The sequence below is a fragment of the uncultured Citricoccus sp. genome, from assembly GCF_937871995.1.
Taxonomy (GTDB): domain Bacteria; phylum Actinomycetota; class Actinomycetes; order Actinomycetales; family Micrococcaceae; genus Citricoccus.
Map to the genome: position 1 here is coordinate 109,668 of NZ_CALMQR010000054.1, position 49,352 is coordinate 159,019.

43 protein-coding genes (1 of these 43 only partly in view) are annotated in these 49,352 nt (G+C 72.9%); 26 read left to right on the forward strand and 17 right to left on the reverse strand.

Features of this window, described 5'->3' with window-relative positions:
- From Q0283_RS05305 to Q0283_RS05340, 8 genes are all read left to right on the forward strand, one after another.
- Nucleotides 1-33, forward strand: partial view of a ZIP family metal transporter gene (locus tag Q0283_RS05305; protein ID WP_298043504.1) — the final stretch only. Its footprint begins 759 nt before the window's first position; 33 of the gene's 792 nt are visible here — the last part of the coding sequence; its start codon lies off the left edge, out of view; the stop codon is at nucleotides 31-33.
- Between the two features lie 153 nt (nucleotides 34-186).
- Nucleotides 187-555: a hypothetical protein gene (locus tag Q0283_RS05310; RefSeq protein WP_183529711.1), complete on the forward strand. Its 369-nt coding sequence runs from the start codon at nucleotides 187-189 to the stop codon at nucleotides 553-555.
- A gap of 129 nt (nucleotides 556-684) precedes the next feature.
- On the forward strand, nucleotides 685-1,953 hold the full coding sequence (locus Q0283_RS05315; RefSeq protein ID WP_298043507.1) for an MFS transporter: 1,269 nt from the start codon (nucleotides 685-687) through the stop codon (nucleotides 1,951-1,953).
- A 135-nt stretch (nucleotides 1,954-2,088) separates the two neighbouring features.
- Nucleotides 2,089-2,898: a response regulator transcription factor gene (locus Q0283_RS05320; RefSeq protein ID WP_298043509.1), complete on the forward strand. Its 810-nt coding sequence runs from the start codon at nucleotides 2,089-2,091 to the stop codon at nucleotides 2,896-2,898.
- 184 nt (nucleotides 2,899-3,082) lie between these two features.
- Nucleotides 3,083-4,579 (forward strand): cell wall metabolism sensor histidine kinase WalK, encoded by a 1,497-nt coding sequence (locus Q0283_RS05325; protein ID WP_183529698.1) that lies wholly within the window; start codon nucleotides 3,083-3,085, stop codon nucleotides 4,577-4,579.
- A gap of 431 nt (nucleotides 4,580-5,010) precedes the next feature.
- Nucleotides 5,011-5,685: a hypothetical protein gene (locus tag Q0283_RS05330; protein ID WP_298043512.1), complete on the forward strand. Its 675-nt coding sequence runs from the start codon at nucleotides 5,011-5,013 to the stop codon at nucleotides 5,683-5,685.
- Nucleotides 5,686-5,768: 83 nt separating this feature from the next.
- Entirely contained in the window at nucleotides 5,769-6,026 is a 258-nt protein-coding gene (locus Q0283_RS05335; protein WP_010144004.1) for a DUF6480 family protein, read from the forward strand.
- Between the two features lie 268 nt (nucleotides 6,027-6,294).
- Nucleotides 6,295-7,323 (forward strand): LLM class flavin-dependent oxidoreductase, encoded by a 1,029-nt coding sequence (locus tag Q0283_RS05340; RefSeq protein ID WP_183529793.1) that lies wholly within the window; start codon nucleotides 6,295-6,297, stop codon nucleotides 7,321-7,323.
- Nucleotides 7,324-7,354: 31 nt separating this feature from the next.
- Here Q0283_RS05340 and Q0283_RS05345 read toward each other — a convergent pair whose 3' ends face one another.
- On the reverse strand, nucleotides 7,355-8,296 hold the full coding sequence (locus Q0283_RS05345) for an aspartate dehydrogenase domain-containing protein (protein WP_298043515.1): 942 nt from the start codon (nucleotides 8,294-8,296) through the stop codon (nucleotides 7,355-7,357).
- Nucleotides 8,297-8,356: 60 nt separating this feature from the next.
- Complete coding sequence (locus tag Q0283_RS05350) at nucleotides 8,357-9,250, reverse strand: ArgP/LysG family DNA-binding transcriptional regulator (RefSeq protein ID WP_183529692.1); 894 nt, start codon at nucleotides 9,248-9,250, stop codon at nucleotides 8,357-8,359.
- Between the two features lie 70 nt (nucleotides 9,251-9,320).
- Between Q0283_RS05350 and Q0283_RS05355 the strand changes: the two genes are divergently transcribed.
- Complete coding sequence (locus Q0283_RS05355; RefSeq protein WP_298043518.1) at nucleotides 9,321-10,067, forward strand: LysE/ArgO family amino acid transporter; 747 nt, start codon at nucleotides 9,321-9,323, stop codon at nucleotides 10,065-10,067.
- Nucleotides 10,068-10,079: 12 nt separating this feature from the next.
- Here the strand turns inward: Q0283_RS05355 and Q0283_RS05360 are convergent, their stop codons facing one another.
- Nucleotides 10,080-10,721 (reverse strand): maleylpyruvate isomerase family mycothiol-dependent enzyme, encoded by a 642-nt coding sequence (locus Q0283_RS05360; RefSeq protein WP_298043520.1) that lies wholly within the window; start codon nucleotides 10,719-10,721, stop codon nucleotides 10,080-10,082.
- Nucleotides 10,722-10,852: 131 nt separating this feature from the next.
- On the opposite strand from Q0283_RS05360, the gene Q0283_RS05365 reads away from it, so the two are divergent.
- Nucleotides 10,853-11,305 carry an NUDIX domain-containing protein gene (locus Q0283_RS05365; RefSeq protein ID WP_183529686.1) on the forward strand — a complete coding sequence of 151 codons (453 nt, stop codon included), beginning with the start codon at nucleotides 10,853-10,855 and terminating at the stop codon, nucleotides 11,303-11,305.
- Between the two features lie 40 nt (nucleotides 11,306-11,345).
- Here the strand turns inward: Q0283_RS05365 and Q0283_RS05370 are convergent, their stop codons facing one another.
- The 4 genes from Q0283_RS05370 to Q0283_RS05385 form a co-directional block, all read right to left on the reverse strand.
- Nucleotides 11,346-12,185 (reverse strand): VOC family protein, encoded by an 840-nt coding sequence (locus Q0283_RS05370; protein WP_298043523.1) that lies wholly within the window; start codon nucleotides 12,183-12,185, stop codon nucleotides 11,346-11,348.
- Complete coding sequence (locus tag Q0283_RS05375; RefSeq protein ID WP_298043525.1) at nucleotides 12,182-13,009, reverse strand: helix-turn-helix transcriptional regulator; 828 nt, start codon at nucleotides 13,007-13,009, stop codon at nucleotides 12,182-12,184. The genes Q0283_RS05370 and Q0283_RS05375 overlap by 4 nt, the downstream gene beginning before the upstream one ends.
- Before the next feature lie 161 nt (nucleotides 13,010-13,170).
- On the reverse strand, nucleotides 13,171-15,873 hold the full coding sequence (locus tag Q0283_RS05380; RefSeq protein ID WP_298043527.1) for an ABC transporter permease: 2,703 nt from the start codon (nucleotides 15,871-15,873) through the stop codon (nucleotides 13,171-13,173).
- A gap of 3 nt (nucleotides 15,874-15,876) precedes the next feature.
- Nucleotides 15,877-16,725, reverse strand: a complete 849-nt coding sequence (locus Q0283_RS05385; protein ID WP_298043529.1) for an ABC transporter ATP-binding protein — start codon at nucleotides 16,723-16,725, stop codon at nucleotides 15,877-15,879.
- A 236-nt stretch (nucleotides 16,726-16,961) separates the two neighbouring features.
- Here Q0283_RS05385 and Q0283_RS05390 point away from each other — a divergent pair, with 236 nt between their 5' ends.
- On the forward strand, nucleotides 16,962-18,467 hold the full coding sequence (locus tag Q0283_RS05390) for an L-lactate permease (protein ID WP_298043531.1): 1,506 nt from the start codon (nucleotides 16,962-16,964) through the stop codon (nucleotides 18,465-18,467).
- A 27-nt stretch (nucleotides 18,468-18,494) separates the two neighbouring features.
- On the opposite strand, the gene Q0283_RS05395 is transcribed toward Q0283_RS05390, so the two are convergent.
- The 9 genes from Q0283_RS05395 to Q0283_RS05435 all read right to left on the reverse strand — a co-directional run bounded on the left by Q0283_RS05395 (nucleotide 18,495) and on the right by Q0283_RS05435 (nucleotide 29,964).
- Complete coding sequence (locus Q0283_RS05395) at nucleotides 18,495-19,118, reverse strand: hypothetical protein (RefSeq protein ID WP_298043533.1); 624 nt, start codon at nucleotides 19,116-19,118, stop codon at nucleotides 18,495-18,497.
- Nucleotides 19,119-19,527: 409 nt separating this feature from the next.
- The gene (locus Q0283_RS05400) at nucleotides 19,528-20,247 is read right to left on the reverse strand and encodes a GAF and ANTAR domain-containing protein (RefSeq protein WP_183529672.1); all 720 of its coding nucleotides are present in this window, start codon (nucleotides 20,245-20,247) and stop codon (nucleotides 19,528-19,530) included.
- A gap of 120 nt (nucleotides 20,248-20,367) precedes the next feature.
- Entirely contained in the window at nucleotides 20,368-21,114 is a 747-nt protein-coding gene (locus Q0283_RS05405; RefSeq protein ID WP_183529669.1) for a response regulator transcription factor, read from the reverse strand.
- 92 nt (nucleotides 21,115-21,206) lie between these two features.
- Nucleotides 21,207-22,487 carry a sensor histidine kinase gene (locus tag Q0283_RS05410; RefSeq protein ID WP_298043536.1) on the reverse strand — a complete coding sequence of 427 codons (1,281 nt, stop codon included), beginning with the start codon at nucleotides 22,485-22,487 and terminating at the stop codon, nucleotides 21,207-21,209.
- A 110-nt stretch (nucleotides 22,488-22,597) separates the two neighbouring features.
- A complete protein-coding gene (locus Q0283_RS05415; RefSeq protein ID WP_298043538.1) occupies nucleotides 22,598-23,734 on the reverse strand; it encodes a nitronate monooxygenase family protein in 1,137 nt (378 codons plus the stop codon).
- The gene (locus Q0283_RS05420; protein WP_183529665.1) at nucleotides 23,734-27,156 is read right to left on the reverse strand and encodes an HAD-IA family hydrolase; all 3,423 of its coding nucleotides are present in this window, start codon (nucleotides 27,154-27,156) and stop codon (nucleotides 23,734-23,736) included. The genes Q0283_RS05415 and Q0283_RS05420 overlap by 1 nt, the downstream gene beginning before the upstream one ends.
- Before the next feature lie 195 nt (nucleotides 27,157-27,351).
- Nucleotides 27,352-28,557 carry a methyltransferase domain-containing protein gene (locus Q0283_RS05425; RefSeq protein WP_298043541.1) on the reverse strand — a complete coding sequence of 402 codons (1,206 nt, stop codon included), beginning with the start codon at nucleotides 28,555-28,557 and terminating at the stop codon, nucleotides 27,352-27,354.
- 31 nt (nucleotides 28,558-28,588) lie between these two features.
- Nucleotides 28,589-28,969 (reverse strand): HEAT repeat domain-containing protein, encoded by a 381-nt coding sequence (locus Q0283_RS05430; RefSeq protein ID WP_183529661.1) that lies wholly within the window; start codon nucleotides 28,967-28,969, stop codon nucleotides 28,589-28,591.
- Nucleotides 28,969-29,964 (reverse strand): acyl-CoA thioesterase, encoded by a 996-nt coding sequence (locus Q0283_RS05435; protein WP_183529660.1) that lies wholly within the window; start codon nucleotides 29,962-29,964, stop codon nucleotides 28,969-28,971. The genes Q0283_RS05430 and Q0283_RS05435 overlap by 1 nt, the downstream gene beginning before the upstream one ends.
- A 136-nt stretch (nucleotides 29,965-30,100) precedes the next feature.
- Between Q0283_RS05435 and Q0283_RS05440 the strand changes: the two genes are divergently transcribed.
- The 9 genes from Q0283_RS05440 (at nucleotide 30,101) to Q0283_RS05480 (ending at nucleotide 41,007) form a co-directional block, all read left to right on the forward strand.
- Nucleotides 30,101-31,048, forward strand: a complete 948-nt coding sequence (locus tag Q0283_RS05440) for an acyl-CoA thioesterase (RefSeq protein WP_183529659.1) — start codon at nucleotides 30,101-30,103, stop codon at nucleotides 31,046-31,048.
- A gap of 51 nt (nucleotides 31,049-31,099) precedes the next feature.
- Nucleotides 31,100-31,951, forward strand: coding sequence for a hydrolase (locus Q0283_RS05445; protein WP_298043545.1), 852 nt, complete (start codon nucleotides 31,100-31,102; stop codon nucleotides 31,949-31,951).
- A gap of 267 nt (nucleotides 31,952-32,218) precedes the next feature.
- Nucleotides 32,219-33,976, forward strand: a complete 1,758-nt coding sequence (locus Q0283_RS05450) for an ABC transporter ATP-binding protein (protein ID WP_298043547.1) — start codon at nucleotides 32,219-32,221, stop codon at nucleotides 33,974-33,976.
- The gene (locus tag Q0283_RS05455) at nucleotides 33,973-36,249 is read left to right on the forward strand and encodes an ABC transporter ATP-binding protein (protein WP_298043549.1); all 2,277 of its coding nucleotides are present in this window, start codon (nucleotides 33,973-33,975) and stop codon (nucleotides 36,247-36,249) included. The genes Q0283_RS05450 and Q0283_RS05455 overlap by 4 nt, the downstream gene beginning before the upstream one ends.
- Nucleotides 36,246-37,373, forward strand: a complete 1,128-nt coding sequence (locus Q0283_RS05460; RefSeq protein ID WP_298043551.1) for a hypothetical protein — start codon at nucleotides 36,246-36,248, stop codon at nucleotides 37,371-37,373. Before Q0283_RS05455 ends, Q0283_RS05460 begins: the two co-directional genes overlap by 4 nt.
- Nucleotides 37,374-37,403: 30 nt before the next feature.
- On the forward strand, nucleotides 37,404-38,405 hold the full coding sequence (locus tag Q0283_RS05465) for a CPBP family intramembrane glutamic endopeptidase (RefSeq protein ID WP_298043553.1): 1,002 nt from the start codon (nucleotides 37,404-37,406) through the stop codon (nucleotides 38,403-38,405).
- A 26-nt stretch (nucleotides 38,406-38,431) separates the two neighbouring features.
- Nucleotides 38,432-39,826: an MATE family efflux transporter gene (locus Q0283_RS05470; RefSeq protein WP_298043555.1), complete on the forward strand. Its 1,395-nt coding sequence runs from the start codon at nucleotides 38,432-38,434 to the stop codon at nucleotides 39,824-39,826.
- Between the two features lie 52 nt (nucleotides 39,827-39,878).
- Nucleotides 39,879-40,469, forward strand: a complete 591-nt coding sequence (locus Q0283_RS05475; RefSeq protein WP_298043557.1) for a hypothetical protein — start codon at nucleotides 39,879-39,881, stop codon at nucleotides 40,467-40,469.
- Nucleotides 40,470-40,584: 115 nt separating this feature from the next.
- On the forward strand, nucleotides 40,585-41,007 hold the full coding sequence (locus tag Q0283_RS05480; protein WP_298043559.1) for a hypothetical protein: 423 nt from the start codon (nucleotides 40,585-40,587) through the stop codon (nucleotides 41,005-41,007).
- An 87-nt stretch (nucleotides 41,008-41,094) separates the two neighbouring features.
- On the opposite strand, the gene Q0283_RS05485 is transcribed toward Q0283_RS05480, so the two are convergent.
- Nucleotides 41,095-41,907, reverse strand: a complete 813-nt coding sequence (locus Q0283_RS05485) for a CGNR zinc finger domain-containing protein (RefSeq protein WP_298043561.1) — start codon at nucleotides 41,905-41,907, stop codon at nucleotides 41,095-41,097.
- Between the two features lie 284 nt (nucleotides 41,908-42,191).
- Between Q0283_RS05485 and Q0283_RS05490 the strand changes: the two genes are divergently transcribed.
- The 6 genes from Q0283_RS05490 (at nucleotide 42,192) to adhP (ending at nucleotide 49,299) form a co-directional block, all read left to right on the forward strand.
- On the forward strand, nucleotides 42,192-43,847 hold the full coding sequence (locus Q0283_RS05490; protein ID WP_183529641.1) for a thiamine pyrophosphate-dependent enzyme: 1,656 nt from the start codon (nucleotides 42,192-42,194) through the stop codon (nucleotides 43,845-43,847).
- Nucleotides 43,848-43,950: 103 nt separating this feature from the next.
- On the forward strand, nucleotides 43,951-44,445 hold the full coding sequence (locus tag Q0283_RS05495; protein WP_298043564.1) for an SRPBCC family protein: 495 nt from the start codon (nucleotides 43,951-43,953) through the stop codon (nucleotides 44,443-44,445).
- 179 nt (nucleotides 44,446-44,624) lie between these two features.
- Nucleotides 44,625-45,056 carry a DUF779 domain-containing protein gene (locus Q0283_RS05500; RefSeq protein ID WP_183529637.1) on the forward strand — a complete coding sequence of 144 codons (432 nt, stop codon included), beginning with the start codon at nucleotides 44,625-44,627 and terminating at the stop codon, nucleotides 45,054-45,056.
- A gap of 142 nt (nucleotides 45,057-45,198) precedes the next feature.
- Nucleotides 45,199-46,551, forward strand: a complete 1,353-nt coding sequence (locus tag Q0283_RS05505) for a GAF domain-containing protein (protein WP_298043566.1) — start codon at nucleotides 45,199-45,201, stop codon at nucleotides 46,549-46,551.
- Nucleotides 46,552-46,657: 106 nt separating this feature from the next.
- Nucleotides 46,658-48,205: an aldehyde dehydrogenase family protein gene (locus Q0283_RS05510; protein ID WP_183529633.1), complete on the forward strand. Its 1,548-nt coding sequence runs from the start codon at nucleotides 46,658-46,660 to the stop codon at nucleotides 48,203-48,205.
- 65 nt (nucleotides 48,206-48,270) lie between these two features.
- The gene (adhP, locus tag Q0283_RS05515; protein WP_183529631.1) at nucleotides 48,271-49,299 is read left to right on the forward strand and encodes an alcohol dehydrogenase AdhP; all 1,029 of its coding nucleotides are present in this window, start codon (nucleotides 48,271-48,273) and stop codon (nucleotides 49,297-49,299) included.
- The last annotated feature ends 53 nt before the right edge of the window (nucleotides 49,300-49,352 follow it).

A 49,352-nucleotide genomic window follows, 5' to 3' on the forward strand; every position in this document is an offset into this window, starting at 1 on the left:
TTCGCCCTGTCCTTCGCGCTGTCGCTGGCGTGAGGACGGGGGCGCCATCCCTCCCCCGGAGCGCCACCGTCCGTGGATGCGGCCTCGCCGGGCACAGGGTCGCCAGCCGTTTTCCTTCCCGTAGGCCCAACCTAGACTGGAGGCGCGGCCGTTGCGTCGTAACGGCTGACCTCTGGGAGGCATGCCATGCATGAGTACGAGAAGATCCATCCCCTGGTCAAGGACAACACCGGCCTGTCCTTGGGGTACCGGATCCTGTGGCGGATCCGGCACGCGGCGAACGACGTCTACGGTCCGGCCAGCCGCCAGCCAGGACTGAACCCCCGCGAGCAGCTCCGGGTGGAACGGGCCCAGCGTGTCGCCACGGCGTACCGGATGCAGGGCAAGGAACCCCCGCCCAACGTCCGCCGGGCGGCCGGCGAGGACGTGGACGGCGACCCGGACGCCATCCAGCGCCATACGACACCGCCCAAGCCCTTCCAGGAGGGGTACCGGTACGTCATGGTCGACGAGGACCAGACGGCCGATCCGGACAATCCGGCCAAGGGCACCTGAGCGGCCGCAGTACGATCAGGAGAGCGCCGGCCGCGCTTCGCGCCGGCGTGGATCGCCATGACATCACCATGGCGGGCTGATCGACTGAACGGGGACTGACCGGCCGCCGGCCGGGAGAGAGGGGCGGGGGTGACCGAGACGCGCCCCGTGCCCCGGGTCACCGGTTTCCTCACCGCACTCCTCGCCTTCTCCGCCGTCAACGCCCCCACCGTGCTGTACGCCGCCTGGCGTGAGCAGATGGGGTTCCCCGCCACGGTCCAGACCCTCGTCTACGCCGTCTACGTCGCCGGGCTCATCCCGGGACTGATCCTGGCGGGGCGAGGGTTGCGACGATGGCCCCCGCGGACGCTCATGACCTGGGCCGTGGCCGTCTCCGTGCCGGCCTCCCTGGCGCTCGCGCTGGCCGCGGGACCGGGGGCGCTGATCGCGGGGCGTGCCGTCCAGGGACTCGCCCTCGGCGTGATCATGACCGCCAGCAGCGCCGCCCTGTACCAGGCCGCTCCGCCCCGGCCCCGCCCCTTCACCGCCCTGCTCGTCACCCTGAGCGCGATCCTCGGCGCCTGCCTGGGTCCCCTGGCCGCAGGTCTGCTGGCAGACGCCACCGGTGGGACGGCCGCCCCCATGGCGGCCGTGCTGGTGCTGCTGAGGGTGCACGGGGCCACGCCAGTGGCGTCGCCGGGTCCCGGTGCCGAGGACCCCGGCCGGAGCGCGACGGCCGCCGACCGGGCCCCGGTGACCGACGGCGTGGCCGAGTCGGCCATCGATCCGTCCGCCCGGACGGGGACGCCGACGGCCGGTGGGGTGGCGGCCGGGAGGGTGCCTGCCGAACCGGGGAACGCCGACCCGCAGCCGCGCAGCCACCTGATGATCAGCCTGACGGCGGCGACCAGCTGGTCAATGATCGGGCTGTACCAGTCCGTCGGACCGGGACTGATCGGAGCGGCGCTTCAGGTGGACAGCCTGACCGCCCTGGGCGGGATCGTGGCCATCGTCCTCGGGGTGGCCGGCCTCGTGCAGGTCCTGTCCAGGGACATCGCCTACCCCGCGGCCCGGCGTCTCGGTCACGTCTTCGTGATCCTGGGGATCGCCGGCTTCGCCGCGATGCTGGTGACCGGGCAGGTGTGGCTGGCGCTGGTCGCCTCGGTGGGGGCCGGCGTCGGGCACGGGTTCACCTACCTGAGCGCCACGCAGGAGATGGGCGAACTGGTGCGCCACCACCCCGCACGGGCCGGTTCCCTGATGAGCCGGTACTTCGCGATCGCCTACCTGTGCATGGGTGGGTTCTCCGTGGGCCTGGGCATCGTGGGCGACCTCTGGGCGCTCGTGCCGGCCGCCCTGATCCTGCTCACCGCCCTGGCCTCCGGCTGTGCGGTGATGCTGTTCTCCCGCAACCGCTGATCAGCCGGCGACGGCGTTGACGCGACCCCTTCACAGTCTGGGCACAGGTAGGACAGAATCCCCTGACAGGATAGGGGTTTGGACTAGGACGTGGGCACCCCCGTCCTTCCACCCGTCCGCCTCTAGGAGCGCACCATGAACTCGTCACTTCCTGGCCTGTCCTCCGGTTCCCCGGCCTCAGGCCCGTCAGCCGCCACCGGTTCGCCGACCTCCCTCGCGGCCCTGCACGAGATCCTGCCGAAGCTCTCCCATCCGGACGGCAGCGCCCTGCGCGCCCTCGTCGTGGACGACGAGCCGATGCTGGCGGACCTGGTGTCCATGGGCCTGACCCTGTGTGGCTGGGAGGTGCACGTCGCGCATGCCGGACACGCCGCCGTCGAGACCGCCCGCAATGCCCAGCCGGACGTGCTGGTCCTGGACTGGATGCTGCCCGAGCTGGACGGTCTGCAGGTGCTGGACCGGATCCGCTCCTTCCGTCCCGACGTGCCGGCGCTGTTCCTCACCGCCCGGGACTCGGTGGACGACCGCATCCGCGGCCTGGCCGCCGGTGGGGACGACTACGTCACCAAGCCGTTCTCGCTGGAGGAGGTGTTGATCCGCCTGCACCGGCTGGTCCAGCGCTCCGGGGTGGCCGCCCAGGACTCGGACGAGCTGGTGGTGGGGGACCTGGTGCTCAACGTCCGCACCCATGAGGTCACGCGCGGCGGGGATCCGGTGGACCTGACCGCCACCCAGTTCAACCTGCTGCGGTACCTCATGGAGAATCCCCGGGCCGTGCTGTCCAAGGCGCAGATCCTGGACCGGGTCTGGCAGTACGACTTCGGCGGGCAGGCCAACATCGTCGAGCTCTACATCTCGTACCTGCGCAAGAAGATCGACGCCGGCCGCGAACCGATGATCCACACCGTCCGGGGCGCCGGGTATGTCATTCGCCCGGCCGTCTGAGGCCGCCGCGGTGACCTCGTCGTCCGGCGGGCCTCCCGGCCCGTCCCCCGATCCGGACCCGGCGGCGCCGCCGGCGTCCCCGGCTCCGGGCGCCTCACCCCCCTCGGCCGGCGATCGCGTCCGGAACCGTGCGGGTGCCCGGCCCCCGCGGCGGACGAGTCTGGCCGTCCGGACCGCGGCCGGCGTGGTGGCCCTGCTGGCCGTGGTCCTCAGCGCCTTCACCGTGGCCTCCCTGGCGCTGACGGGCAAGGCCGTGGACAACCAGCTGGAACAGAACCTGGCGCAGATCTGGTACCGCTCCTACACCTACATCACGCGCGGATCGAGCGACGAGACCCCGGACTTCCGCCGCGACCCGCTGGATGCCTCGGGCACGGCGGCGGGGATGGTCGCAGTGGTCACCGTCCACGGCAGGGTGGTCCAGGCCTCGGCAGAGAACGACAACTGGGACGAGGTGGAACTCTCCGCGGGTGACGTGGAGGCCCTGGCCGCGCTGACCGAGGAGGCCAGGGTGGAGCAGGAGAGGCACGAGGCCAGACTGGGCGGCCAGACCGACGGGGTGCCGGACCCCCGCGTGAACCGCATCCTGGACCTGGACCGCGGCCGGTTCCTGCTGCACGCGGAGAGCGTCGGGGACGACGGTTTCGCGGTCCTCGGAGTGCCCACGGCGGCGATCGACAAGACGAAGGCGAACCTGGCGCGGGTGCAGGTGCTCGGGTCCCTGGCCGCCCTGCTGCTGGCCGGGCTGCTGTGCTGGTGGTGGATCCGCCGATCGCTGCGCCCGCTCGGCGAGGTGTCCCAGGCCGCGGCGGAGGTGGCCCACGTGCCGATGGGGTCCGGGGAGGTCTCGCTGGCGCCCTACCGCGTGCGCCGGGAGCTGGCCGAACCCGGGAACGAGGTGGGGGACGTGGGGTTCGCCCTGAACCAGTTGATCGGCTCCGTGGACGTGGCCATCGAGCAGCGCAACCGCTCCGAGCAGCGTCTGCGCACCTTCGTGGCCGACGCCTCGCACGAGCTGCGCACACCGCTGGCCGCCGTGCGCGGATACGCCGAGATGATCCGGCTGACCGAGCCCCTGACCGAGCGGGGCCAGGACGCGCTGGGACGGGTGCTGCAGCAGTCGGACCGGATGGGGTCCCTCGTCGAGGACCTGCTGCTGCTGGCCCGGCTCGACGCCGGGCGCGAGGTCCGGCGCGGCGAGGTCGACCTGGGCGAACTGGTGATGGACGCCGTCATGGACGCCTCGGCCGCCGGCCGGGACCACCACTGGACCGTGGACGTCCCCGAGGACCCCGTGACGGTGCTGGGCGACCGGCAGCAGCTCGCCCAGCTGGTGGCCAACCTGCTGGGCAACGCCCGGAAGCACACGCCGGAGGGGACCACCGTGCTGGTGCGTCTCCAGCAGGAGGCCGCGGACGGCGTCGGGACCGTGCGCCTGACCGTGCAGGACGACGGGCCCGGGATCGATCCGCACCTGATGCCCGGGCTGTTCGACCGCTTCGTGCGGGGGGATACCGCCCGCGCCGCGCGGGAGGGTTCCACGGGCCTGGGACTGTCGATCGTGCGCTCGGTGGCCCACGCGCACGGCGGGGAGGCCACCGTGGACTCCGCGCCCGGCCGGACCGTGTTCACCGTGGCGCTGCCCGCCTCGGGGTCGCCGGAGGGCCCGGAGGCCGCCTGACCTCGCCGTTTTCGGAAATCAGGGTGGTGCCCTGCCGGGGTGGCGGCATAGTCTGGGCGTGACGCAGGGATGGCGTCCACGGCACTCCCCCTGTGAAGACCGATGGTCCGCGCTCACGGGGCGCGGAGATCCGGAAACGGGGGCCCCGGACGCCGGCTCCGCAGACACAGGTTCGGCACAGGACCGGCATAGGGCGCACCGAGGGTGGGGTGGTGTCCTGTTCACAGGACCTCAGGTGACCGATCAGGAGAGAGGGAGACCCGATGACGAATCCAGGCTCCGATCACGCGTATCAGCTTCCCGGGCGGGACCTCCCCGCCCCGTCTGACGCCCCGCGGTTCGGGGCCGGTGCGGACCGGTGGTGCGCGGGCGAGACGAGACGACCGGGCGCGGAGATGGAACGGGGCATGGAGATGGAGCGGGGTACGGACATGAGACAGGGCACGGAGATGGACACGATTCTCGAACTCACCGAGACGGTGACCCGCCACGACTGGGAAGAGGTGGATGACAGCCCGGACGGTTTCGGGACCCGGTTGTCCCTCAGCGCCAGTCTCGGCAGCAGGCTCGGCAGCACGGTCCGCGGCACGGTGTACCGGCCCACGGTGTTCCATCACCGGCTGCTGATCCGGGACTGGGAGCTGACCGGTCCGCCGGAGCTTCCCGAGGCCTGGACCGATCGGGCACGGTTCGCCCTGGCCCAGTTGCGGCTGCGCGCGGCCGGTGAGCCCCACACCATCCCGGATCCCGGCGGACGCTGGGACGTCACGGTCCGGCAGCGCTGGAGCAGCGGCGGTGCCGGGGCGGTGCAGTCCGGGCTGACCCCGCAGTTGAGGTTCACCCCGACCCAGGTGTTCGTGGACGCGTCGACGGGCGGCGCCGGGCTGGTCTGCCTGTTCGGCGACGGGCCGGTGGAGACCCACTCGGCCCGGTTCGGATTCGTCGTGGGCGTCGGCGGCACCGTGGCGTTCGACCGTCTGGACCCGGCGACCCGGGTCCCGCAGTGGGCCCAGGAGCCGGCGCGGGAGGCGGCCCGGCTGGCCTTCGAACTGCTCCAGTCGGCCGACCGCCGGTTGAGCAACGGGATCACCGCCGGTCCGGCCTGATCCCGGTCCGCGGCGGGCCGAGGGCTTGTTAGCCTGAGGGCGTGCGCGGGATGCGTACACCCCACCGTGGAAGGCAGGCCAGCATGGCAGACCTCAGCTCCGAGGACGCCCGGCACGACCGCGACGAGGCCGCCAAGGCCACGCGGGAGAGCACGGGGCACAGCATCGAGGGGGACACCCCGCCGGCCGAGGGCACCGGGGTGGGCCCCACGAACCCGGACATGGACGTCGAGAAGCCGGGCGAGGGCGCCAAGGGCAAGGCCTGGCTCGTCCTGGTCCTCGTCCTGGTGGCGGTCTTCGTGATCCTGGCGATCGTCGGACGCTTCGCCGGGTTCTTCTGATCCGCTGGCGCACGCTGGCGCCGCGGCCGTGGGTTCCCGGCCACACCCGGACCGAGTGATTCAAAACTGAAGGAATGATCCGGTCGCCGCGCACGTTGTGCCTGACGTGACCGAGAATCCCCACCCTGAGACCGAGCCGAACCACCCCGCCCAGGCGCGCGCCGCCCGGCCCGACGACGGCCCCGCACCCGCCGCGGGTCCCGCCGCCCACGCGGCCCCGCACCCGAACCCGGGCACCGAACGGGCCGGGTCCCTGCCGGAGGGCACGCTGGAGTTCGGCCTGCACACCTTCGGGGACGTGACACACTCCCTGGACGGCCGGCCGCTGGACCACCCCGAGGTGTTGCGCAACCTCGTGGCCGAGGGCGTCCTGGCGGACCAGTCCGGCGTGGACGTGCTGGGCATCGGCGAGCACCATCGTCCGGACTACTCCGTCTCCTCGCCCGAGACGGTGCTGTCCGCGATCGCCTCGAAGACCGGGCACCTCAAGCTGATCTCCGCCGTGACCGTGCTCTCCTCGGACGACCCGGTGCGCGTCTACCAGCGCTTCGCCACCCTCGACGCCGTCTCGGACGGTCGCGCCGAGGTCTCCCTGGGCCGGGGCTCCTTCATCGAGTCCTTCCCGCTGTTCGGCTACGACCTGCAGGACTACGAGCGGCTCTTCGAGGAGAAGCTGGACCTGTTCGCGCAGTTGCGCACGGAGGGTCCGGTCACGTGGCAGGGCACCACCCGGGCCGCGCTGCAGCGCCAGTCCGTGTTCCCGACGACGGCGCACGAGCACGGGCTGCCGACCTGGGTGGCGGTGGGCGGCACCCCGGCCTCGGTGGTGCGCGCGGCGAAGCACGGGATGGGCCTGGAACTGGCGATCATCGGCGGTGCACCCGAGCGCTTCGCCCCGTTCGCCCAGCTCTACCGCCGCTCGATCGACGAGTTCGGCCACGAGGCCCGCCGCGTGGCCGTCCACTCCCACGGTTTCGTGGCCGAGACGGACGAACGGGCCGCCGAGATGTACTACCCCCACTGGGAGGCGGCCATCCGCAAGCTCGGCGCCGAACGGGGCTGGCCGGCCCCCAGCCCCATCCAGTTCCGCCAGGAGATCGAGCACGGGGCCCTGCACCTGGGCTCCCCGGAGACCGTGGCGCGGAAGATCGCGCGCAGCGTGACGGCGCTCGGAGCGAGCCGCTTCGGCATGAAGTACGGCAACGGTTCGCTGCCGCACGAGTACATGATGGGCTCGATCGAGCTCTACGGCTCGAGGGTCAAGCCCCTCGTGCTGGACATGCTCGCCGGCTCCTGACCGCTCTCTCCGGCCTGCCTGCCCTTTCCGGTCACCGGAGGCGGCGCTCGAGGGCCTCGCGGATCGTCCGGGCGACGGAGAGCGCGGTCAGGCCGGAGGTCTTCGGGTTCTCCGGACTGGGTGCGGACTCGAAGGAGAGCTCGAAGCGGCCGGCCGGTCCCTCGGCCAGGATCTCGTGCCGGCTGCGCTCGACGGCGGGATCGGCGACCAGCTCCACCCGGACCCGGTCCAGGGAGCGCCGCAGCAGTGCCACCTCGTCCGCGCCCCGCACCGTCCCACCCGTCTCGGTGCCGCCCGTCTCGGTCCCGCCGGCGGCCGGCCGGCCCCGCGTGGCCCAGGCCAGGCCGACCGCGACGTTGACGTTGGCCGGGAACTGCTCGATGGCCTGCGCCGGGCCGCCGGAGAACACGGTCACCGGTTCGTCGCCGGGGCGCAGGGCGGCCAACGCGTCCCGGGCGGCCGGGGACATCCAGGGGCGCAGCAGGGAGGTGGGGAGCTTGGTGGTGCGGATGCGCACCCGGTCGAGCCCGCCGGCGTCCGCGGCGGCCCCCAGGACGTCGAAACCACCGATCGCCCCGGACGTCACCCAGAGCCGGCCGGGGCCGGCCAGCAACCGCCGCGCGATGTCCGGATCGGCGAGGGCGCCCACGCTGGTCAGGACCAGGTCGGTCCCCGCGGCGATGACGTCCGGCCCGTACTCACCGGCCGGTGCGACCCCGGCGCACTCCACCACCAGGTCCGCCCCGGTGAGGACGTCGGACCAGTTCAGGCAGTCCAGGTCCGCTCCGGTGGTGACGAGCTCGACCCCGGGCAGGGCGCGGTGCCGGCTGGCGGCCACGTCCCGCTCGGCCGCCCACATCCGGACGGTGCCGGCCTCGCGTTCCGGGGCCAGCTGCAGGGCCACCTGCCGGCCGATGGCGCCGAAGCCCAGCAGGAGCACGTGGGCGGGGGCGGGGCGGGCTGTCGAGGTCATGCGGGTCCTTTGGGTGGGGCGGTCGCCGGGACCACCAGTCCACACCACCGGCCGCGGGAATCAGGTCATGTTGCGCGCGGCCAGCTGGACGGCGGCCGTGAGCCGGTCCAGCGCCGGGGTCCCGGCGGACCATCGCTGCCAGTGCAACGGCACCCGGGCCTGTTCGAGCTCGGGGATCACCACCAGGTCCGGGTGGCTGCCCTCCAGCACGCCCTCGGGCAACTGGCCGGCCGGGATCATGCCCCAGCCCAGGCCGGCCGCCACCGCCGCGTTGAACCCGTGGACCGTGGGGACCTGGTGACGGGGCGGCAGGGCGCCGGTCCCGGGGCGGTCCTCGCGCCAGGCCGCCAGCCGGGATCGCTGCAGGTTGTCCCGGCTGCCGAAGTCCTGCACCGGCACGGCCGTGAAGTCCACCGAGCCGTCCGGGCGGCGGTACCGGTCCAGCAGGGACGACGCCGCCACCGGGTGGTAGACCATCGTGCCCAGTTCCATGGTCACGCACCCGGAGACCGGCGCCGGGCTCTCGGTGACCGCGGCGATCACGGTGCCCTGGCGCAGCAGTTCGTGCGTGTGCTCCTGGTCCTCCAGGTGCAGCTGCAGCACGGCGTCGTCCCAGGTCGCCGCCTGCTGCAGCACCTCCACGAACCACGTGGCCAGTGAATCCGCGTTGACCGCCACGGACAGCACGGCCCGGCCTCCGGTGCCCTGCCCGAGCGAGCGCCGGGCCTCCTCCTCCAGGACCGCGACCTGGCGGGCCAGGCGCAGCATCCGGTCACCGGCCGCCGTCGTGCCGACCGGGACGGTGCGCGTCAGCAGCACCTGTCCGACGTCCTTCTCCAGGGAGCGGATCCGCTGCGAGAAGGCCGAGCCGGAGATCCGCAGGGACGCCGCGGCCGCGTCGAAGGTGCCCTCGTCCACGGCGGCGGCCAGGGCCCGCAGGTGCTCGGTGTTCATGAAGGAAAGCTTAATACCCTGAAGGATATGCAGGTGGAACGGAAGATGCCGGCCGCCCTAGCGTGGCCGGGTGACGATCTTCCTGACCGGTCTGCTGACCTGCCTCGCCCTCATCGTGGCCATCGGTGCCCAGAGCCTGTTCATCATGCGCCAGGCGATCCGCCGGGACCGGCTGATGCTCACCCTGGCCGTCTGCCTGGCCGGGGACCTGGTGCTGGTCTTCGCCGGCACCGCCGGGGTCGGCGTGGTCGCCGAGCGCGCCCCCTGGGTGCTGCAGGTGCTGACCTGGGCCGGGGTGGCGTACCTGCTCTGGTTCGCCTTCGGCTCGTTCCGCTCGGCGTTCGCCTCCCGCCGGACGGAACCGCCCCTGCCCGGCGCCGGCCCGGCGGGGGTCGACGGGGAACCGGAGGACAAGGAGGCCACGGCGGTCCGGCCCCGGGACGAGGACGGCGCGGGCGGCGCGTCCGGCGTCGCGGTGGCCACGAGGCCCGCGCTCGCGGTTCGGCTCCGCGCTCGGGAGCGGGCCTCGACCCCCGTGCACGTCGTGGTCCTCACGGCACTGTCCGTCTCGATGCTCAACCCGCACGCCATCCTGGACACGGTGGTCATGCTCGGCACACTGGCCAACTCCTACGGGGCGGACAAGTGGGTCTTCGCCGCCGGCGCCGTGACCGGTTCCGCCCTCTGGTTCCTCACCCTGGGACTGGGCGTGCGGGCCCTGGCCCCCGTGCTGGACACCCCCCGCACCTGGCGGAGCGTGGACCTCGTGGTCGGCGTGGTGATGGTGGCCATCGCCGCGAAGCTGGCCCTGGGCTGAGGGAGGGGACGTTCAGCGTTTCTGGGACGGGCGCTGGCCCCGGGCGTCGAAGTCGAGGGCGCCCGGCCCGGAGAACCGCTCGAGCGGCACCGCTCGTCCGGCCATGGCCATGATCAGGTCCCTGGCGGTGCCCTGGACCTCGGGGCCGGCCCCGACCCAGCGTCCCAGGTCCGTGGCGACCAGGGTCAGGCCCCGGGCGCGCGCCTTGGAGGGCACCGTGAAGTTCGAGGACTCGAAGAACTCGAGCAGCACCACGAGCACCTCCCGCGGATAGGCCCGCTGCAGGCCCAGCGGCTCCCGGATGTCCTCGCCGTGGACGACCACCTCTCCCAGCCAGGCGGCCAGGTTGTTCGTCGGGACCGTGGTGGAACCGATGACCTGGCGGAAGTTCTCCAGCGTCCCGGCCGGGGTGGCGCCCAGATGCTCGGCCAGGCTGCGGTTGTTGTGCACCGCAGGGTTCAGGCCGGCCCCGATGATGCTCTTCAGCCACGCCCACCGGCCGGTGGTGGCCGCGGCGGACAGGTGCGCGACGACCTCCTCCACCGTCCACTCCGTGGCCAGCGTGGTCCGCTTCCACTGCTCGTCGGTCAGGGTGGCGAGGTCATCGGCCAGGGCGGCGCGCTCGGCGTGGATCAGGGGCCAGATGTCGGTCACGGTCCCCACCCTAGGACCGGCCCGCGCCCGGCCGCCATGCCCGGACGCGTGGTCCGCAGCGGCCCGGACCGCCAACACGCCAGGGTCCGTCATCTGCGCCGTTTCCCCCGCGAACGGGAGAAGATGGTCCCGTGAGCAATCCCCTGGGCGGTGTCGAGGCCGAGAACCGGATCCTGGTGTCCGCCGTGGTCCTGTACCGGCCGGACGGGCAGGTCCTGACCGTCCGCAAGACCGGCACCACGATGTTCATGTTCCCCGGCGGGAAGCACCGCGACGAGGAGTCCCCGCTCCAGACCGCCGTCCGGGAACTCGCCGAGGAGACCGGCCTGACCGTGCCGGCCGAGGACCTCGAGTACCTCGGCGGGTTCGACACCCCCGCGGCCAACGAGAACGGGCGCCTCCTGCACTCCGAAGTCTTCGCGCTGCTGCGGCCGCTGGCCCGCAACGAGGTGCCCGAGCCCAACGCGGAGATCGAGCAACTGGCCTGGATGGACCCGAAGGCACCCGCCGCCCCCGACGGCTGCGGGGTGGCGCCCCTGTTGTCCGCCGTGTTCCCCGAGATCCTGCGCCGCCGGCCGTTCTGAGCCGTGGCGGACGACGCCACCGTCCAGGCCGGTTGAGGCCCTACCGGCGGGCCTGGTCCTCCTCGGTCATCTGGGCGATCTGGAAGGTCGCCCCGGCGGGGTCGGCCACCGTGGCGAGACGGCCGAACGGGGTGTCCATGGGACCATCGAGGACCGAGCCGCCGAGGCTGGTGATCGTCCGGGCGGCCTCGTCCGCGTTCTCCACGATGAAGTACGCCCGCCAGTAGGACGGCGTCCCCTCGGGGAACCAGGACGGATCGGCCTCGCACAACCCGGCCGTGGCCGCCTCCCCGGGACGGTTGTTCGCGTAGCGGGCGCGCTGGGCCCCGGACTCCGCCCCGTCCATGGCCAGCAGCGTCGGCTCCCAGCCCCAGACGGAGCGGTAGTACTCGGCGTCCGCGTCGAAGTCGAGGCTCATCACCTCGAACCACACGGGCGAGCCCACGGTCCGGGTCATCGTGAAGCCCCCGAACGTCCCGTTCTGCCAGATGCCCAGGACCTCGCCCCCAGGCGTGGTGACCACGCCCATCTGGCCGAGGTCACCCACCGGCATGGCCGGCACCAGCACGTTCCCGCCGGCCGCCGCGGTGTCTGCCAGGGACCGGGTGATGTCGTCGCTCTTGAGGTAGACGGACCAGGCGGCCGGCTGCCCCGAGCCGTCCCCGGACTGGGACATCGCCCCGCCCACGTGGGCGCCACCGTTGGTGATCATGTGATAGTGGCCGAACTCCTCACCGTAGTCATCGAAGCGCCACCCGAAGATGATCTCGTAGAAGGGCTTGACCTCGGCGAGGTCGGGGACGGTGAGGTCCACCCAGACGGGTGAACCGTGGCTGATGCCGATCGAGTCGGTGTTGGCGGTGGGCACGTGGTCGGTCATGACGTCCTCCTGAGGAAGTGGTGGTGCGCGGGCACGAGCGCCGGCAGGGCGGAGAGCACGGGGAACTGCCACGGGGCGGCGGGGGCCAGGGTGATCCGGACGGTGGCGGTGCGGCCGAGCGGGCGGGGATGGATCCCCACGGCGGGACGAGGGCTGGCCAGGTGGTCCCGGGGCTCCGCAGTGGCCGGCACGGCCGTGGCCAGCAGCCAGGGAGCCGAGGCCAGCAGGGGCAGCCGGAACGAGCCCTCGCCGAGGCGCAGGACGCCGGTCACGGGCAGTCCGGTGGGCGAGGGCGCGGGATAGAAGCCGATCCAGACCAGGGCGGCCAGTCCGGGGCCGCCGCGCAGCCCGGCCGGGAGGTGGACGGTGCCGTCCACCGTGCCGAGCAGGCCGGTGGCCGGGTCCGGCAGGCCCCCGGCGAGGTCCGCCTCGGTGACGCCGTCCGGGTAGAGGGTGAACGGGGCCGGTGTCGAGACGGACAGGTCCTCGGCCAGCTGGCGCAGGGCGGACGGTGCCACGCCCACCTCCTCGCGGAACCGGCGGGTGAACGTGCCGGGGGAGGAGAAGCCGACCTCGTGGCAGATGTCGATGACCGGGTCGTCCCCGGCCAGCAGCAGCTGCTTGGCGCGGTGGAACCGGACCCCGGCCAGGAACCGGTTCGGGGTGACGCGGACGCGGTCCGCGAACAGGCGGGTGAAGTGGAACGGGCTGTAACCGGCGGCGTCGGCCATGTCCGCCACCGTGATCGGCTCCGCGGCCCGTGCCGTGATGAAGCTGATGGCACGCCGGGCGGCGGCATCGTGCTCGAGGCGTTGGTCCCTCACCGCTCCAGTGTGGGCCGCGCCGTATCTCCTGTCACCCCGCGGCGGGCCCGGCCGCCCAGCCCGGAGGACATCGCGTCGGCCTGCGGGTCCGGTGCTCATGGAGCCGACCCTAGGACCGCGCGGGTCCCAGGGCCGACTCCGATCGTGCGCAGTGGCCGGGATCAGGCCGTGGCCAGCCCCTGCACCGGGGAGAGCCGGGTGGCCCGCCGCGAGGGTGCCACGGAGGCCAGCAGCCCGGCGGCCACCGAGACCAGCACGATCAGTCCGAGTTCGGGCCACGGCACGGCCGGCCAGACGACCGACTGGCCGATGCCGGCGGCCATCTCCCCGAACACCGTGTGGGCGCCGAAGCCGCCGTAGACGGTGCCCAGTGCGCTGCCGATGAGGGCCGCGACCCCGGAGATCAGCACCGCCTCCAGGGCGAGCATGCCGCGCAACCCGCCGCGGGTCAGGCCGAGGGCCCGCATCAGGGAGTTCTCCCGGGTGCGCTCGATGGCGGACAGGGACAGCGTGTTCGCCACGCCGATCAGGGCGATGAGCACCGAGACGGCCAGCAGGGCGGTGACGACCATGAGCATGCCGTCGATGATCACGGTGAACAGCAGCCGCATGGCCAGTTCGCCGCTGACCTGTTCCTGGGATACCCCGGCGGCCTGGGCCACCGCCGTGTTCAGCTCCTGCAGCCCGTCGAGGGCGATGCCGTCCCCGGCCTGGAGCCACAGCTGCGGGGCGGTCTCCGCCTCCCCGGAGCCCGTGGCGGTCGTCCCCGCACCGGCCCCCGCACCGGCCCCCGGGTCCAGGCCCAGGGCCCGGGCGTCCTCGAGGGAGATCACCGGCACCAGGGCGGAGGAGGCGCTCAGGACGGTGTCGAACTGCCGGGAGCCCTCCGGCCCGGTGACCGTCAGGGTCTCGGACTCCACGGTGTTCGGCACCAGGACGGTGCCGGGCTCGCCCAGGCGCTCGGCCTCGCCGACCGGCAGCCCGGCCACGACCTCGCGCAGCTGCGCGGAGTCGGCGGCGTACACGGCGGTGGAGCCGCCCTCGACCTCTGCGGTGCCGGTCGGCACGAGCAGCGCCGCGGCGTCCACGCCGTCCAGGGCGGCGACCCGATCGCGTTCGGCGGCACCGCCGTCGGCGGCCAGCCCGACCTGCATGTCGACCGGGAACTCGGCCCGGAAGATGGTGTCCATCTGCACCTGCGCGGTACGGCCGCCGGTCAGCATCATCGCGACCAGGGTGGTGCCGATCAGCAGCGCGGAGGCGGTGGCCGCGGTCCGCCCGGGATTGCGCACCGCGTTGAGCCGGGCCATCCGTCCGGGCACCCCGGCCGGGCGGGCCGCCCGGCCCATCACGGACACGACGGCGGGGACGAACAGCACCGCCAGCATCAGCACGCCCACGAAGGACACGGCCCCACCGGCGACGGCGACCCCCAGGTTGACGTTCGCGGCACCCCAGACCAGCCCCGCGGCGCCGGCCACGAGCAGCAGGGCACCGGCCACCAGGCGGACGACGCCGGCCCGGTTGCCCAGGGCGGCGTCCTCCCTCGGGCGCATCGCCTCGAGCGGGGAGACCCGGGTGGCGGCGACGGCGGCGGAGGAGGAGGCGATCACGGTCAGCAGCACGCCCACGGCGATCGAGACGATGAGGTCCCGGGAGGTGGCCTCGAAGGTCAGGAAGCCGAAGCCCTCGTTGGTGGCGCCCCAGGCGACGAGCACGGCGACCAGGCCGCAGGCCACGGCGACGCCGAGCACGCCCCCGGCCAGGCCCACGATCCCGGCCTCGGCCAGCACGGAGCCGCGGATCTGGCGCCGGGAGGCACCGAGGGCGCGTTGCAGGGCCAGGTCCCGGGACCGCTGGGCCACGAGCACCGAGAAGGTGTTGGCGATGACCAGCGCGGTGACCAGCAGGGCGATGGCGGCGAATGCCCCCAGTACCCAGACGAAGACGTCGGAGCCCGTCATCTGCGCCATCTGCCGCTGCGCCTGCACGTCCGGGGTGGCCACGGTGACGGCCAGCCCCTCGGCGTCGGCGGTGTCCTGCAGGGCGGCCGCGACCGCGTCGCGGTCGGCCCCGGGCTCGAGGCGGACCAGCACGTGCTCGGCGTACCGCGCGGTCATGGCCTCGGCGATCTCCGCCTGAGCGGCCTGCTCCTCGGCGCTGAGCCCGCCGGCAGCGTCATCGGGCAGGGCTGCGGCCAGGGAGTCGGCCGTGAGCTGAACGGTGAGGGCCTCGTCGCCGCGGACCTGGATGGCGCCGATGGCGTTCGGGTCCTGGGAGACCTCGGAGAGCCCGACCACGGTGACCTTGCGACCGGCGGCGTCGGCCGCCGTCCCGGACATCAGGAAGGTGCCGGAGCCGACGTCGAGCCCGAAGTCCCGGGCGGTGCGCTCGTCCAGGACGACCTCGGAGGCCGACCCGGCGGCCGGGTAGCGGCCCACCACGAGGTCCTCGGGGATCAGGGACGGGTCCTGCGGGACGCTGGCCACCTGTGCGTAGTCCGTGGTCGGACCCCACGTGCCCGCGCCCTGCCGATCCGCCGGGCGCTTGACGCCCACGGGCGTGACGACGTGCGCGTAGGCCTCCTGGACGCCCTCCACGTCCTGCAGCGGGCCCGGCTCCGCGGACGTGCCGGCCGCGCCGGCCAGCTCCTCCCGGGTCTCGAAACCGGCGTCGGGGGTGGGGGCGATGACGAGGTCGGCGCGGGAGTAGGTGGCGCCCAGGGAGTTGCGCAGGCTGGCGGTGGAGGAGGAGCCGACCAGCAGGGCGGAGGCCAGGAAGGTGACGCCGATGATGATGGCCAGCAGTACCGAGACGTACCGGCGGGGCTGGTGCCGGAGTTGGGACAGGGCGAGGGTGAGCATGGCTCAGGCCACCCCCAGCTTCGCCAGGGCGGCCAGCACGTTCTCGGGGGTCGGATCGCTGATCTGCCCGGCCAGCCGCCCGTCCTCCAGCAGCACCACGCGGTCGGCGTAGGAGGCGGCGACCGGGTCGTGGGTGACCATGATGACGGTCTGGCCCATCTCCCGGGCCGAGCGGCGCAGCAGGGAGAGCACCTCGGCCCCGGTGGTGGAGTCCAGGTTGCCGGTGGGTTCGTCACCGAACACCACGTCCGGGCGGGTGAGCAGGGCCCGGGCCACGGCCACGCGCTGCTGCTGGCCGCCGGAGAGCTCGTGCGGCTTGTGCCCGAGCCGGTCGCCCAGGCCCAGGATCCCCACGACCTCGGCGAGCCAGGCCCGGTCCACCGGCGTGCCGGCCAAATCCAGGGGCAGCACGATGTTCTGCTCGGCGGTCAGGGTGGGGACGAGGTTGAAGGCCTGGAAGACGAACCCGATCCGGTCCCGGCGCAACCGGGTCAGGGCGGTGTCGTTCAGTCCGGTGATCTGCTGGCCGCCCAGTTCGATCCGGCCGGCGTCGGCGGTGTCCAGTCCGGCCAGGCAGTGCATCAGGGTCGACTTGCCCGAGCCGGACGGGCCCATGATCGCGGTGAAGGCCCCGGCGGCGAAGTCGACGTCCACACCGGCCAGCGCGCGCACGGCGGCCTCGCCCCGGCCATAGGTCTTCACCAGCCCCCGGGCGGACACCGCCGGGGCGGCGGCCCCCTCCGACGGTGCGGTGGCACCGGCGGACCGGCCGGGGGCGGTGGCGGAGGAGGCGGTGGTGGGGGGTCCGGAGGGGGCGGGCACGCTCGCGGTGAGGTCAGTCGTGGGGTTCATGCCATCCACTCTGGCCGCTGGACGGGGTACGCGGATCGTTCTGGGGTGCCGTTCCGGGGTGGATCCGGGTCATCCTCCGGGATGACTCGGGGGTGTCCCGGGCTCCGGGAGGACTACGGGGCACCCGGAGCCCGGGTGGACCGGTAGCATTCGCGGGGGCGGTGCTCGGCCCGCCCGCGACATGGACTGACCTGCAGGGACGGCAGGAGGGGACGGAGGCTGCGGTGGACGTGTTCATGGCCGCGCTGCCCATCGTGCTGACCCTGGCCCTGCTCGTGGTGCCGGCCCCGGCCTGGGTGGCCCCGGGGACCGGCCTGGTGACCGCCCTGCTGGCCGGGCTGTTGTGGTTCCACACGGCCCCGGCCGAGCTGGCCGGAGCGTTCGCCGCGGGGATGGGCACGCTGGTGGAGGTGCTGGGCATCATCGCGGGTGGCATCCTGCTCTCCCGGGTCATGGACCGCGGCGGCGCGCAGCAGCGCATCGCCGGCTGGCTCTCGGCCGGCGGCGGTCCCACGGTGGCCTCGGCCCTGCTGATGGTGTCCGGGGTGGTGCCGTTCCTGGAGTCGGTGACCGGTTTCGGGGTGTCCGTCATGATCGGCCTGCCCCTGTTGCTCTCCCTCGGCTTCACTCCCGTGCGCGCCGCGACGCTGGCCCTGCTCGGACTGGCCGTGGCCCCCTGGGGCTCCATGGCGCCGGGCACCCTGCTCGGGTCGGGGATCGCCGGGGTGTCGTTGCTGGACCTCGGCCTGGCCTCCGGGGCGTTCAACGTCCTGGCCTTCGCCGGATCCGGGGCGGTGGCCGCCGTGGTGGCCGGTCGTGGTGCTGTCGAGCTGGCCCGCAGGGAGTCCGCGAGCGGGGCAGGAGAGAGCGGGCCGGCCCGGAGCGGCAGGGCCGGCCCGCCCCGCGCCGCCTATGCCGTGTGGATCGCCACCGGCCTGGTCTCCGGACTGGCCCTGGCCGGCCTCGTGCTCGGCGCGAACCTGCTGCTGGGCACCGCCGTGGCCGGTGCCGTCGGGTCCCTGCTGATGTCCGCCCTCTGGGCCCTGGTGATCAACCGGGGACGACTGGGACCCACGCCGTGGCGCGCCCTGACGCCCTACCTGGTGCTGCTGGTCGGAACCATCGCCGGCCAGATGGTGGAGCGGTTCCTCCTGCCGGGCGCCCTGGGCGCCGTCATCGGCTCACCGGCCCTGTGGTCCACGGTCGGGGCCCTCAGCGGCATCGTGGTGCTGTCCCTCGACCGCGACCACCGTGCGGGGCTTCCCCGGGAGACCTGGCGGATGTGGCGGGGCACCGCCGTGCCCACCGGGCTGTACCTGCTGCTGGGCTATGCGGTCTCCGGCGGCGGGCTGGCACAGTCCCTGGCCGGGGCGCTGACCGTCCTGGGCGCGGGCTACCTGTTCCTGGTGCCCTGGATCGGCGGGCTGGGCGGGTACATCACCGCCTCCAACACGGGCGCCAACTCGATGTTCGGCGGTACCCAGACGGCCTCCGCGCACGCGCTCGGCGTGGACCCGCTGTGGGTGATGGCCTCTCAGAACGCGGCGGCCGGACTCGGGACGCTGACGAGCCCGGCGCGCATCGAGCTGGCGTACCTGCTGGCCCTCTCGCACCAGCGCGCGGACACGCCGGGGCCGACCGTGACGCGGGGCAACATGCTGCGCGTCACCATGCCCTACGTGCTGGCGTGCATCCTGCTCTGGGCCGTCGCCACCATGCTCTGGGTGCCGGCCGCCGGCTGACCGCCGCCAGCACGGGCGGGCCGGCCGTCAGGCATCCACTCCCTGCGCGTCCTGATCCCCGAGCACCCTCGTGACGGAACGCCCCGAGGGCTCGAACAGGAGGACGGTGGCCGGCGGGACCGGGTGGACCCCGTTCGAGGGGTACGGCCCGCTGACGGCGTGCAGGGACTCGGTGGCGGAGGCGAAGCGCACGAGGCCCGGGCCCCGCGCGAGGTAGAGGGGCATGGTCCCGTCCGCGTCCCGGGTCAGCAGGACCTTCTCCCTGAACGCGTCCACGACCGCCAGGGCGAACGACCCCTCGAGCCGCGTCGCGAAGCGTTCCCCCCACCGGTGATAGGCGGCCAGGGCGACCTCGGGGCCCCCTGTTCCGCGGAAGGGGAAGTCCCCGTCCAGTTCCTCCCGCAGCGACTCGCGATTGGCGACCTCCCCGGCGAGCACGAGTCCGAGGCCGAGGCGGTCATCCGCGAGGGGCTGGGCCGCGCCGTGGGGTGCGGGCGAGGCCCCGTGGCGCTGATGTCCCAGGGCGACCCACCCCCAGCTGCTCGTCCCGAATCCGTACGGGGCATGGGTCTGGGCCTCGGCCATGCTGCACACCGTGGCCAGGTCGGCCTGGTCCCCGTGGAAGGCGATCTCCCCGACGATTCCCGCCACGGTCAGGCCCCCTGCCGGCTCGGCGCCTGCGGCCCGGAGGATGGTTCCGTCGTGGACGGCGCACTGCCGGGTGCACCGTCCGCGGGGGCGCCGGCGGACGCGGCCCCGGCAGCCCCAGCGGCACCCTCGGGCGCAGCGGCACTGCCGGTCGCGGCGCCGTCGGGCACGGCGGCGCTATCGGTCACCGGGGTACGGGAGGAGTGGGGGGTCCCGTCAGCCGGTGGTTGCGGGGCAGCCCAGGGGGCAATGAAAGGGGCCATGGCGTCGTCCTCGAGGGTCGTCAAAGATCTTCACGGCCATGGCTCGACCTCGGGCCATTATAGGCATCCCCGTGGGGCGGGTCACAGTGAAGTCCCCCGTGACGTGGGACCGGACGACCCCGGCTGCGGGGGAGGGGGCCCCGGGGAGGTCAGTCCACGAAGTGCGTGGCCGCCGCCCGGCCGTTGCCCACGGAGCGGACGAGCTCGTCCGCCAGGTCCCGCAGCTTGGTGTTCCGCCGGTTCGAGGCGTGCCGGAGCATCTCCACCGCCTCCTGCTGGGAGCAGTGGTTCCGGCCCATCAGGATCCCCACGGCCAGGTCGATCGAGGTCCGCGACGTCAGCGCCGCCCGCAGGTCGGTCTCGACGTCCCGGTGCCGGGCCATGCGGACCGCCAGGCGCATCGTGGTGGACAGGGCCACCGCCTGCCTCTGCACGATCTCCATGCTGTCCGCGTCGAAGGCGCGGGGACGGTCCGAGTAGACGTCCAGGGCGGCCACGGCCTCACCGCCCAGGTCCAGGGGAACACCCAGGGCGGACCGCACGCCGGCCTCGGCGGCCGCCGCGCGGTACCTGGGCCAGCGCGACTCCTCGAGGGTGTCCGTCAGGTACACCAGCCGGTCCTCGCGGGCGGCGGTGAGGCAGGGGCCCTCGCCGAAGTCGTACTGCACCTCGTCCAGGGCCCGGGCGCGCGGGTCGGAGGAGGCCACGGTGGCGGGCCGCTTCGGGCGGACCAGCAGGATCGCGCACCACACCTCGCCGGCCAGCCCGGTCAGGGACCGCGCGGTGGCCGCGACGAGCTCGTCCAGGAAGCCGCTGATGTCCTCCGCACCCAGGAGCAACTCGTGCAGCCTCGTCGCCTGGTCGGTCATGGCCTGGTCTCCTCTCCTCTTCTCTTCTCTCTTCCCCAATGATGCTGATCTGCACACCATGACAGGTCGTGGGCCCGGGGGCCGAGACCCGGCACGCCGGTCAGGGATGCGCCACGCCAGTCAGGGATGCGCCACGCCGGTGCGGTAGGCGGTGACCACGGCCTGCACCCGGTCCCGGGCCCCGAGCTTGGCCAGGACCCGCCCCACGTGGGTCTTCACCGTGGCCTCGGACAGGAACAGCCCGGTGGCGATCTCCTGGTTCGAGTCCCCGCGGGACATGAGCTCCAGCACCTCGCGCTCGCGCGGGGTCAGGGAGTCCACCGCGGCGGACTCCCGCTGCCGTTGCCGGTCGGCCGCGTGGTCCCGCCGCAGCGTGGGGGCCATGTGGTCGAGCAGCCGGCGGGTCGTCGAGGGGGCGATGACCGCATCCCCGCGGTGCACGGTGCGGATGGCCGCCAGCAGCTCCTCGGGCGGGGCGTCCTTGAGCAGGAACCCCGAGGCGCCGGCCTCGATCGCCTCCAGGGCGTACTCGTCCAGGTCGAAGGTCGTCAGCACCACCACGCGCGGGCCGTCCACCGCACCCACCCCGCCGGGTGCGCGGCCGCCGTCGTCCCCCTCACCGAGCAGGGCGCGGGTGGCGGCGATGCCGTCCAGCTGGGGCATGCGGACGTCCATCAGGATGACGTCCGCACCGCGGACGGAGGGCGAGGCCACGGCCTCCCGGCCCGTCGAGGCCTCGCCGACGACCTCCAGGTCCGGCTGGGAGTTGACGAGCATGCCCAGTCCGGAGCGGACCAGCTGCTGGTCGTCCACGAGGGCGACGCGGATCGGGGCGGGGTCTGGGATCACCCCTCCATCATCGGGCATCCGTCATGCCCGGGAGGACGAGTCCCCCCGGGAGCCCGCACGGACATGTCCTCCCGGTGATGACGGTCGGTCGACCGCCGTGCCTGACGGGCTCAGATCTCCTGGTACGGCACCGTGGCCTGCACGCTGAAGCCACCGCCCTGGCGCGGTGCCGCCGTCACGGAACCGCCGAACAGGCCGATCCGCTCGCGCAGTCCGGTCAGCCCCTGGCCCGAGCCGCGGGTCTGCACGGACGCGGCGGCGCCCCGGCCGTCGTCGTCCACGCTGATCTCCAGTCCCCGGGCCGTCCAGCCCAGCCGGGCCATCACCCGGGCGCTCGGACCCCCGTGGCGGACCGTGTTGGTCAGCGCCTCCTGGAGCGCGCGGTACGCCGCGAGCTCCCCGCCGGCCGGCAGCTCGCGGCGCGGGGTCCCCTCGACCGCGAAGTCCACCTCCAGCCCGGTCAGGCGGATCGTGTCGACCAGGTCGTCCACGTCCGCCAGTCCCGGTTGCGGGTGGAGCTCCACCGCCTCCGGCCCCCGGAGCACCCCCAGCAACCGGCGCATCTCGCCCAGTGCGCGGCGTCCGGTGTCCGAGATGGTCTGCAGGGTCCCGACGGCGACCGCCGGGTCCTGCGCCCCCGCGTACCGGCCGCCGTCGGCCTGGGTGATGATCACCTGGAGCGAGTGGGCGACGATGTCATGCATCTCGCGGGCGATGTGGTTGCGTTCGTCGGCGGCGGCCAGGGCCCGCTCCTGGGCGGCCTCGACCTCGAGCTGACGGGCCCGGTCCCGCAACTGCTCCATGGCCAGTCGCCGGGTCCGGGCCAGGTCCCCGAACGCCCAGGCCGCCAGCACGATCGCCGCGCAGGCGATCGCGATGGCCGCGGCGATGACGGCCAGTTCACCGGCGGGCTGTCCCTCGAAACCGGAACCGTTGTCCATGACGGCCGCCGCATCGGGGCTGTAGGGGGGAGCCGGCGCGTAGGCGACCTTGATGCCGTTGAGGACCGCCCCGGTCAGGGCCGTGCCGAGACCGGCGAAGGAGGCCCAGCGCGGCCCGTGGGCGGCGAGGTTGTGCACGGTCATCGGGACGGCGATGAGCGAGGGCAGCAGGTCCGCCCCGAGCACCAGCTGCAGCACGCAGAAGAACACCACGATCCCGGCGGACAGCACCGGCCTCCACCGCCGGATCGCCCACGGGGCCAACTGGCCCACGGCACAGAGGAAGGCGAAGAGCTGCCACGGCCAGAAGCGGTCCATGCCCCCCGAGACCGGGGCCACCGCCCCGACGGCCAGTGGGGGGATGAACAGCACCAGCAGGCACGCCACCAGCACGTCCATGAGGATCGGGTGGCTGCGGAACCAGGTGTCGAGGCGGCGCAGGGGATTCACGGTGTCCCACCCTAGGCCGGTCCGGGCGGCCGCCGCGTCATCCCCGGGTCTGGTCCTCAGGCCGGGACCCGGGTCCGGTGCCCGTGCGTCCTGGGGGCGTGAACCCCGGGTCAGGGCGTCAGGTGCCGGACGATCTCCGCGGCCGGGGCGGCACGCACGGCCGCGGCCCCGACGCCGGCCCACAGGCTCACCGACTCCGCGTCCCCGGCCGCGGTGGCCGCCTGGCGCAGCGGCCCGGTGAGGACGTTGACCTCCGGGTAGGCGGCCGGGGCGTCCGCGTGCTCGCGCATGAACCGGTTGTCCAGTCCCCGGGCCCAGCGCCCGGAATAGGCGCGGGTCAGCGCGGTCCGCGCCGAGCCGTCCGGGTGCGCGAAGCCCGTTCCGGACGCCGTCCGCTCCAGGGCGGTGCGCTGCAGCGGGGAGGTCCCCGCCTCCTGGGCGAGCAGGAACGCGGTGCCGCACTGCGCCGCCGTCGCGCCCGCGTCCAGGACCCCGCCCACGCCGGCGGCATCCATGATCCCGCCGGCCGCCCACAGCGGGACGTCCCGTGCGGTCCCGGTCCCGACGGCGGCCCGCACCTCGGCGAGCAGGGTCATCAGGGGCGTGGTGCCGGGGGTGGCGGCGGGGTCGTGCACCGAACGGTGGCCACCGGCCTCCGGGCCCTGGACGCAGAGCACGTCCGCCCCGTGGTCGAGGGCGCGGACCGCCTCGGCGGCACTGGTCACGGTCACCCCCAGCACCGATCCGGCGGCGTGCAGGCGGTCGAACACGGACGCCGCGGGCAGGCCGAAGGTGAAGGTCACCAGCGGCCAGGCACCGGCCTCGGCCGCCTCGAGCTTGGCCTCCCAGCCGTCCATCGCGTCCGGGTCGAGGACCTCCGGGCCCGGCAGCTCCACGCCCAGGCGCCGGGCCTCGGCGAGCAGGCCGGACCGGTATCGGCGCACCGACTCCGCGCGCCGGCGCCGGGCCGGAGAACCGGGTGCCCTCCGGTCCCCGGGGACCGCCGTGTTCGCCGGTTCGGGGACGAAGAGGTTGACCCCGAAGACCGCGTGCTCCGTGCCCTCCAGGGCGCCACGGGTGCTGGCCACGTCCTGCACGAGCCGATCGACCGGACGCATCCCCGCCGCGAGGAAGCCGATCCCGCCCGCGCGGGTCACGGCGGCGGCGAGCTGCCACGTGGACGGGCCGCCGGCCATGGGCGCGGCGACGACGGCCCGGTCGCCCACCAGGGAGCCGACACCGCTCATCAGAGGATCCCGAGCCGGTTGGCGTCCGGGGAGACGCAGGCCATCGGGTCCACCGAGGCGGTCAGGGACGGGTGCCGGTTCAGCAGCGGCACAGTCCACTTCTCGCCCGGGTGCATGGTCTTCTCCCGGCCCTCCACGTTGAGGTTGATCGGCCGCGCCGACCCCTCCAGCAGCTCCAGCGTGATGCAGTACTGCGTGATGCGCACGCTCAACGGCTGCTTGCGGTAGCGGATGGTGAACTGCACGCCCGAGGCCTCCAGCGGCAACAGGGGGTGCAGCCAGAGGGTGTCCGAACGGGTCTCCACCCCGGCGTAGCACCGGATCACCATGTCCACGGTGCCGGCCATCGCGCCCAGGTGGATGCCCTCCCGGGTGGTGCCGCCCTGCGTGTCGGACAGGTCCGCCTCGAGGGCCTCCGCGAACAACCGCCAGGAACTGGAGCGGTCGGTGCGGGCGGCCACCCAGCCGTGCACCAGGCGGGAGAGCGTGGAACCGTGCGAGGTGCGGGCCAGGTAGTACTCGACCGTGGCGGAGAACTCCTCCGAGGTGAAGTGGTAGCCCATCCGGTGCAGGATGTCCTGGAGCTCCTCGGAGGAGAACAGGTAGGCGAGCATGAGCACGTCCGCCTGCTTGGAGAGCTTGTACCGGTTGGTCGAGTCGCCCTCGGCCTGCAGGATCAGGTCCAGCCGGCCGATGTTGCCGTACGTGTCCCGGTAGTGGTCCCAGTCGAACTCCTCGAGGTCCTCGTAGCCGTCGAACTGGCTCATCACCCCGCCCTCCTGGAAGGGCACCCGCAGTCTCAGGCTGATCTGCTCCCACAGGTCCAGCTCGTCCTGGAACACGTCCAGCCACTCGGTCAGCGGGTCGTCCAGACCGTCCAGCCACCGCACCAGGCGCACCGTCTCGGAGAGCACCCAGGACAGCAGCACGTTCGTGTAGGCGTTGTTCCGCAGTCCCGAACCGGGGGTGCCCGGGTAGCCGTCGTGGTACTCGTCCGGGCCCATCACCCCGTGGAGCTCGTACTGCCCCCGTTCCTCGTTGTAGTGGGTCATGGAGACGAAGAAGCGGCTGATCTCCACCAGCATCTCCGCCCCGTAGTCGGAGATGAAGGTGTGGTCCCGCGTGGCCTCGATGTAGCGCAGGACCGAGTACGCCACCGCGAGGGAGACGTGGCGCTGGTTGTGCGAATTGTCCGGCATCCACATCCTGGACCGCGGGTTCCACAGCTCGGTGGGCGTCTCCTCCCGCCCGTCCGAGCCGGACTGCCAGGGGAACATGGCGCCCTGGAAACCCTCCGCGCGGGCGTTGGCCCGGGCCTCGCCCAGGCGCCGGTAGCGGTACATCAGCAGTCCGCGCGTCAGCTCGGGACGGCGCAGGGTGAGCATCGGGTAGACGAAGATCTCGTCCCAGAAGACGTGGCCCCGGTAGCCCTCGCCGTGCAGGCCCCGGGCGCCGAGCCCGGCGTCCAGGTCCCGGCGGGAGCCGAAGGAGGTCTGCAGCACGTGGAAGGTGTGCAGGTTCAGGGCCAGCTGGTGGCGCTGGTTGGCGCCCAGGAACCCGTACAGGCCGCTGAAGGCCTCGGGCATGATCTCGGGCTGCTCCTGGATCGGTTCCAGCTTCACGGCGAAGCGGTTCCAGTTGATGCCCCACATCTCCTCGTGGTAGGTCAGCAGCTGGCGGAAGGAGCCGGTCCGCTCGATCCGCTTGGCCGCGTTGTGCCACACGGTGGAGACGGCGTGGTCATGCGTGTTGGACGCGGCCACGATCTTGTCGAACATCACCGGCACGCCCTCGGCCAGTTCGATCTCGATGTCGTGGCCGGCCACCATCGGGCCGAGCTCGACAGGGGTCCGGAGGGGCTCCGCGGCGTCCGCGGGGGACTGGAAGCGGGTGCGGGCGGCCATGGCCACGTGCACGCGGGACTGGGTGGTCACGGTCTCGAGCAGCACGGTCTCGCCGTCCAGTTCGCGGGACTGCACCGGCTCCCAGTGGTGGGCGGACAGCCCGCGGTCATCGGGCACGTTCTGGTTGGCCACCCGGCCGTCGACCATCGACCGGACCGTGGCGTGGCCGGACCAGTCCTCCGCCTCCACCGTCAGTTCCAGGGCCGCCAGGTGGTGACCGGCGAAGGACTGGAACTGCCGGGTGGTCACGCGCGTGGTGCGTCCGTGCCGGTCCCGGAACCGGGAGGTGCGGGACAGCAGGCCCCGGCGCAGGTCCAGCTCCTGGCGGTACGAGATCATGTCCGGGTTGCCCGGCAGCAGCTCGTCCCCGCCGGGCAGGGTCACCCGCATGTAGGTCCAGTCCGGGCTGTTGACCATGTGCTCGGTCTCCACCGTGCGGCCCTGGACCGTGGACTCCAGCCGGTTGAAGATCCCGGCCAGGTAGGTGCCCGGGTAGTGGAGGGCGTCGGCGGTGGTGCCGGGGACGGACCCGCGGGTGCCCCAGTAGCCGTTGGCCAGGGTGCACAGCGCCTCCCGGGTGCCCTCCTCGGCCGGGTCGTAGTCGTCGTAGGCGAGCACCCAGGCCGGGTCGAACGGGCGGGTGGTGCGCTGGTCCAGCTGCAGCTCGGTGAAGTCCTCCACCACGACGTCGGCCCCGGCCTGCTTGAGGCGCCCGGGATCCTGCGCCCGGTCCACGCCGACCACCAGCCCGAAGCCACCGTCACGTGCCGCCTGGACCCCGGAGGCGGCGTCCTCGAGCACGATCGCGTCAGCGGGCTCGACCCCGAGCTCCTGGGCCGCGAGGTGGAACATGGCCGGGTCCGGCTTGCCGGGCAGTCCCAGCTCGAGCGCCGTGTTGCCGTCCACCACCACGTCGAACAGCCGCTGGACGTGTCCGGCGCTGAGCACCGGCGTCGAGTTCCGGGAGGAGGTCACCAGCGCGGTGGGCACCGCCTCGTAGCGCAGTCGCGTGAGCAGCTCGAGGGCCTCGGGGAAGACCCGGACACCGTCCCGGGCCAGCACGGCCTCGAAGAAGCCCTGCTTCTTCGCCGCGAGGGCCTGGACGGTGAGGTGCCCGTCCCGGCCGGGCGCCGCCGTCGGGCCCGCCGCCGGTGCCACGGGGACCGGCTCACCGTCCGGGCCGAGGAGCCCGGCGGCCTCCGGGACGACCAGGCCGCGCGAGGCGAAGAACGAGCGGACCCCGTCCTCGCGGGGCCTGCCGTCCACGTGGGCGAGGTAGTCGCTCGCGGCGTCGAAGGGACGCAGGCAGGCCGGGTCGGCCTGCACCGCGGCGATGTTCTGCGGCAGCGCCCCCACCGCACTGATGGAGGAGTCGAACAGGTCCTTCCACGCCTGGGCATGCACCCCGGCGGTGTCCGTGACCACGCCGTCCATGTCGAAGATCACGGCCCGGAAGTGGCGGAGCGTGTGACGTCGGGCCGGCCCGGTCAGGGTGACGGGCTTGGTCAGGGGGTGCATGCGGTCTTCCTGTTCCTCGGATGGTCCTCGGACGGTCGTGTGGACGGATGGCCCGCGGGGGAGCCTTGCGGGTCATGCTAGCGACGGGACCTTGCGGCGCGGTGGGCTGCCGGTGAAAGGGTGGCCGGAATCACCGGGGCCGGTGGGTGCGATCACCGGATCCGGGGGGCGCGGCCGGGCGGGCGGCGCGGCGGGTCAGTCCCGCCGCCGCAACTGCACGAGCACCTCGTAGTGTCCGGTCTGCGGGAACATGTCCAGCAACCGGGCCCGGACCGGGACGTGTCCGGGCATCCGCGCCAGGTCCCTCGCGAGCGTGGTCGCGTTGCAGCTGGAGTACAGCACGTGGGGGACGCCCGAGGTCTCCAGCCAGCCGGCCAGGTCCTCGCCGATGCCGCGCCGGGGCGGATTGACCACCACGGCGTCCGGCAGCCCGTCCGGCCGGTGTGCCGGGTCCGTGGCGTCCCCGACGGCGAAGCGCACCCGGTCCTGGACCCCCAGTTCCCCGGCGGTCATCCGGGCGGCGGCGACGGCGTCCGCGCTGGTCTCCAGGCCCCACACCTGCCGCGGGGCGCCTGCGGGCAGCGGGCCGTCGCCGTGCCGGACCTCGGCGAGCTGGAAGCCGAAACCGCCCACGCCGCAGTACAGGTCCCACACGCTGGCGGCGTCCGTGGTGTCCAGCCAGGCGGAGGCCTCGGCGTAGAGGCGGGCGGCCACGGCCGTGTTGGTCTGGAAGAAGCCCTGTGGGCGCAGGTGCAGCGGGACGCCGTTCAGGCGCATGGTCAGGGTCTGGTCCCCGGCCAGGTGGATCTCCTCCTCGCCCTCGAGCAGCGCCTGGTGCTGCGGGAGGATGTTGGCGGTGACCACCTCGGCGTGCGGCAGGGCCCTGAGCAGTGCGGGGATGGCGCGGCGCAGGGCCGGGAGCTGGTCCGTGGAGCGCAGCACGAAGCGGATCATCAGCCCGCCGTCCGGGGAGAGGGTGGTGATGACGTGCTTGAGCTCGCCGCTGCGGGACCCCACGTCGTAGGGGGTGAGCCCGGCGGCGGTGATGACGGCGGCCAGGTGCGGGAAGGTGGCGCCGAGGGCGGGTTCGTAGAGTCCGCAGTCGCGCAGGTCCACCCCCCGGCCGTCGTGGTGCCTCGGGTGCTGGCGGGGGTCCAGGATGCCCAGCCGTGGGCGGGCGGCGGTGCCCGTGACGACCATCTTGGCCTTGTTGCGGAAACCCGACTCGGCCGAGGCGACCGGGTCCAGCCAGAGGTCCGTGCCGTCCGGGGCCTCGGTCCCGGCCACCGGGTCCAGCAGGGCCCGCACCCCGGCCTGCTTGTCCGCCAGTTGCCGGGGGTAGGGAACGCCCATCAGCGGGCAGGACCGGCACTCGCCGGCGTCGAAGTGGGGGCATTGCATGGTGCCCCCAAGGGTACCGGGGTGGGAGGCCTCAGTACTCGGTGCGCGGGCGCAGGTCGGGACGGTCCAGGCGGTCCGCGATCTGCACCAGGGCGTCCTCCGCGGCGGAGGCCAGCACGGAGTCCGGGTCCATGAGCAGCCCGTTCAGGGCCCGGGCGGCGCTCTCCCGGCCCACCGCCCCGAGGGCCTGGGCGGCGGCGCTGCGCACGCGCGGGTCCGGGTCGGCGAGCAGCCGCTCGAGCGGGCCGGCGGCCTCGGTGATGCCCTGCGCGGCGGCCACCCGGCAGCTCGCCTCACGGACCTGCCGGTCGTCGCTGTCCAGTCCCGCCAGCACGGCGGCGGGCCGGGCCGGGGCGCGCGCGGGCAGGTCCCGTGCACCCGGCAGGTTCACGTCCCAGTCTCGGGTGTCCATCAGTCCTCCTCCAGGAGATGGTTGGGCAGCCGGTTGCCCGGGGCCCGGCCGCGGATGGCCAGCAGGTCACGGGCGTGCTGCCACAGGCGACGGTCCTCCTCGGTGACGGGCACCCAGGGGGTCACGGGCACGGAGGTGCCCTCGTCGTCACGGGCCACCATCACGGTGATGCAATTGGTGGTCAGGTGCAGTTCGGTGCCCTTGGGATCCCCGGAGCGGACCTCCACGGCGATGTGCATGCCCTTGTTGCCCGTGTAGATCAGGCGTGCCTCCACCTCCACGAGGTCCCCGATGTGCAGGGGCTGCAGGAAGCGGATGCCCCCGGAGAACACCGCCACGGTGTCCCGCCCGCAGTACCGGGAGGAACATAGGTAGGCGGCCTGGTCGATCCACTCCATGACGATCCCGCCGTGGACCTTGCCACCCCAGTTGACGTCCGTGGGCACGGCCAGGAAGCGCAGGACCACCTTCTCGGCCGTCCCGGCGTCCGTGTACGTCTGCTTCTTCAGCTCGGCGCCGATCTCGTCCCGGACCGGGATGCGGGAGACGGCGTAGTCCCGGGCGAGCTGCTGTTCCAGCGTGCGGGGCACGAACTCCGGGACCGGGGTGGAGTGTCCGGCACCGTCCACCGCCACGAAGATCACGAGGCAGCGGGCGCGTTCCTCGAGGTGCCCGGTCTTCGGGTCCCCGGAGCGGACCATGGTGTTGATGTGCATCGAGCTGCGGCCGGTGTAGAGCACGGTGGCGGTGATCTCGACCATCTCGCCGACCTGCACCGGATCGTGGAAATGGATGTTCCCCACGTAGGCCGTCACGCAGTAGGAACCGGACCACGCGGTGGCCGCGGCGAACGCGGCCTTGTCGATCCACTCCAGGACCCGTCCGGCGTCCACCGTCCCGGCGTGGCCCCGGTCCGTGGGGGCGGCCAGGAAGCGCAGGGTCATCTCGTGCCGGCGCTCGCCGACGGGTGCGGCCGGATGCGGGGCGGTCTCCATGACCTCCATTCTGCCGTGGAGCGCCGTGTCCGGCCGAACGTGAATGCCCGCCGGCCCGCCCCGCACACCTGCCTCCGGTTCCGCTGGGTGAGAATGGCGGCAACGTGGCGTATGTCACGGGTGCTAGTTTCGTGTCATGCCCCGAAGTTCCGTCGCCCTCCAGTTCCGTGCCGAGGCCTATGACCACCCGGACGGCTCGGTCGACGCCGGAACCGTGATGACCTGGATCGACAAGACGGCCTACGCCGCGGCCGCCAGCTGGTCCGGTGGTGACGTGGTGGGCTCCTACGTGGGGAACATGCACTTCGCCAACCCGGTGCCCGTGGAGACCCGCGTGATCGTCGAGGCCCGCGTGGTGTACACGGGCCGGACCTCGGTGCACGTGCAGACCCGTGTGGTCCTGCCGGACACCCGGGACCAGCACGGCAAGGCCGTGGTGTGCACCGAGTGCGTCATGGTCTACGTGGCCGTGGACGACGCCGGTGGGCCGGTGCCCGTCCGTCCGTGGGAACCGAGCACCCCGGAGGAGCTGGAGCGCGCGCGGCTGGCCAGGGTCCGCGGCACCATCCGCCGTGAGGTGGAGGAGGCCATGGTCTCCGCCCCGCCCCCGGAGGGGGAGCTGACCGCCGAGACCGTGGTGTTGCGCTTCGTGGCCAACACCCGGGAGGTCTACCCCGGGGAGAAGGTCCAGGCCGGTGCCGTGATGCGCTGGATCGACGAGGCCGCCAACGTCTGCGCCTCCCGCTGGTCCGGACTGCCGGTCGTGGCGGTCTTCGCCGGCGGCGTCCGCTTCTACCAGCCGGTGCGGGTGGGGGACCTGGTGGAGATCGAGGCCCGCCTGGTCCACACCTCGGCACGCTCCATGCACGTCTCCATCCGCGCCCGGGCCGGGGACCGCCGCGAGCGCGAGCCCAAGCTGATCGCCCACGGGCTCACCGTGATGGTCTCGACCGGGACCAACGGCAAGGCCGTGCCGGTCAAGCAGTGGCGCGCGGTGACCGAACAGGACCAGTCCCTGGAGCGCAGGGCGCTGGAACTGGTCGGCCTGCGCAACAAGGCCTCCCACGAGTGGGCCGGGGGCTGACGCCCCGGGGCCTGTCCCGTCCCGCGGCGCGTTGCCTACACTGCACTGACCATGGACACCCAGCCGACACCTGACCAGCCGTGGGACCGGACCGTCCTGTGCACCACCTGCGGGGTGGAACACGACCCGGACGCCCTGCCCGGGACGTGCGCGATCTGCGCCGACGACCGCCAGTGGGTCCCGGCCGACGGCCAGCGCTGGACGACCGTGGGCGCCCTGCGCGCCGGCGGTGCCCGCGTGCAGCCGGCCCCGCTGGAGCCGGGACTCTGGGCGCTGCCGGTGCGCGGCGGGGCCGGGATCGGTCAGCATGCCAAGCTGCTGACGACGCCGGCCGGGAACCTCCTGGTGGACGTCCCCGCCCACATCGACCGGGCGGCCGTGGACGCGGTGGCCGGCCTCGGCGGGCTGGCCGGGATCATCGCCTCCCACCCGCACATGTACGGGGTCCAGTCGGACTGGTCCGAGGCGTTCGACGGCGTGCCGGTCTACGTCTCCGCGCCCGACGCCGCGTGGCTGGCCCGGCGGCCGGGGAACCTCGAGCTGTGGTCCGGGACGATCGAGCCCCTGCCCGGGGTCACGGCCTCCCAGCCCGGTGGCCACTTCCCGGGCAGCGTGGTGGTGCACTACACCGCTGAGGACGGGCGGGGGGTGCTGCTGGCCGGGGACACCGTGGGCGTGGCGCGGGACCGGGCCTGGACCACGTTCATGCGGTCCTTCCCGAACTACCTGCCCCTGTCCGGGCAGGTGGCGCTGCGGATCGCCGACCACCTGGACCGGTACGACTACGACCGGCTCTACGACAACTTCACCGGCTGCATCACCGCGGAGGCCCGCGCCGTGGTGCACCGCTCCGCGCGGCGCCACGCGGACTGGGCCGAGGGCCGCTGCGACCACCTGACCTGATCCCCTCCCCGCCCGGGGCCGCGGCGCGCACCCCGCGCCCCTGCGGCCGGGTGATTCCGATCCTGCGGGATCCCTCCCGGCGGGCCCGCGCCGGCCCCGGTGGCGAACCGGGTAGGGCATGATGGACCACGGACCATTCCGGTCCCCGACCTCCCGCCACCCCGTCACGGCCCTGGCGCGCGGTCACGGGGTCCCGTCACGGTCCCCGCCACCCTCGTCCGTCGAAGCGGATCCTTCGCGGACCCCTCTATGACCCGGGAGTGAACCGTGCTCTGGAAACTCGTCCGGCACTACGGCAGGCCCTACTGGCGCTCCGTCGTAGCGGTCCTGGTGCTGCAACTGGCCGCCACCCTGGCCACGCTGTACCTGCCGAGCCTGAACGCCGACATCATCGACGACGGCATCGCCCGGGGCGATACCGGCTACATCTGGCGGACCGGGGCGGTGATGCTCGGCGTCGCCATCGTCCAGGTGGCCACGGCGATCGCCGCCGTCTGGTTCGGCGCCCGCGTGGCGATGGCCCTCGGCCGGGACGTCCGCAAGGCCGTGTACTCCCAGGTGGACGGGTTCTCCGCCGAGGAGGTCGGACGCTTCGGTGCGCCCACCCTCATCACCCGCGGCACGAACGACGTCCAGCAGGTGCAGATGGTCGTGCTCATGGCGCTGAACTTCATGGTCATGGTCCCGATCATGTCCATCGGCGGCATCATCATGGCGATCCAGGAGGATCCCGGCCTGTCCTGGCTCGTGTGGGTCTCGGTTCCCCTCCTGCTGGTCATCGTCGGCCTGCTCGTGCGCACCCTCATGCCGTTGTTCGAGCGGATGCAGGACAACATCGACGGCGTGAACGGCGTGATGCGCGAACAGATCATGGGCATCCGCGTGGTCCGCGCCTTCGTCCGGGAACGCCACGAGGCCCAGCGGTTCACGGACGCCAACGCCGCGCTGACGGACACCTCGGTCCGGATCGGCCGGCTGTTCGTCCTGATGGGCCCGGTCATCACCATGGTCCTGCACCTGGCCACCGCCGCCGTGCTCTGGTTCGGCGGCCTGCGCGTGGACCAGGGACTCGTGGAGGTCGGCGCCCTGACCGCGTTCATGCAGTACCTCCTGCAGATCCTCATGGCCGTCATGATGGGCACCTTCATGTTCATGATGCTCCCGCGGGCCGTCGTCTGTGCCCGGCGGATCGGTGAGGTGCTGTCCACCTCCGGCTCGCTCCGGGAACCGGTCGCCCCCAGGGTGCCCGAGCGCCAGGAGGGCCGGGTGGAACTGCGCGATGTCCGCTTCGCCTACCCGGGTGCGGAGTCGCCCGTGCTGGACGGCATCTCCTTCATCGCAGAGCCGGGCCGCACGACCGCGATCATCGGCTCCACCGGCTCGGGCAAGTCGACGCTGGTGAACCTCATCCCCCGGCTCTACGACGCCACCGGCGGAGAGGTCCTCATCGACGGGGTGCCGGTGACCGAGCAGGCCAGGGCCTCGCTCACAGCGGCCGTGGGGCTGGTCCCCCAGAAGCCGTTCCTGTTCTCCGGGTCCGTGGCGGACAACCTCCGGTTCGGCAACCCAGACGCCACGGACGCCGAGCTGTGGGCGGCCCTGGACACGGCCCAGGCCACGGAATTCGTCCGGGACCGCACGACGGGGGAGGGGGAGGCGGCCCGCACCGGACTGGACTCCGCCATCTCCCAGGGCGGCACCAACGTCTCCGGGGGCCAGCGCCAGCGCCTGTGCATCGCCCGGGCGCTCGTGGCCCGGCCCCGGGTCTACGTGTTCGACGACTCGTTCTCGGCGCTCGACGTCACGACCGACGCCCGGCTGCGCCAGGCCCTGACCGGGTACACCCGGGGGGCCACCACGATCATCGTGGCCCAGCGCGTCTCCACCATCACCGACGCCGACCAGATCCTGGTCCTGGACGAGGGCCGGATCGTCGGCCGCGGCACCCATGAGGAACTGCTCGCGACGTCGGAGACCTACCGGGAGATCGTGGACTCCCAGATCAGTGCGGAGGAAGTGGCATGAGCGCGGACCGAGCGAACCGGAAGAGGGGCCGGAGGGCCCTGCGCGCGACGGACCGCCGGGGGCAGGGTGCCGACGACGCCGGCGCGATCACGGACGAGGAGATCGCCGAGCTGCAGGACAGCGTGGGACCCGACGAGTGGGGCGGCACCTCGGCTCCCCGCAGGGCCAAGGCGTTCTGGCCCTCGGCCAAGCGCCTGTTCGCCACCTTCGGGCCCGAGCGGACCGGCATGACGCTGGTCGTGGTGCTGGTCGTCGTGGCCGTGGTCTTCAACGTCTGGGCCCCCGCCATCCTCGGCGACGCGATGAACGTGATCTTCGGTGGCCTGGTCTCAGCCCAGATGCCGGCCGGCATGACCGCCGAACAGGTCATCGACGGGCTGCGCGCCACTGGCCAGGCCCAGGCGGCGGACATGCTGTCCGGGATGGACTTCGTGCCCGGCCAGGGCATCGACTTCGCGGAACTGGCCCGGCTCATCCTCATCGTGCTCGGCATGTACGTGGTGGCCCAGCTGTTCATGTGGCTGCAGGGGCGGGTCCTGAATGACATCGTCATGCGCGTGGTCTACCGGTTGCGCCAGGACATCGAGGCCAAGGTCAACCGCCTGCCGCTGAGCTACTTCGACACCCGGCAGCGCGGTGACCTGCTGTCCCGGACGACCAATGACGTGGACAATGTCCAGCAGGCCATGCAGCAGGCGTTCGCCACCCTGGTCTACTCGGCGCTGACGATCATCGGCATCGTCATCATGATGTTCTGGCTGTCCTGGCAGCTGGCGCTCATCGCGTTGGTCGCGCTCCCGTTGTCCGGCGTGGTGGTGGGAATCATCGGGTCGAAGTCGCAGAAGCTGTTCACCGCGCAGTGGAAGAACACCGGCCGGCTCAACGGCCACATCGAGGAGTCCTTCACGGGGCACGAGCTGGTGACGGCGTTCGGCCGCCAGCAGGACATGGGCGCCCGCTTCGACGAGCGCAACGAGGAGCTCTACGAGGCCTCGTTCCGGGCGCAGTTCTACTCCGGGATGATCATGCCGATCATGCAGTGGGTGAACTACCTCGGCTACGTGGGCATCGCCGTGGTGGGCGGTCTGCGGGTGGCCACGGGCCAGATGACCCTCGGCGCCGTCACGGCGTTCATCCAGTACTCGCGGGAGTTCAACCAGCCGCTGGGCCAGGTGGCGGGCATGTCCAACATGCTCATCTCCGGCGTGGCCTCCGCCGAGCGGATCTTCGAGCTGCTCGACGCCGAGGAACAGGACCCGGACCTGGCCGACCAGGAACGCGCGGGCACCCTGGACCCGGCCGGGCGCCGGCCGGCGGACCTGGCCCGGCCGGTGCTCGGGCGGATCGAGTTCGACCACGTGTCCTTCTCCTACACCCCGGAGAAGCCGCTCATCACGGACCTGTCCCTGACCGCCGAGCCCGGCCACACCATCGCCATCGTCGGGCCCACCGGTGCCGGGAAGACCACGCTGGTGAACCTCATCATGCGGTTCTACGAGATCGACGCCGGCGCGATCCGCCTCGACGGCGTGGACATCCGCTCCCTGCAGCGGAGCGTGCTGCGCGGCCAGGTGGGCATGGTGCTGCAGGACGCCGTCCTGTTCGGCGGGACCATCCGGGAGAACATCCGGTACGGGCGGCTGGACGCCACGGACGAGGAGGTCGTGGCCGCGGCGCGGGCCACGTTCGTGGACCGCTTCGTGCACACCCTGCCGGACGGCTACGACACGGTCATCGAGGACGAGGGCGCCAACGTCTCCGCCGGGGAGCGCCAGCTCATCACGATCGCCCGCGCCTTCCTGGCCGATCCCGCCCTGCTGATCCTGGACGAGGCCACCTCGTCCGTGGACACCCGGACCGAGGTGCTGGTCCAGGAGGCCATGGCGGCGCTGCGGACCGACCGGACCTCGTTCGTCATCGCCCACCGGCTGTCCACCATCCGCGACGCGGACGTGATCCTGGTGATGGAGCACGGGGACATCGTGGAGCAGGGCTCCCACGATCAGCTGCTCGCCGCCGGGGGCGCCTACCACCGGCTGTACATGTCCCAGTTCACCGCGGGCGTGGACCTCGATGCCGAGACGGAGGCGCTCTCGCCGGGCACCGGCGCCCTCCCGGTCAGCGGCGAGGGGACGGTCCCGGCCGGCACCGGGCCGGTTCCCGTGGTGACCGGTCCGGTTCCCGTGGTGACCGGGCCGGTTCCCGTGGTGACCGGTCCCGTACCCGTGGTGACGGACCCCGAGCCGGACGAGTCCGGGATCCGCGACCGGTGAGGGCACCGGACGGGGAAGCGGCCTCGGCGCACCGGGCCCCGGACGCCCCGGGCGCCCCGGGCGCGGACTCGGCCCGTCCCGGGACCACCGTCCGGTTGGGCGTGCTGATCCGGGCGGACGTGTCCGCTCCGGCGCAGGAGGGAACCCTGGCCGCGGAACTCGAGGACGGGCTGGCAGCCGCCTACCCGGGGTTGTCGTGGCAGGTCCAGGTGGAGCGGGGACACCTCGGGGATTCCGAGGACGAGGACTCGCTGGACCTTCTCGAGTCCACGCGGGACCGCATGCTCGACCGGGACTGGGACCTGGCGGTCGGCGTGTGCCAGGAGCCGTTGCGGCAGGGCCGGCACTCGCTGACCGCGCAGGTCTCCCCCGCGCACTCAGCCGGGGTCGTGTCCCTGGACCTGGCGGGGGTGGGTGTCGCGGACGCCGTGCGTGACGTCGTCGCACGGATCCTCGGCCTGGACCCGGACGAGGGTGGTCCCTCGCCGCAGCAACTGCGGTCCGCCGTGGACGCGGCGCGCCAGCTGGCCACGGACGTCGAGGACCGCGGCGCCGAGAACGGTGGACTGTTCGCCTGGCGGGTGGGGTCCTCGAACGCCCGGCTGCTCCTCGGCACCATCCGGGCCAACCGGCCGTGGCTGCTCGCCGCGAGCCTGTCCCGCTCGCTGTCCGCGGCCCTGGCGACCGGCGCGCTGACCCTCATCACCACCGACCTGTGGCTGCTCTCGGCGGAGTACGACGGGCTGCAGATGGCGCTCGTGGGCGCCGTGGCCGTCCTGTCCGTGACGGTGTCCCTCGTGGTGGGCGCGAACCTGTGGGAGAGGCCGCGGCGCCGCGCCGAACGTGAGCAGGTCGCCGTGTTCAACATCGCCACGGTCTCCTCCGTGCTGATCGGGGTGGTGGTGCTGCACGTGGGTCTGTTCGCGGCGGCCCTGGCCGGCGCCTTGCTGCTGGTGGACCCCGACGTGTTCGCGGAGGTCACGGGAGACCCCGCGCACTTCCCCCAGTACCTCAAGCTCGCCTGGTTCGTGGGCGGGCTGGCCACGATCGGCTCGGCGCTCGGGGCCGGGCTCGAGGAGGACGACGACGTCCGTGCCGCGATCTTCACCCGCGGCAGCGCCTGACCTCCCGGGGCCCGCCGATAGCATGGCCTCATGACCCAGGACCCGCGGCAGGCACCGCAGTACCAGCACTCCGCCCCGCCGCCGGGCCCGCAGTCCGCCGCGCAGGACATCCCGCCCGGGTGGCCGAAGCGGGGACAACGGTACGGTCACCCCGGATCCGGCCCCCGCACCGCCGGGATGCCGGGTGCTCCGTCCGCCCCCGGTGCCCTCTCCGTCCCGGGTGCCCCGTCCGGTGTCCAGCCGGCCCACGGCGGACCGGGCGGCATCCCCCCGGGCTGGCCGGGACGGGCACAGCGCGAGCGGATCGTGCTGGACCCGGGACCCTTCACGTGGATGGACCTGGCCACGGTCCTGGCGTACGTGCTGATCTTCATCCTGGGCGGCGCGGCGGTCGTGGCCCTGGTCCCGGGGTTCATGGACCGGTTCACGGACGCGGACGGCACCGTCAACACGGCCTCGTTCACCTTCGCCGTGAACCTCATCTCCTACGCAGTGCTCTCCGCGCTGGTGCTCATCGCCTGCTGGCGGCCGTTCGTGCGGTCCTTCCAGACCTTCCGGGACCGGGGCTGGCTGAAGGCGGGCCTCATCCCGGGCGTCTGGCTCGCGTGCATCATGGTCAACGCCCTCGTGGTGTTCGCGGCCGGCGAGCCGATCAAGAGCGCCAACCAGCTGGCCATCGAGGAGATGACCACCCAGGTCGACTTCCTGCCCATGCTCCTGGTGACCGTGCTGATGGCACCCCTCGTGGAGGAGTACATCTTCCGGCACCTGATGATCGGCAAGCTCTCCCGGTACATCAACGTCTGGGTCTGCGTGGCGATCTCCATGGTGCTGTTCGCGATGATCCACTTCATCAGCACGGGCTTCCAGTTCAACCCCGTGGAGGTCGTCCCCTACCTGACCCTGGCGGCGGCCATCTGCGTGACCTACGTCCTCACGGGCAGGTCACTGGCGTTCGTGGTGATCCTGCACGTGTTCAACAACCTCGTCTCGATCGTGGTGGCCTACACGCTGCTGCCGCTCGTCAGCTGAGCGACCATGACCACCGCCGAGGGCCCATGACCACCCGGGACACCGAGCGCCCCGGACTCCGGGCGGCCCCGCGCGACCCCCGTCCGGTCTCGCGGCAGATCCTCGCCCTGGCCGTCCCTGCCTTCGGGGCCCTGCTGGCCGAGCCGCTGTTCCTGCTCGCCGACACCGCGATCATCGGCCACCTCGGCGTGGCGCAACTGGCCGGCGTGGGGGTGGGGACCACCATCCTGCACACCGTGACCGGGCTGATGATCTTCCTGGCCTACTCGACCACCCCGGCGGTGTCCCGCTTCATGGGCGCGGGCAACCGGCGCGCGGCCATGGACCGCGGGCGCGACGGCGTCTGGCTGGCCCTGCTGCTCGGCCTCGCCCTGGCGGTGGCCGGCTGGGTCACCGCCGCGCCGCTGGCCGGGCTGGTCGGCGCGGACGGGGCGGTCCAGGAGCACGCGGTGGCCTACCTGCAGTGGTCCATGCCGGGTATCCCGGCCATGCTCGGCGTGCTCGCCGCCACCGGCATCCTGCGCGGACTGCTGGACACCCGGACGCCCCTGATCGTGGCCGGGGTGGGCTTCGGCCTCAACATCGGGCTGAACTTCCTCATGGTCTACGGCCTCGGACTGGGCGTGGCGGGGTCCGCGGCGGGCACCTCGATCGTGCAGTGGGGGATGTTCGCCGTCTACCTGGCCGTGCTGCTGCCCAGGTTCCGTGCCGCCGGGACCGGCCTGGCGCCGTCGTGGGCGGGTATGCGGGCGACCGCGCAGGTGGGCTCCTGGCTGCTGTTGCGCACCGCGAGCCTGCGGGTGGCCATCCTGGCCACCGTCATGGCCGCCACGGGACTGGGCGTGGCCACGCTGGCCGCGCACCAGCTCGTGTTCACCGTCTACTCCACCCTGGCCTTCGCCCTCGACGCCCTGGCGATCGCCGCCCAGGCGCTCATCGGACGGGAGCTGGGCGCCGGCCGCAGGGACGAGGCGCGCGCCCTGACCGGCACCATGGTCCGGTGGAGCCTGTGGTTCGGGCTGGTCACCGGCCTGCTGCTGGCGGTGCTGGCCTGGGTGCTGCCGCCGTTGTTCACGCCGGATCCGGCGGTGCGGGCCGCGGCCACCGCGGGCCTGCTGGTGCTCGCGGCGTCGCAGCCGGTCAGCGGGTTCGTGTTCGTCCTGGACGGCGTGCTCATCGGGGCCGGCGACGCCCGCTACCTGGCCCTGGTCGGCGTCGTGAACCTGGTGGTGTACCTGCCCGCGCTCGCCGGACTGGCGTGGCTCGCCTCGGGTGCGGCGCAGGGTGGCCAGGCCCCCGGTGCCGGCGTCCAGCTCGCGCTGCTGTGGGCCGGTTTCGCGGGGGTCTTCATGGGAGCCCGCGCCGTGACGCTCGGGCTGCGGGCGCGTTCCGACGCGTGGATGCGCACCGGCGAGCAGTGAGGGCGGACCGGCCACGGCCGGCCCGTTCCGGCACCCGGCCTAGAATGGACGGGTGCCTGCCGCAAAAGCCCCCGTCGAGACCGCCGCGATCATGTGGAAGCCGATCCTCGTGCGCGCCCTCATCGCCGCGATCTTCGGCCTGACCACCATCTTCCTGCAGGAGCCGGGTCTGGGCGTGCTGAAGTATGGCCTGGCCGCGTACTTCGTGTTCTCCGGCTCGGGGCTGTGGGAGTACCTGCGCCGCGAGCCCGTGCCCGCGGGCATGCGCGGTCCGCTGTCCATCGCCGCGGCCGTGTTCATGGTCGGCGCGATCGCCCTGCTCTTCGCCGGCACGGCGTTCGTCGCCGGCCTGATCGCCGCGGTCGCGCTCATCGGGTCCGGCCTCGCCGAGGTGGTGGCCTGGGCGCGGTACCGCAGGGAGTTCGTGCCCGCGCGCGACCAGCTCTACACGGGCGGCGTCGGCATCCTGTCCGGCATCGGCCTGCTGATCTTCCTGCACCTGGACCCGCACGGGATGCTCGGCATCGTCGGCGGCGGGGCCATCGTCATCGCCGTGCTCCTGGCCATCTCCGGCTTCGGCTTCCGGCACGACGCCGGCCCGGCCGCCCGCGAGGCCGCCGAGCCCCGGGCCCCGCGCAGGTAGGGGCCGGTTTCCCGGTCCTGGGTCGAGAGGTTTCTCTACACCCCGTAGAATGGACGGGTGCGCCGCGGCCCCGCACGGCCGCCGTACCGGAACCCGTAGACCAGGAGAACAGTTCGTGAGCACGCCCAGCACCGGCCCGCAGTCCCGGGACCCCCGTCAGTCCGGGGCCCGGAAGGACGAGGGCAAGCCCGGGTTCCTGGCCTCGATCAAGGGACCGCTCGTCTTCTCCTTCGCCCTGGCCGTCATCGGCGGCGCGGTCGCCATGTTCACCGCCTCCGGGGGCTCGGACAACCCGGTGCGCGTGGACATCGCGTTGATCGCCTTCGGCGTCTTCTTCATCGTGTCCCTCGTGGTGGTGGCCATGCTGCAGCTGGCCGCCAAGGACAACCCGGAGCACCTGTCCCAGGGTTCCGGGGTGCACCGATCCTCGGAGGAACTGCACCAGCAGGCCGTGGCCCGGCGCAAGGCCGAGGCGCGCCGCAGGCGCGAGGAGGCGGCCGGTCGCGCCGCCTCCGACGAGGGCCCCGGGGCCGGTTAGGCCCTCCGCGCCTGCGCGCCGCGGCCGACGCCGGCCGGCGTCGACGCCGCGGACATCACCCGGCGGTGTGCCCGCGGCGTCCCCGCACTACTTCTTGTGCTTCTTGGACTTCTTCTTGCCCTTGTCCTTCTTCGCCTTCTTGCCGGGCTTCGTCCCCTCCCCGTCCGGGGCCCTGTCGCGGACCGCGTCCTGCTGCACGGCCCGGTCCGAGGACACCGCACCGGTCTCCTCGCCCCCCGTCTCGGCCGCCCGGCGCGCCCGGTAGGCACGGACATGGGCCCGGTTGGCGCAGTTGGCCTCATCGCAGAACTGCTTGGAGCGATTGCGGGTCAGGTCCACGAAGGCGTTGTCGCACGCCTCCCCGGAACAGGTCCGCAGCCGGGTGAGCTCCCCGGCCAGCGCCACGTCGGTCAGTGCCAGTGCGAAGGCGGTGGACAGCTCCTTCTCCGCGGGATCGCCCTCGCGTCCGGCGTCCAGGACCGCCGGGGTCCGGGCCGGGGAACCCGCCGCCGGCCCGCCCGCCGCGTGCGGCGCCGTGGCCGCGGTGCCCGGCCTCTCGCCGTCGGGCCCCCCGGGCAGGATCAGCTGCACGGGGCCGGCGGCGGAGAGCAGGTGGTTGATGCCCGCCAGGGCGGCCCCGGCGTCCTCGGCGGCGGCATCGTGCCAGATGCCGGCGATGGCGGCCCGCAATTTGCGCACCGAGCGCAGGGTGGCGCTGGAGGAGGGCTCGGCGCCGGCGGGGCGGGCCTCGCCGGCGTGGGGGGACACGTCGGCGAGGATGTCGGCCAGGTGCTGTTCGTCGAGTCGTTCGGGAAGGGTCTGGCCGCCGTGGTCACCGGCGGCGGTATTGGCAAGGGCTGCGGCCTGAGTGAGACGGCGCGTGGTGTTGGGGGAGAACATTTCAGCACTGTACTTTCGGTTGATCCTGTAGGACAGAATTCGTCCCCGCCGGTGGCCGGCGGGGTGCGGAGGGTGCCCGCCCGGGGCCGTCCGGAGGGGCTGTTGGGGCGGGTCGGGGCCGGGTCCGGGAGATCATCAGCCCACTGACGACATATCCCGCCACAGGTGACGGGCGGTACGGTGCGCTGGGGTATCTTTGCTCGGAGTCCACCCCGGCCCGCCCGTGGGAACACCCGGGTCGCGGTGCGGCAGTGCCGCCGCCGCACACAGTCCAAGGAGCCTTGATGAGCACTGAGCAGAACACGTCCGAGACCAAGTCCGCCGGCCACGTCATCGTGGACACGCTGGAGGCCCACGGCGTGAAGCGCGTCTATTCGGTGCCCGGGGAGAGTTACCTGGACGTGCTGGACGGCCTGCACAACTCCTCCATCGAGAACGTGATCTGCCGCCACGAGGGCGGGGCCGCCTACATGGCCGAGGCCGACGGCAAGATGAACCCGGTCCCGGGCATCGCCATGGTCACCCGCGGCCCCGGTGCCGCGAACGCCCACGTGGGCCTGCACACCGCCTGGCAGGACTCCACCGCGATGGTGCTGTTCGTGGGCCTGATCCCCTTCGAGCACCGCGGCAAGGAGGCGTTCCAGGAGTTCGACCCGCAGATGTGGTTCGAGTCCGGCGCCAAGCGCGTGATGACCCTCGACCACGCCAGCCGCGCCTCCGAGATCGTCGCCGAGGCCATGTTCGCCGCCAGCTCCGGCCGTCCCGGCCCGGTCATCGTCGGCCTGCACGAGGACGTCATCAAGGAGCAGGTCGACGCCACGCTGCACCCCTGCATCCCGGTGGCCCCCGGCGGCATGACCGTCGAGGACTGGAAGTCGCTCCACGACGCACTGCAGGAGGCGGACAAGCCGCTGTTCATCACCGGCGGCAACGACTGGACCACCGAGGGCGCGGAGATGCTCACCACGTGGCTGGAGGAGCACCACATCCCGGCCGCCGCCGAGTGGCGCACCGAGGGCACCGTGCCCTTCAACTCGCCGTCCTACGTGGGCCCGATCGGCTACGGCCGCCCGAAGCCCACCTATGACCTGCTCGAGGAGACCGACCTCATCGTCTTCGTCGGCACCGTCCCGGGCGACGTCGTCACCGACGGCTTCACCATCCGCCAGCACTGGGACAAGAAGAACTTCCTGGTCACCATCGACCCGTCCCTGCGCGGCCGCTCAGGCCCCGTCTCCCACCAGATCGTGGCCAAGCCGGACGTGTTCGTGCGCGACCTGGTCCGCATGGACCTCAAGGTGAAGGACTCCTGGAAGGAGTGGACCGCCCGGATGCGCTGCGAGCAGGAGGCGTTCGCCGCCCTGCCGCCGGCCGAGCCCTCCGAGGGCCAGGCCCGCATGGACACCCTCATGGCCAACCTGGTGCAGTCCCTGCCCGAGGACGCCATGATCACCCTGGGCGCCGGTGAGCACACCAACTGGGCGCACCGCTACTTCCCGACCAACTCCTACGCGGCCATGATCTCGGCCCGCAACGGCTCGATGGGCTACTCGGTGCCGTCCGCCGTGGCGGCGTCCCTGAACTACCCGGGCCGCCGAGTGGTCACCATCGCCGGGGACGGCGAGTTCCTGATGAACGGCCAGGAGATGGCCACCGCAGCCCAGTACGGTGCCACCCCGCTGATCATCGTCATGGACAACCAGGAGTACGGCACGATCCGCACCCACCAGGAGCGGGACTACCCGGGCCGCGTCTCCGGCACCCAGCTGAAGAACCCCGATTTCGCCAAGGCCGCGGAGGCCTTCGGCGGCTTCGGCGTGCGGGTGGAGCAGGACTCCGAGGTGCCCGGCGCCCTGGAGGCCGCTCTCAAGGCCATCGACGACGAGGGCCGGTTCGCCCTCATCCACCTGATCGTCGAGCAGCGCGTCAAGGCGTACTGAACCCGAACGGTTCAGTCCTGGGCCGGAACGGTTCAGCGCACGGCAGGCGGAGCGGTACGGTGATCCCATCCGCTCCGCCTGTCGTCCACCGAGGTCCGTCCCCATGAAGCCACTGTCCGTCGTCGTCCACGTCAACGCCCCCGCCGCCGCCGTCTGGGAGGTGCTGACCGACCTCGAGGGCACCGCGCAGGTGCTCGGCGGGGTACGCGGGGTGGAACGGCTCTCCGGGGACACCGGTTACCAGGTCGGCACCCGCTGGCGGGAGTCCCGGGTGATGTTCGGTCAGGAGGCCACCGAGGACATGACCGTCACGGCCGTCGAGCCCGGACGCCGGACCGAGCTGCGGGCCGAGTCCCACGGCATGCGCTACCGCACCGAGTTCGAACTGCGGCCGGTCACCGGAGGCGCCGATGCCTCTCCGCGGACCCAGCTCGTGATGCGCTTCCAGGGCGAGCACGCGCACGGCGGCCGTGCGCGGAAGCTGCTGGGCGCCCTCACGGCGCCCCTGGGGGTGGCCGTCTCCCGGACGGCGATGGGCCAGGACCTGGCGGACATCGCCGCCGCGGCCGAGCGCCGCGCCCGGGCCCGGACCGCCTGAGCGGCCCCGTCCCGGTCGTCCCGGGTCAGGCCCGGGATACCGGTGCGGGGACGCGGTGGGTCGCGGCCGTCCCGCCGGTCCTCCGGTGGTGGCCCCGTGCGCACCCGCGGGCTACTGATCGTGACGCGGGTCACGTTTAAGGATACGGTGAGGGGATCCCCTACCCCCAGGAGACCGCGATGACGTCCGCGTCCCCGGAGGCTCCGAGTGGAGCCGGCCATCCCTCCGTGCTCGACGCCCGCCCCCAGGTGCCCGGTGAGCAGGTCTCGCGCGTCGGGATGACCCGGGCCGCGCTGGAGCTGGTGCAGGCCCTCCAGCGGGTCCACGGGCCGTTGATGTTCCACCAGTCCGGCGGGTGTTGCGACGGCTCCTCGCCGATGTGCTTCCCGGACGGTGACTTCCGCACCGGTGACGCCGACATCCTGCTGGGCACCTTCGACCTGCCCGACGGCACCGAACTGCCCTTCTGGATGAGCCGCGAGCAGTTCGAGTACTGGAAGCACACCCACCTGACCCTGGACGTGGTCGACGGCCGGGGGTCCGGGTTCTCGGTGGAGGCCCCCGAGGGCAAGCGCTTCCTCATCCGCTCGCGACTGATGGATCCTCGGTGATCCCCAGGCTCGCGGCGCCCTCCTACCAGCGGCACGTGGAGCGGGCGCACCACGAGCTCGCGGCCCTGGCCGCCGGTGCCACGGCGGTGGGCGCGGGCTCCCCGCCCTGCCGCTGCCGGACGGCGGACCGCTGCGGGAGGACGTGGTCCAGTCCTGGAGGCGGTCCCTGGCCGTCCGGGCCCGGATCGACGCCTCGGCGGCGCCCGCGGTGCTCGCCGACGACGACCTGCGCCACGCCCGCAGCGAGCACCCCCTGGCGGGGGTCCTGGCCGTCGTGCGCCGCCTGCTGGTGCAGCCGGCGACGGACGCCGGACTGATCGTGGCCCTGGGCAACGCCGCGGGCCAGCTGCTCTGGGTGGAGGGTGACCCGGCCGCGGCCCGGCGCGCCGAGGTGATGGGCTTCGTGCCGGGAGCGGACTGGTCCGAGACGTCCGTGGGCACCTCCGCCCCCGGGGCCGCCCTGGCCACCGGGCGTCCCATGCAGGTCAGCCGCGCCGAGCACTTCCACCCGGTGGTCCACCCCTGGAGCTGCTCGGCGGTGCCGTTGCGGGACCCCTCGGACGGGTCGATCCTCGGCGTGCTGGACCTGACCGGCGGGGACGAGGCCGTCTCCCCGCTGGCCCTGCCGCTGCTGGCCGCCGCGGCCTCAGCGGTCGAACTGACGTGGCAGCGGACGGGAGCCGGCCGGGCGGCCGGATCCACCGTCGTCGTGCCCGGCCGTGCGGCGCGCGAAGCGGGCCCGACGGCGCGAACCGCCGCGTCCGGCGGGACTGCCTCCACCGGCGGCGTGGACCCCGGTCCGGGTGCTCCCGCGCACGGGGACGCGGGCCGGGACCTGCTGCTGCGGGTCACCGGGGTGCTGCCGGCCCGGTTGGGGCGGGACGGCGCCGCCCTGCGTGAGGTGTCCGGCCGGCACGCGGAGATCCTCACCCTGCTGGACTGGCACGCCCCCGGGCTGGACGGGGCCGCGCTCGAGGACATGCTCTACGGCCGGCGCGGCCAGGACGTGACCCTGCGGGCCGAGCTGCACCGGTTGCGCCGGATGCTGGCCGGATGCGCGGAGGGCGGCACGGGCCCGTCCACCCCGGGCCCGGCCCCCGGGACCGGTCCGGCCGGGGATGCACCGGACGCCGGTCGCATCGGGCTCGACTCGCGCCCGTACCGCATCAGCGGGCCGTTGCGCACGGACGCCGGCCTGGCCCGGGACGCGCTGCGCCGCGGCGACCTGGACGCGGCCCTGCGCTGCGCCGTCGGGATGGTGCTGCCGCGCTCCGAGGCCCCCGGCATCGTGGAGATCCGGCGGGAACTGCACGCGGACCTGCGCGAGGCCGTGCTGCAGGACGCCGGCCTCGAGCAGTTGTGGGCGTACCTGGGGCGTCCGGAGGCCGCCGGGGACCTGGACCTGTGGTCGACGGCGTTGCGCATGCTGCCGGCCGACTCACCGCGCCGTGCGCTCGCCGTGAGCACGATCGAGCGGATCACCGCAGGCGGCTGACCGGCCGGGGGGCGCGCCCCCGCGGATGCAACGTGGATGCAACCTCACTGTGAGTACCGTCACAGTCAGCGCAGGGTAGCGCCCGTTCCATCCCCGAGGAGTCGACATGACCGTCTACGCAGATCCCGAGACCACCGTCTACGCGAACCCCGGCACCGAGGGTGCCAAGGTCAGCTTCAGGCCCCGCTACGACCACTACATCGGCGGCGAGTGGGTCCCGCCCGTGAAGGGCCAGTACTTCGAGAACCCCACCCCGGTGACCGGACAGGTGTTCACGGAGGTCGGCCGGGGCACGCCCGAGGACATCGAGGCGGCACTGGACGCCGCCCACGCCGCCGCGCCGGCCTGGGGCCGGACATCGCCGGCCGAACGGGCGCTGATCCTGAACCGGATCGCGGACCGCATGGAGCAGAACCTGGAGATGCTCGCGGTGGCCGAGACCTGGGACAACGGCAAGGCCGTCCGCGAGACGCTCAACGCCGACCTGCCCCTGGCGATCGACCACTTCCGCTACTTCGCCAGCGCCATCCGCACGCAGGAGGGCAGCCTGTCCCAGCTGGACGAGAACACCACCGCCTACCACTACCACGAGCCGCTCGGGGTGGTCGGGCAGATCATCCCGTGGAACTTCCCGATCCTCATGGCCGTCTGGAAGCTCGCACCGGCGCTGGCCGCGGGCAACGCGGTGGTGCTCAAGCCGGCCGAGCAGACCCCGGCCTCCATCCTCGTGCTCGCCGAGCTGATCGGGGACCTGCTGCCTCCCGGCGTGCTGAACATCGTCAACGGGTTCGGCCTGGAGGCCGGCAAGCCGCTGGCCGCCAGCAAGCGCATCCGCAAGATCGCGTTCACGGGTGAGACCACCACGGGCCGGCTCATCATGCAGTACGCCTCCGAGAACCTCATCCCGGTGACCCTCGAGCTGGGCGGCAAGTCCCCCAACGTCTTCTTCGAGGACGTCATGTCCGCCGACGACGCCTACTGGGACAAGGCCCAGGAGGGCTTCACCATGTTCGCCCTCAACCAGGGCGAGGTCTGCACCTGCCCGTCCCGCGCGCTGGTCCAGGAGTCCATCGCCGACCGCTTCCTGGACGCCGTGGTCGAGCGCACGAGGCGCATCAAGCAGGGCAACCCGCTGGACCCGGAGACCATGATGGGCGCCCAGGCCTCCAACGACCAGCTCGAGAAGATCAAGTCCTACCTGGACATCGGCCGCCAGGAGGGCGCCGAGGTGCTGATCGGCGGGTCGCCGGCCGAGCTCGACGGGGACCTGGCGGGCGGCTACTACGTGCAGCCGACCATCTTCCGCGGCACCAACGACATGCGCATCTTCCAGGAGGAGATCTTCGGCCCGGTGGTCTCGCTGACCACCTTCCGGGACTTCGACGACGCCATGGCCATCGCCAACGACACCCTCTACGGCCTGGGCGCCGGGGTCTGGTCCCGCAACGGGAACACCGCCTACCGGGCCGGGCGGGCCATCCAGGCCGGCCGGGTCTGGGTGAACAACTACCACGCGTATCCGGCGCACTCCGCCTTCGGCGGGTACAAGTCCTCCGGCATCGGCCGGGAGAACCACCTGATGATGCTGGACCACTACCAGCAGACCAAGAACCTGCTGGTGTCGTACGCCGAGGGCAAGCAGGGCTTCTTCTAGACCCGGCCCGGCCCCCGACCCCCCTCAGAGGAACACCCCGCTTTTCCCGCATCTAGGAGGATGCCATGAACATGATGAAGGCCGCCGTCGTCGAGTCGTTCGGCAAGGACCTCACCGTCAAGGACCTGCCCATCCCGGAACCCGGGCCCGGCCAGGCGCTGGTGAAGCTGATCTCCACCGGCGTGTGCCACACCGACCTGCATGCCCGGGACGGTGACTGGCCCGTGCAGCCCACCCCGCCCTTCGTCCCGGGGCACGAGGGCGTCGGCATCGTCGAGAAGGTCGGCGAGGGGGTGACCGACGTGTCCGTGGGACAGATGGTCGGCAACGCCTGGCTGTCGAGTGCGTGCGGCAGTTGTGAGTACTGCCGGACCGGCTGGGAGACCCTGTGCGAGAGCCAGACCAACGGCGGCTACTCCGTCGACGGCTCCTTCGGGGAGTACATGCTGGTGGACGCGAGGTTCGCGGCGATCATCCCTGAGGGTGCGGATCCGTACGAGGTCGGTCCCGTACTGTGCGCCGGGGTGACCGTCTACAAGGGCCTGAAGCAGACCGAGGTCCGTCCCGGCCAGTGGGTGGTCATCTCCGGCATCGGCGGGCTGGGGCACATCGCCGTCCAGTACGCCGTGGCCATGGGGATGCGCGTGGTCGCCGTGGACGTCGCCGACGACAAGCTGGCGCTGGCCCAGGAGCACGGTGCGGAGGTCCTGGTCAACGCCAACGTGGCCGAACCGGCCGAGGAGATCCTGAAGAGGACCGGAGGGGCCCACGGCGTGCTCGTGACCGCGGTCCACCCGAAGGCCTTCGGCCAGGCGATCGCCATGGCCCGCCGCGGCGGCACGATCGTGTTCAACGGGCTGCCGCCGGGAGACTTCCCGGCGCCGATCTTCGACATCGTCCTGAAGGGCCTGACGATCCGCGGCTCGATCGTCGGGACCCGCCAGGACATGGTCGAGGCGCTGGACTTCTACGCGCGCGGGCTGATCCACCCCACCTACACGCGGCGTCCGCTGTCCGAGGTGAACGCGGTGCTGGACGAGATGCACCACGGCAAGATCGCCGGCCGCGTCGTCATCGACTACACGGAGGACTGAGCCGTCCCGTTGACCCGCACCTGACCCGCACCTGACCCGGACGGGCCCCGGCG

Excerpts from the sequence above, each read along its gene's own strand:
- Q0283_RS05310 (WP_183529711.1), top strand. The coding sequence starts at position 187 with ATGCATGAGTACGAGAAGATCCATCCCCTGGTCAAGGACAACACCGGC.
- Q0283_RS05320 (WP_298043509.1), top strand. The coding sequence starts at position 2,089 with ATGAACTCGTCACTTCCTGGCCTGTCCTCCGGTTCCCCGGCCTCAGGC.
- Q0283_RS05330 (WP_298043512.1), top strand. The coding sequence starts at position 5,011 with ATGAGACAGGGCACGGAGATGGACACGATTCTCGAACTCACCGAGACG.
- Q0283_RS05335 (WP_010144004.1), top strand. The coding sequence starts at position 5,769 with ATGGCAGACCTCAGCTCCGAGGACGCCCGGCACGACCGCGACGAGGCC.
- Q0283_RS05345 (WP_298043515.1), bottom strand. The coding sequence starts at position 8,296 with ATGACCTCGACAGCCCGCCCCGCCCCCGCCCACGTGCTCCTGCTGGGC.
- Q0283_RS05350 (WP_183529692.1), bottom strand. The coding sequence starts at position 9,250 with ATGAACACCGAGCACCTGCGGGCCCTGGCCGCCGCCGTGGACGAGGGC.
- Q0283_RS05370 (WP_298043523.1), bottom strand. The coding sequence starts at position 12,185 with ATGACCGACCACGTGCCCACCGCCAACACCGACTCGATCGGCATCAGC.
- Q0283_RS05380 (WP_298043527.1), bottom strand. The coding sequence starts at position 15,873 with ATGCTCACCCTCGCCCTGTCCCAACTCCGGCACCAGCCCCGCCGGTAC.
- Q0283_RS05385 (WP_298043529.1), bottom strand. The coding sequence starts at position 16,725 with ATGAACCCCACGACTGACCTCACCGCGAGCGTGCCCGCCCCCTCCGGA.
- Q0283_RS05390 (WP_298043531.1), top strand. The coding sequence starts at position 16,962 with ATGGCCGCGCTGCCCATCGTGCTGACCCTGGCCCTGCTCGTGGTGCCG.
- Q0283_RS05400 (WP_183529672.1), bottom strand. The coding sequence starts at position 20,247 with ATGACCGACCAGGCGACGAGGCTGCACGAGTTGCTCCTGGGTGCGGAG.
- Q0283_RS05405 (WP_183529669.1), bottom strand. The coding sequence starts at position 21,114 with ATGCCCGATGATGGAGGGGTGATCCCAGACCCCGCCCCGATCCGCGTC.
- Q0283_RS05415 (WP_298043538.1), bottom strand. The coding sequence starts at position 23,734 with ATGAGCGGTGTCGGCTCCCTGGTGGGCGACCGGGCCGTCGTCGCCGCG.
- Q0283_RS05420 (WP_183529665.1), bottom strand. The coding sequence starts at position 27,156 with ATGCACCCCCTGACCAAGCCCGTCACCCTGACCGGGCCGGCCCGACGT.
- Q0283_RS05425 (WP_298043541.1), bottom strand. The coding sequence starts at position 28,557 with ATGCAATGCCCCCACTTCGACGCCGGCGAGTGCCGGTCCTGCCCGCTG.
- Q0283_RS05430 (WP_183529661.1), bottom strand. The coding sequence starts at position 28,969 with ATGGACACCCGAGACTGGGACGTGAACCTGCCGGGTGCACGGGACCTG.
- Q0283_RS05435 (WP_183529660.1), bottom strand. The coding sequence starts at position 29,964 with ATGGAGACCGCCCCGCATCCGGCCGCACCCGTCGGCGAGCGCCGGCAC.
- Q0283_RS05440 (WP_183529659.1), top strand. The coding sequence starts at position 30,101 with ATGCCCCGAAGTTCCGTCGCCCTCCAGTTCCGTGCCGAGGCCTATGAC.
- Q0283_RS05445 (WP_298043545.1), top strand. The coding sequence starts at position 31,100 with ATGGACACCCAGCCGACACCTGACCAGCCGTGGGACCGGACCGTCCTG.
- Q0283_RS05455 (WP_298043549.1), top strand. The coding sequence starts at position 33,973 with ATGAGCGCGGACCGAGCGAACCGGAAGAGGGGCCGGAGGGCCCTGCGC.
- Q0283_RS05465 (WP_298043553.1), top strand. The coding sequence starts at position 37,404 with ATGACCCAGGACCCGCGGCAGGCACCGCAGTACCAGCACTCCGCCCCG.
- Q0283_RS05470 (WP_298043555.1), top strand. The coding sequence starts at position 38,432 with ATGACCACCCGGGACACCGAGCGCCCCGGACTCCGGGCGGCCCCGCGC.
- Q0283_RS05485 (WP_298043561.1), bottom strand. The coding sequence starts at position 41,907 with ATGTTCTCCCCCAACACCACGCGCCGTCTCACTCAGGCCGCAGCCCTT.
- Q0283_RS05490 (WP_183529641.1), top strand. The coding sequence starts at position 42,192 with ATGAGCACTGAGCAGAACACGTCCGAGACCAAGTCCGCCGGCCACGTC.
- Q0283_RS05495 (WP_298043564.1), top strand. The coding sequence starts at position 43,951 with ATGAAGCCACTGTCCGTCGTCGTCCACGTCAACGCCCCCGCCGCCGCC.
- Q0283_RS05500 (WP_183529637.1), top strand. The coding sequence starts at position 44,625 with ATGACGTCCGCGTCCCCGGAGGCTCCGAGTGGAGCCGGCCATCCCTCC.
- Q0283_RS05510 (WP_183529633.1), top strand. The coding sequence starts at position 46,658 with ATGACCGTCTACGCAGATCCCGAGACCACCGTCTACGCGAACCCCGGC.
- adhP (WP_183529631.1), top strand. The coding sequence starts at position 48,271 with ATGAACATGATGAAGGCCGCCGTCGTCGAGTCGTTCGGCAAGGACCTC.